The following is a 57671-nucleotide window of genomic DNA, read 5'->3' as shown; positions in this document are numbered from 1 at the left end:
ACAAGCTAATGGACAACGCCATTTTTGCCTATTTTGCGATTTGTCATATCCGTTTGGTTTCATTTTAAGTTTTGCTGGACAAATAGGAACCCCTTCGGGGGATATCTGAATATCACTTTCCGTGCTGAAGTTTTTCTTGGTCCGGACGTTTAGATCAATGAAAGGCTCAATACGATAGTGATCTAGTAATTCATAAATGGGTTCAGCATCATGAGCGGCATCTAAAAGAATCTTACCAACCGTGCCCAAGGTATCACGTTGCGAAAATTCAATAGCACTGACAACAAGGCTGACAGAATCATGCCGGGAAGCAGGTTGAAGTCTTGGATACAACGATAAGTCGTATCGACTGACGCTAGTAGATAACATGTAGAGATGGTATCCGTTGAAGTACTTTTCCCGTGAACTGTCCCATCCTGAGTCGATGTCGGGTTGGGAGTAATAACGCGGATGGTCACATTTCGTAAGTCCTTGGGCACCGCAATCACAAATCCTTTTACTTCTGGGGTAGCTGGTTGTTTCTATAGGTGTGCCGTCTCCGACAACACCGAGATCGGTTAGATCTCCGAGTAATCCTAGGTTAGCTGATGTTTTAAGAAATTGAGATTGGAAATATTTAAACAGTCGATCTCCTGTTAGCTCCTTTTTCTTTGAGCCGTAGCGAAAAAAACGATCGACAAGCTTTCTTACGATTCCCGGACTAGATGGGGATGCTTTTTCTCCTTTTTTAGGCTTCTTCTTCCTTTTAGTTTTTTGGCGTTTTGGTTTGATAAAGGGTTTAACATTGGCGCTTTCCCTTCCCCATAAACGGTTGAAAAAGTCATAGAAAAGGTCCCTATACCGNTTGAAGAAGCATCAAAATAATGAGAATAATTCTGAGTTAGCTAAGATGGCTACGCAAACTCTTCGTCGTTTGGCACTGCTTCAGCAAAAAGGACACCTTGATATTTACGGTGATCAATCATTGGATAATTTTGCAGATAACGTATTCAATACCCAAATAACCCGTTTAAGAGTAACCCATGCCATTCTTTTAATCACGAATGATATCAAGCTTGGTCAGGATATTCTGTTGCTGAATCAATCACAGTCTGTCCGAGGAAAAAAAGTTCACGTTCAAAAAGTAGACCGTTTCGGCTTTTTGCAGAGAGTAAGAGCAGATGGTGAAACCGTTCAGAAGCCTCACGTTCAGTCTGAAAAGGCGGGAGTTACAGAAAAGGAAAAATTTAAATTAGCAACTAAGATTACTCCAGTCTCAGACCAAACAATGCATATAAACAAGTTGCCGGAGGCAGGAGATTATGTCCAAACCGATAAGAAGCGTCGTGTACACCTTCGCAAACAACTTGGGAGTGGCGGAGAAGGAACAGTTTATGCAACAGATGATAAAAATGTTGTTGCGAAAATTTATAAAAGAGAAAAGGTAACGGTAGAAAAGCATGAAAAATTGAAATTGATGGTTAGCAAACCTATTCAAAAAGAAGGAATTTGCTATCCCATTGATATTTTGTATAACGAATATAATGAATTTATCGGTTATACAATGCCTAAAGCGGAAGGAAAGGAATTAAAGCATTTCTTATTTATTCCGAAAAAGGTATTTGAAAACCGTCATCCAAATTGGACAAGAAAAGATTTAGTGAAACTGAGCTTAACCATTTTGGAGAAAATCGATTACTTGCAAAAAAGAAATATTATTCTAGGAGACATTAATCCTTTTAATATATTAGTTGTCTCACCAGAAGAAGTGTATTTAGTAGATGTGGATAGTAATCAGGTGGAAGGATTTCCATGTCCGGTAGGAACAGATAATTATACAGCTCCAGAAATTCAAGGGAAAAACTTTAAAGATTTTCTACGGACCTTTGGAAACGAATATTTTGCTGTTGCCACCCTTGTCTTCAGCATTCTTTTTCTTGGAAAATCCCCATACAGCCAAACAGGCGGAGATACAAATGCGGAAAATATAAAATCCATGGATTTCCCATATACTTACGGTCAAGAAGAACGAGCAGAAAACACTCCAAAAGGCCAATGGCGTTATATTTGGAGTAATCTTCCTTATCGGGTAAAAAAGGCTTTTTATCAAACATTTCAAAAGGGTCAGCCACATGCCAATGAATCTGATCGATTGAAAACGGAAGATTGGATTCAGATTATGAAAAAGTACTTCAGCGATCTTGATTCTGGGAGACTAGTACAACAAGATGAGATTGCGAACGATGTTTTTCCTAGTCGTTTCAAAATGATTGGTGATTCGAAACAGAATTTACAAAACTGTATTCTTTGTGACCAAAGCTATCAAAAATGGCAACTAACTAAAAATATTTGCCGCGGCTGTCTCAATAAAGGCGAAGAATACGGGTGTGCCCGCTGTGGCAAAGAGATGATTTTTACTAACTTTGAAAAGCATGTGAAGCACATGAAAAAGGGATTTGAACATTGTAAAGATTGTAACGCTCATTATAATAGTGAGTTCAAAAGTATTCAATGTTCCGATTGCCGAACCTATTTTTCTCTAACATATAGAGATAAAGAGTTTTATGATCAACGCGGATATAATTATCCTAAGCGTTGTCTAGATTGCAGACGTTCAAATAAAACGACATCTCATATACATAAAGATTATTCTCAGCCGGAGACAGAATCACGATCAAGTCAATCAACAAGGAGCAGTCGTCGCTGGTGCTTCTTAACAACGGTTGCCTGTGAATATTACGATTTAGCGGATAACTGCTATGAGTTAGAAACATTGCGAAGTTATCGTGACAATTGGCTGAATGCACAGACAGATGGACCGAGCATAATAAAGCAATATTATGAAGATGCACCTACAATTGTGAAATACATTAAACAAAGCGAGCAATATGAAGAACTTTGCATAATGATCATGCGACAATATATTCAGCCGTGTATACAACTCATTGAAAATAGTCAATATCAAGAATGCAAAAACCTATATATAGAAATGTTTAACCATTTAAAACAACGTACAACACAGGGGGAATAACATAATGGAAAAAAATCAGCTTATGCGCATGGAGGATTTATTAGATAACCCAACACCAAGAATTCCAATTTGTTTATGCCTTGATACAAGCTCATCTATGCTACGAATCGTTGGTGGAGAAACTAGAAACACTGGACGTACCGTCTTTCAGGATGGTCAGGAGTGGAACATCGTTGAAGGCGGAATTACGGCATTGCAAGAGCTCCAGGACGGCATAAACCATTTTTATAATGCTATTTCAGAAGATGAAGTAGCTCGATATGGCGCGGAAATTTGTGTCGTGACCTTTGATAGTAAAGCTCAAACGTTGGTTGATTATTCTACCATTGATATTCAGCCGGATCCGCCAGAACTGAAGGCAGACGGTACAACTTCTATGGGTGAAGGCGTTAATTTAGCATTAGATCTTTTAGAAGAACGAAAAAATGAGTACAGAGAAGCTGGTGTTGACTATTACCAGCCTTGGCTCGTATTAATGACAGACGGTGAGCCAAACGGAACAGAAAGTGAATTACGCCGTGCAATCGAGCGTACAAACAAACTTATTAATAATAGAAAACTTACTATTTTCCCAATCGGAATTGGTCCAGAAGCAGATATGAGTGTACTGGCAAAGTTTTCACCGAAACGGACACCATTACGCCTAAAAGGAATGAACTTTAAAGAGTTCTTCGAATGGTTAAGCCAGTCAGTAAGTACGGTATCGGACTCGATGCCAGGTGACTCTATCAAACTTAATGTAGATGGAATTAAAAGTTGGGGCGAAATTTAAGAGCAGGAGCATAACAGATATGTGGAGCATAATTGGTACAGCAGTCCAAGGAAGAGGACATGCAAAGAAAAATATTCCTGTACAAGACAAGATTTATTATAAACGAGGAGAGGTAACGGTCATGGCACTTGCTGACGGTGCTGGCAGTGCCTCTCTCTCTCATTACGGTGCAGAGCGTGTGACCGAAACAATTTGTGCATTGCTATACGATTGCTTTGATGACATTTTCGAAATGAATGAAGTGGAAGAAGCACAGCATATGGTCATGGATACCGTCTTAAATGAACTTCATCAGCTGGCGGAATCTCATCAGGAGCCTGTAAAAGCATTCGCATCGACTTTGCTAGCTGTTGCCGTAAAGGGAAACAATGTGCTAATCCTCCATTTAGGTGATGGAGAAATCGGTACAATTAAGCATGGAAAAAGGATGAATTTATCCTCTGCAGAAAATGGTGAATATGCAAATGCGACAATCTTCACGACATCACAGCATGCGTGGCGCCATTTGAGGTTATTTAAAAGTAGGGATGTCTCGTCCTTTTCTTCCTTCTTTCTAATGTCTGATGGAACGGCAGCAAGCTTGTATTCGAAAGAACGTAATTATTTTTCTCCTTTTATTAGCAAACTAGCTGAACAATCATCGATTCATAAGGAACAAGTATTGAATGGATTATTGGAAGAAAGCTTTGAAAATCTTGTGAAACAGAAAACTCAGGACGATTGTGCTTTGGTGATGATGACAATGGTGAATGAATCACCCTCCTACGCAAAATTGACAAGAAGTGATAAGGAGTTGCTCGTTCACTATTTGAACAATCCAAAACATTGCTCAATTAAAAAGTGGGATAAAATGACTGAACTCCTACAACAGCCTTTAACATTAAAACAACTTGCGAAAGCAATGCTTGTGAAAAGGTCTTATGTAAAAGCGAATGTCAATGCATTAATGAAGGCTGGAATGATCACCTATCAAAAAGGTAAATATTATTTAAACTAGGTGATTATTCTATGAAGATGATTAGAAAAAAATTAGTGAATCCGATCTTTGGTAGATTACAGATAAAAGGCAAGCTAATAAAGCTAAATGTGCATGGAAGCACCGAATCTACCTTTATTGTCCAAAGCTCCCATTTAGTAATGGAATCGGGAAATAACAGGATTCAGTTGGAGAAAACCGAAGAGGGTTCGATCGATCGAGTCATATTCCAACTAGATGGAGAGGAAGTGACTTTTGGCAGGCAAACTTCTTTTTCGGAACTGTTTGCCTGCATGGAATATCTATCTTTAAAAGATTACTGGAAAAATGACCAAACCATTTTCCTTTTCTACACTTTCATTCGAATCAGTGTATCTATTTTAGCTACTTCTCTATTGAAAGATACGAATACGGTTGATGAAGTCGTTAAGCATTTTGAAAAGGAACGAGAAATGACAACATTACTAGTTCAGTTATTGGAATCTGCGCAAATCGAGTATTCTAGCTATGTTGTGAATCAACGTGCAAAGTATTTATTACGATTGGGTCTTAATCCGAAAGAGAAATATGAGGGTAAGGAAATTCGTGAAGCAGGCAAAAAATGGATGCGTTTAACCCACCCTGATACGGAATTTGGAGATCCGGAATTATTTAAACAAATTAATGAAGCAACAACTTATTTATCTAAATGAAGCTATTTTCTTCGCCACAGAAGTGTCACTCTGTGGTTTTTTTCATTTTAATATAGAATATATTGATTTGAAGATACTAGAGTCTCATTGAAAAAATTTTTAACACCACAATATGTATTTTTTAGAGGAAGAAATATAGGTTAAGCTATCAAAATAAGAAGGGGTTTTCTTTAAACTTTATTTTTATATGATTGACGAGACACTCTTTGGTGTCGTATAATTTAGACACCAAAAAGTGTCTTATATAGACTCTCGGAATATAGAGGCGTAAATTTGCTGAGTTTCCAAAAGATTACTGGGAAATGAGCATTATTGAAGATTTGGTATTTGTTTTCAAAACCTTTTCAAAAAAAGACATGCCAAAGAAGCGTCACATATTTATTTATTTTTTTAATAGGTTGTTTTTGTAAACATTGTTGCTTACCAGGACAGTGCTTGGTTGATTTCCGCTACAGTTGCTCGCTTTCCGCGGGGCGGGCGGTGAGCCTCCTCGGCGTAAACGCCTGTGGGGTCTCACCTGTCCCGCTGATCCCGCAGGAGTCTCGCACTTTCGCTACAATCAACCTTCAACGGATTTTGTTTTAAAATCAACAAACCCTTGGATAAGGTCCTTTAAAAAGATTTGGCTATTGAAGATAAAATATGACCGTTAAGGAAGGATAGCGCATCTTTTTGATGGGCATACCAGGCATCAATGTGTTGACACATCATAATGGCGTAAGTCCGTATATACCACATCTTTGTAGGCCGATGCCGACCAGATTCTAAGTGATAATCGACTTTTTCTCGTTTGTTTGAACGTTCTACCGATGTTCTTCTTTTATAAACGATCTTCCATTTTTCGGATGTTCTAGGAGTCTTAGTAAAAAGTCGAAGATTGTCTTTCCCAAAAGTATGGAATGTTCTTCCGTATTTGGCTGTAGAACAAGGGCTTTTACACGTATTTTTTGTACCACAAGCTAATGGACAACGCCATTTTTGCCTATTTTGCGATTTGTCATATCCGTTTGGTTTCATTTTAAGTTTTGCTGGTGAATGACAAACTTAAGTATATGTGCAAAAGAATAACTTAGTTGATTGAAGTGGAAGGCGGCGACTCCTGGGGGATTAGCGTGACAGGTGAGATCCCGCAGGAGCGTAGCGACGAGGAAGCTCACCGCACGCCCCCCGGAAAGCGTCCGCCTGGAACGGAAATCAACGGTGGCGAGCTCTCGCGTAGTATGTAGATTATTCATCTCGTTCAATAGAGAATGAGCAATTTTACTAACAAAAAAATGAAATATCCCCCTATTAATAGTAGGAGGAGAAATAAAAAATTGGTATAAGAAAACCTTGTACCATCTTACTCGGTGAATGCCGAGAGTCTATTTATTAAAAAGGAGGGGAGCATTTTGAATAATACATATCAAAAACGTGATGTTTTTGTAGCTATTGCAGATCCTACAAGACGTAAATTAATAAGTTTGTTGGCAGTTGCAGACGAGTTGCCTCTTCACGAATTAACTGCCGAATTTCAAATGGGTCGTACTGCTGTTTCTAAACATTTAGCAATCCTAAAAGAAGCTGATTTAGTCACTAACCGTAAAATGGGTAGGGAAACAAGATATCGACTTAATGTAGCCCCCTTACAGGAAGTTAAAGATTGGTTATCCTTCTATGAGAAGTTTTGGGAAGAAAGAGCGAGATTACTAAAAAATATATTGGAGGAATAGACGATGGCTGATTTATCACTAGATTTTCAATTTAAAAGCTCCATCCATAAGGTGTGGGACGCTTTAACTAATTCGGATACTCTTTCAAAATGGATAATGGAAAATAATTTTAAACCAATTGTTGGACACAAATGTCAGTTTTGGAATGAGCACATTAATTTAATCGTGAACAGTGAAGTATTGGCCGTAGATAAGCCAAATAAGTTATCCTACACATGGGTAGGTGGGCCGATTAATACAGTAGTCACATGGACATTAAGACAAGAGGATGAAACAACTTATTTACACCTTGAACAATCTGAATTTAAGAAAGTAGATTATGCCTTCACTGGTGCAAAAAATGGCTGGGCGTACATGATTGAAGGCCTTAAAGAAGTGTTAGGCGAGGTATAAGATACGTTTAGTTTGAGCGACAATCGAATTGGATTTGAGAGACTGTTTAAAATAACCTTATGTTTATTACAGGAGGGAACGACATGGACGTTTTTGCTGACTTTTTAGCTGGAATTGATAACCCTTCACATCGAGAAAAAACAGAAGAAGTGTTCAATTGGATAAGAAGTAAATATCCTCAATTAAAGCCAGAACTTAAATGGAATCAACCGATGTTTACTGATCATGGTACATTTATTATTGGTTTTAGCTTATCTAAAAAGCATTTAGCTGTTGCACCTGAAAGAGTAACGATCGCTCACATAGAGGATGATCTTGAGAAGGCTGGTTATGACTACACAAAGGAATTAATTCGTATCCCTTGGAAAAGTCCAATTGAATACACATTACTTGAGAAAATGATCGAGTTTAATATTTTTGATAAAGCAAACTGCACCACTTTTTGGAGGAAATAAAACAAGAAAGCCTGTTTCTTAGAGGTTCGAAAGGAGTAATGTGCAATGAGTTTTTTTCAAGATGTTTTTTCAGTTTTTAAAAAGAGGGATTTACCTTTCATCGAAAGCTATAAAGAATCAGATGGGATATATAGCTTTTTATTTGAAAAAGAGAAAGATATGACTTGGAAAGCTGGGCAACATGGTTTGTTTACTATTACACATAAGAAACTAAAGAATCCTATACGACCATTCAGTGTGGCATCTGCTCCTACAGAGAATATTGTTAAAATTACAGTGGGTATTCGTGATGATGCAAGTGATTTTAAGAAGGCCATGTTAGAATTAAAACAGGGAATGACCGTAACTATGGCTGGTCCTGTAGGGTCCTTTTATATAAAAGGAGACAGTCCTGCAATCCTAATAGCAGGTGGAATTGGAATAACGCCATTTCGATCAATTGTTAAACAATTAGAGTCCGAAGGAAATCGGGGCGAGAAACCGGTACACTTACTCTATATAGATAGCGGAAAATTATATGTATATAAAGATGAACTCGATGAGATTGCTAATAATACATCAATAAGTGTAAATTACCTTGATTCGAGGGATGTTTTACACCAGGAGATAGATAAGTATATCAGCTTATATAAGAACGAAGGTAAGTACTATATTGCAGGACCGAAATCAATGGTGGATTCTATTTCAACCTATATACAAAATCATAATATTTCAAAACGAAACATTAAAAAGGATGCTTTTTTTGGCTATTAATTATGAAGGAAGAACCGTGCTATTTTGAGAAATTCCAAGGAGCCAGCAAACATTCAAGTGGAAAAAGAAAATGATTCCGTTATGATGAATCATTTTCTTTTTTCTTGAGTAAATTTATTAATTTATATAAATAGTGTGCCCCACGAAGTTGTTGTTCAATTTGGTAATCCATATATGCCAAAGAATCCATTGTAATTTTTCTTGCTTCGGAGATACTACGCTCGTTTATTTTTTCCATTACATCTCTTACGATATCAAGTAAGAAAACGGATGATTGGACGGTTCGTATGATTAATAGCCGCCGAATATCTTCGTGATTATACCTTCGATAGCCATTTTCAAGGTCTCTGTTCGGTGTAATCAATCCTTCCTTTTCCCAATGTCTAAGAGTCGACCCAGGCACTTCAATTTCTTGCTCGACTTCACCGATTGTATACCATTTTTTATTTCTTTTCTTTAAAAAACTTTCCATATTATCAGGTTTCAATATTTCTAATGCCTTGATGGCCTGTTGCTTTTTTTGGAATAATTCTGCTTGAACTTTATTTACTTCCCACAGAGCTTGCGTAAAGTTATTTTGTTGAATCATGGGCATGACTTTTCGAACAGTTGCCATCCCAAAACCGTGATACATTGCCCTTATGCATTGGAAATAAGCCTCATGTTCCTCCGTATAAATACGATATCCATTAGGCTTTCTCTGGGCTGGTGGAACAATACCCCATTCTTCATAATGACGTAGAGCACTTGTCCCAACATCTAATTTTCGAGCAATATCTACTGGTTTTAGTTCCATATGAACCTCCGAAAACTTAAAGATGATTTAAGATTAAATTAAAACATTAAAGCACCTTGACGAGTTTATTTACTTGAAACTCCATCATAATAGTAACATAGTAAGGAAAACCTTGCACTTGCATAAATGTTGTATGCTTAATTTAGAAGATGAAAAGGAGGGGTTAATTTGAACGATACCATTATCGTAAAAGGTGCCAAAGAAAATAATTTAAAGGATTTGTCCGTATCTATACCAAAAAATAAACTTATTGTTTTGACTGGTCCATCTGGCTCGGGGAAATCCACGCTTGCGAGCGATACATTATTTAAGGAATGCCAGAGACAGTATTTAGAATCTATGGGTTTGCAAGGAATAAGTAAGCCAAAGGTTGAGTCAATAAAAGGACTTTCCCCAGCTATTAGTATTAACCAACAAATTACAAATAGAAATCCCCGATCGACTGTTGGTACTATAACAGATATGTACACTAGTTTACGGATGATTTTTGAAAAGCTTGGAAAGAGAGAGTGTCCTGTTTGTCAGGGCGAAATCGATTCAACATTCAATTTAGGCGACATTGAGAAAGAAGATGGCAGTTTTAAAGAATATATTTTCTGCCCCGCTTGTCACCACAGGATGGAAAGGTTAACGCGCACCCACTTTTCTTACAATACGACTGAAGGAGCTTGTTCAACTTGTAAAGGTCTCGGCGAAACCGTTAATATTCATCAAGATTCTGTTTTTCACCAAGAACTGCCTATTGAAGAAGGAGCAGTAGATTTATGGAAAGGACGTTATGCAGATTATCAAATAATGATTGTAAAAGCTGCTTTTGAATATTTCGGTGTCCCAATAGAGGATAAGCTTCCCTTGCAAAATTACAGTTCTGCACAAAAAGCCATTCTCTATTATGGTGTTGAAAGTGACGAAGTAAAAGAGTACTTTCCTGAAGTCAAGCCTCCCAAGACGGTAGAAAAGGGAAAATTTGAGGGTGTCTTAACAGGGATGTGGAGACGGTTTGCAGAAAAGTCAGGTTCATCGGTTGAGGCAGAGCAATATTTTTATTCACAAGTATGTCCTGATTGTCTGGGGGATCGTTTAAATGAAACTAGCAGAAGTGTAACTGTTGAAAATAAAACGATTCCAATGTTAGTGAATCAATCATTGGAAGAGATGCTCAAATGGACTAATCATTTGGAGGGGAAATTAGGAAAGGAAAGCTACTTACTAGTTGAAACTTTCATTCAAGATTTAAAAACGAAACTTACTAGAATTCAAAAAATTGGACTAGGATATTTAACTTTAGACCGTCAAGTGATCACACTATCAGGTGGCGAAGCACAAAGATTAAGATTATCTGCCCTCCTTGATTCTGCACTAACAGGTGTGCTTTATATTATGGATGAGCCGACGGTTGGATTACATCCAAAGGATACGTTAGGTTTAGTTAGTGTATTAAAGAGGCTGAGGGAATTAGGTAATACAGTTTTACTAATAGAGCATGATGTGGATGTAATGAAAGAAGCTGATTACATTATTGATATTGGTCCAGGAGCAGGTAGTCTTGGTGGAACAGTAGTTGGACAAGGTACATTACAAGAATTGATGAATCAAGAAAACTCTGTAACTGGAAAATATTTACGTGAAGAAGATGCGATTAAGAAGACATACCGAGAAGGAACTGGACAAGGAATAACCGTTCATCATGCAAAAGTTCATAATTTAAAGGACATAACAGTTACTTTTCCGATTGGTTGTCTTACTGCTGTGACAGGAGTGTCTGGCTCAGGAAAATCATCCCTCGTTTTCGAGGTTGTAGCAAAAGGAAATGACAAAGTACATGTAGGATTTGAGCGTGTAATAGGACTAGAGCATTTCAATCAGATGATCATTGTTGGTCAATCTCCGTTAAGTAGGATGAAACGATCAAATATAGCTACGTATATTGATGTGTTTACACAAATACGAACAATATTGGCGAATGTTAATATAGCGAAAGAAAAAGGGTTAACCGCGAAGCACTTTTCTTTTAATACAGTAGGTGGACGCTGTGAAAATTGTCAAGGATTGGGCTTTGTAACAACAAACATGCTGTTCTTCCCTGATTTAGAGGTCGTTTGCCCAGCATGCCACGGTCATCGATTTCAGAAAGATGTTTTGACTGTAAAATATAATGGATACTCTGTTAATGACATTCTAGAAAGCTCTATTCTTGACTGTCTAACTATTTTTAAAGAGGAGAGAAAAGTAAAAAATGTTCTTGATTTGCTTGTTGAAATCGGCTTAGGCTACTTAAAGATGGGACAATCATTAACTACATTATCAGGCGGAGAAGGACAACGGCTTAAATTAGCAAAGGAACTACTAAAACAAGGGAATAAGAGTTCACTCTATTTGTTGGATGAACCAACAACTGGTTTACATCCAAATGATGTGACCCAATTATTAAAACTAATGAATCGACTTGTTGATGCCGGGAATACCGTTATTATGGTGGAACATAATAGCCAAATGATCAAAGGAGCAGATTGGATTATTGATTTAGGTCCCGAAGGTGGAGAAAAAGGTGGTCATATCATTGCCGAGGGAACCCCAGATACAATTAAGAAAAATCTGCAGTCTTATACAGGGAAGTATTTGTAACTGGAAAAGTACCGATAGTTGAATAGGGATGATAATAATAAAGTGACATTGTATAGTAGGGATGTCACTTTATTATTTAATTGGAGAGCAAGTTAGTTGTATGTTTTATCAAACAGAGAGACCTCGTTAGGTTTTGTAATTAGCTATCAATTTATATGATCAGTGAATATTGTCATCTCTCTCATAATAAAATACACTATTAGAAATAGCACAGTGTGTGGGGATAATATATGAGACTATTAATTTTTATTGTAAATAGACAAGCAGGAAATGGCAGAGCATTGAAGATATGGAATCAGATTAAAAATGAACTTGAGAATAAGAATGTAAATTATCGATCTTTCAATACGGAGTACCCTTTGCACGCAGAAGGATTAGCAAGGCAAATCTGTTCATTGTATAAAGATAAAATCGAAACTATTGTTGCAGTAGGTGGAGACGGAACGATCCATGAGGTTGTAAATGGGATGGTTGATTATCCAAATATAAAAGTTGGATATATCCCTGCAGGTTCAGGAAATGATTTTTCACGTGGTTTTCATGTGCCAAAGTCTCCGCTAGAAGCTTTATCCTTCGTTTTAAAACAAAACAGAGGGAAGTTTTATGATATCGGCAAGTATGCGGTGAACGGTTCGAAAAATAAATATTTTGTCAACAGCTTAGGCGCAGGGTTTGATGCAGCGGTTTCTAAGTTAACGAACAAGTCAAAAATGAAAAAATGGTTGAATAAGATTGGATTGGGCTCACTTATCTATATTGGTGCAGTCATTCGTCTTCTTTTTACGTATCGTTTAACAAACATTACGATGATAGTTGATGGGATAACATACAGGTACGATAAAGTGTGGTTTGCTACAGTCTCCAATCAGCCCTTTTATGGAGGAGGTATGAAAATAGCGCCTAAAGCGAGCATGACAGACGGTCTTCTTGATATTACCGTTGTCCATAACCTCTCTAGAATAAAGCTATTATTCGTATTTGGTACTGTGTTTTTTGGAAAGCATACCGGATTTAAAGAGGTTGTTCAACACAAGGGGAGGACAATTTCCATAGAATCCGAGGATAAGATGTTTGTCCATGCAGACGGAGAACAAATTGGTCAAATTCCTTTAAAGGCTGAGGTGCAACATCGGAAAATTTCTTTTGTGTAAGGCGATCATGTCGGGAAAAGATAGAAAAAAATGCACTAAAGCCCGACGGTTGCAGTGCATTTCTGTTTATAGGTCGTTATGATCATCCGTTTGCCTTTTATCTTAATTGTTTGTAGACCCGCTACTAGCCCTGAGTTTAAACTCAGTATTTGACCCTTAAACTTAGCATTTCTCATTGCCGTAATGGCTCATTTAATGCAACCAGTGAGCTGGTTTTTCTAAGTGATTTGGTATTTTCGTATGGATATTACCTTTAGCTGAATTTATTTGCGATTGTGTTAGAAAAATGGCCCCTGTTAAGTTAGCATTACTTAGGTCAGCATCTCTGAGATCAGCTCCAATAAAGTCAGCTTTTCTTAAATCAGCATGACTTAGATTAGCTGCTATCATTAGTGTTCCCCGAAAACTACTCCCTTGTAAATTTGCCCCTTTAAGATTTGCTCCTATGTAATCAAAACCATTCTTTTTCCTCTTGCTTTTCTTATTTTTATTTACGTCTTCACGAAACACTTCACTAGATTTAAGTAATAAAACATTAACTTTACTTCTATGTGCCCCAATGTCCAATTTTAAAATTTCCGCAGGGATTTTATCCGTTAATTGTAATGTTTCTTCATAAATACTTTGCAGACTTGAATGGAATGACTGTGTTTCCTTTAGGCTTAAAGCTTGATTGAGATACCAAAGCATTTCATGGAGTTGTTGAACGAGCGGAAATATCGCAAACATTTCTACGGCACTTTCTGAGTTATTTCGCCAATCTTCACCATTATAAATAGTTTGCGAAACATGTTGTCCTGCGCCAAAACATTCATAAGAAACACAACCCCGAAACCCTTGTTCTCTCAATTGGTCATGTATATTACAGCGATTATCTTGGCATAAATTTCGGCAAGGTGTTCCACCGTCCTTATTGAATGGAAAATCTGCTGATTTAGCATATGGCAAGGCCACACAACACAATCCAAAACAAATATGACAATCAGATTTTAAATAATTATTCATTAATAAGACACTTCCGTATTTTCTTAGAGTTATTTCAATTATAGAGGATAGCCTTTTTATTGAATAGAGCACAATTTCGATATATTAGCATGGAGTTTAGAAATTCCTAAGCTCTCTTGATAATTTCGTTTAAGGTAATGAGAATTTTAGACACATAAATGAACGTGGTCATTTAAAAGAAGGTTGAAATTCAATGCCTATTTTTCTAACTTCAAAAAAAATAGAGCAATTGATGCCCTATTTTTAGATGATGCAAAATAAGTCAATATTATTTATTTTTATTGGGCTTTTTTAATTCCTTTATTTCCTTTTCCATGCGATCTAATTGTTCCATAATTGGCTGTAAAGCCTCCTGGAGCATTACTTTCAATCGATCTGCTTTCTCATTTTCCATTGTCTTATACCTCCTAAATAGTAAGTTCAAATAGTAACTTATCATGAAAATGTAAAGCTATGTTGTAGAGTGAATGGGGGGCATTATTTTACTGATGTTAATCTCTTAGAACACAATCATCCCTCCGCATTATTATGTCACTTTGAGTCTTTTTCATTAAATGATTTAATGGCTAATATCGGGCACGGATTAATCAAATTTTAATGGGACATTTCCACCATTAAATAGACTAATTTATTTTTTTATGATAAAGTTTGATTGATCAAACAAATAATAAATTGATTGATCAATCAGTTATTCTGATTGGAGTGTTTTGTATGAGTAAAGCTGTAGGAAATATCGAGAATGACGGAAAAGGGAAACAATCATTCATCGCTGAAGCCAGGCGAGAGCAAATTATTGAAGCAGCAATCCAGACACTTGATGAACTAGGGTATGTGAAAACGAGCCTTTCTCAAATAGCGAAAAGGGCAGGTATTAGTACAGCATTAATTTCTTATCATTTCTCGGATAAAAATGATTTGATGAATCATTTATTAATGAGTCTGCTTAATAGCTCGACTACTTATATTTTAGAGCGAGTAAGTAAAGAAGATACACCACAGAAAAAGTTAAGAACATTTATTATGGCAAGTCTAGCCTATCAAGGTACTCATCATTCACGAAACATAGCATTAATTGAAATTATATTTAATGCAAGAACACCTGAAAATATACCTTATTACAAATTAGCGGATGAAGAAGAGGAAGATCCGATTATGGATGAACTTTGCCAAATCTTAAAAGATGGTCAAGCTAAAGGGGAATTTAGAGAGTTTCATATTGATGTAATGGCTAACATGATTCAAGGCGCAATCGGTGAATATATGCTGAACGCTTCCATTACTAAAAAGGTTGATCTAGAAACATATAGTGAAGAACTCATAGAAATTGTTGGTAGGGCAATCAGATAGTAAACAAATTTTATCCAAAAAGACGATTTATTAAAGGATGGTAATTATGACACCTTTTCAGCATGACCAAAAAACAGTTGTAGGATATTCCAATTCAACAGGGATCCTGCTATATGGCGGATTTGGAATAGTAGGGCTTATCCTTGGATATTTTCTGCCCCGAATCGCTACTTGGGCAATATCATTGCCTTGGTTTCCTTTCGAAGGATTAATAAAGCTTATCAATACATTCAACGGATTCTGGCTTCAAGTTACTTTACCAGTGCTTGGATTGATAGCTGGCCTCATTTTAGCGGCTATGACAATTAGCGAATTGCTAATCGTAACTATTACCAATGAGGAGGTTTCCCTTAAAAGAGGGGAGGATATACAGACAATCGCATTGAAAGACATAGCTATGGTGTTTCTTGATGGTAAAGAGCTTGTAATCCTAGGAAAATCAGGTTATGAACTTGCTAGGGAATTAACAGATGAATCGGCAAAGAAAATAGTTAATGTTTTTAAGGACTATGATTACCCATGGTCCTCGGATGGAGACCCATTTAAAGATGATTATCGCCGTTGGGTTCTGGATACACCAGATATATCTCCGGCTGCCAATGCTTTACTAAAGGCACGAGAAATTGCATTGCAAAAAAAGGAAAAAAACGATATAAAAGATCTTCGCAAAGAACTCGCTAAAGTTGGCTACATCGTACGTGATGAGGAAACTCGTCAATACTTTAGGAAGATAGAAGTATAAAGAAATCATAGGCTAAAGAAGGCAAAAACAATAAAACTAAGGCGAAAGTATCAGTGGGAATAAAAGAACCTTCTACTAATAGAAACATGTGATGGGTAATAGGGGGAAACTACGTATTAAATAGATCATATTTCATAACTTAAATATACTCTCGGAATTCCGAGGGACAAATTTGCTGAATTTTCAAAGGCCTATTGGGAATTGTGATTAATTGAAGATTTGGTATTCATTATTAAATTTTTTTCAAAAATAGACATGCAAAAGAATCCTCACATATGTATTTTTTTAAAAGGTTGTTTGTAAACATTACTGCTTACCAAGATAGTGCTTGGTTGATTTCCGCTACAGTTGCTCGCTTTCCGCGGGGCGGGTGGTGAGCCTCCTCGGCGTAAACGCCTGTGGGGTCTCACCTGTCCCGCAGATCCCGCAGGAGTCTCGCACTTTCGCTTCAATCAACCTTTAATGGTTTTTGTTTTAAATGCAACAAACCCTTGGATAAGGTCTTTTAAAAAGATTGGGCCATTGAAGATAAAATTTGACCGTTAAGGAAGGATAGTTCATCTTTTTGATTGGTATACCAGGCATCAATGTGTTGGCACATCATAATGGTGTAAGTCCGTATGTACCACATCTTTGTAGAGCGATGCCGTCCAAATTCTAAGTGATAATCGACTTTTTCTCGTTTGTTAGAACGTTCTACCGATGTTCTTCCTTTATAAATGAGGAGCTTCCACTTTTTAGAAGTTCTAGGAGTCTTAGTAAAAAGTCGAAGAATATCTTTCCTAAAAGTATGGAATGTTCTTCCGTATTCGGCAGTAGAGCATGGGCTTTTACACGTATTTTTTGTACTACAAGCTAATGAAATTAAGAACAAAATTTCATTGAATGAATAACAAACTTAAGTACATGTGCAAAAGACTATCTTAGTTGATTGGAGTGGAAGGCGGCGACTCCTGGGGGATCAGCGTGACAGGTGAGACCCCGGAGGGCGCGAAGCGACCGAGGAGGCTCACCGCACGCCCCCCGGAAAGCGTCCGCCTGGAACGGAAATCAACGGTAGCTAGTTCTTACGTTGTATGTAAATTATTATCGGTTCAATATAGAACGGGTAATTTTACTAATAAAAAGTCAAATATCCCCCTATTAAATAGGAGGGGAAATAAAAAAACGGTACTAGAAAACCTTGTACCATCTGACTCGGTGAATGCCGAGAGTCTATTTAACAGTGTGGAGGGCCAGCAACTGGTCCTTCTTTTATTACATATAGGTACGGAAAAATGGGTATTTATTCTGTTGACAGATACGGGTGTATTTTTGAGATACTTATAGTCTGTTAAACAAGATGTTTAATTGGAGTTCAAGTGAATGGCATTTTAAGAAATGGAGTTGAAGACATGGTCGCAAAAGGGAAATGGATGATTGGATTCATTATTCTGATTGCATTAATGAGTGGATGTACTAACACAAATAAAAGTGATGGATCTAAAGCATCTAAGCAAGAGGATAATATAAAACAATTAACATTTGACGATTATACAGAAGAAGCAGTAAGGTTACGTTCGGAATTTACTACAGCTATTCAAGCATTTGGGGAAGTTCGGCAAAGTGCGAATAATAACGATAAAGAATGGACTAAGCAATCCATTGAAAAAATCAATGCAATTCGCGAAGTTTTGAATGAATTTGGCACAATTGCTCCTCCAGATGAGAATAAAGAAATGGGTGAAGCAATTTCGATAGCTTTGAATGAGTATCATAAAGGAATGGATCTATTTGAAGAAGCCACTTATAAAAGGGATGGAGAAATCGATAAGAAAGCTTTAGAACATCTTCAAAAAGGGCAGGATTACTGGAATTATTCGTTCCGTTTACTCTCAATTGATAATCCAATCCCAGTTGAGGGCAGCGACGGAACAATCGATTCACAGGATTTAAAAGATTTGGACTTGAATGCAGGTATTGATCGTGACAGTGTTCTTCTCAATGTATCTAAAGAGGGCAAAGAATTAGTTGGTCATTGGGGATTTATAAATGATGATGGAACACATAACGTCAGTATTGTTTTACATGAAGATGGAAGCTATGAAGGCTATGGAAACGGAGAATTCCCAAATAAGGATAATGCGTATGAAGGAACTTGGGAATGGAACTATATTAGGGGGACCCTTACTTTCCACCATGATGTCCTATATAAAAACGGTGAAAAGCTTAACGAAGGTGAGTTTCGTAAGCAAATGCCAATGGAGCTGCAACGATATGATGAGAGCGGTATACAACTCTTTGACTTAGAATCTATGGCAACTTTTGCATATCAAAAATTTGATGATAAAGTGGTAGAAGAGTAAAAAGCTAACTAACCCGAATTAGGAGTTGTTTAAACAGCTCCTTTTAACTTGTAAAAGTGAACTATTTAAGAAATAACAGGGGATTATTCGTTTAAATCTGATGTGACTACCCTTTGACATTTCTGAACAGACAGTCTACAATAAAATTGAATTTATAGTATTAAGGAGGATTATTAAAAAATGACACATGCAATGAGACTACGTTTCCCAACTTTGAACCAGTAATTGAATACGGTCAAAGGCTCTGTTTTTGGTAGACAGAGTAAACGGGATTAGTCTGTCCTTTTTTAATAATCTTCATTTCATATTTGATACATCCAATATACTTATATATTGCGATGTTCTTCTGTAAAAATATGTCATGCTTAGAAAGGCGGCTCGTTCTGCCTTTCTTTATTTTTGTTTATTTTCCCTTTTTTGTTCTCTGAACGAGGACTATTTGTTGACGGCTCTGAGCGGCCTCCAAAATAAGGATCAGGCTCTTTCCCTTTACTCTAAGTCACAGGCAGACGCTTGTGACTTTTTTGTTATGGAAAGGAGAAGAAAAACAATGGAAAAAGTATGTATTGAATTGGAAAATATTGAACTTTCTTTTTTAGATAAAATGGTTCTAAACATCCCGCGGCTCGCCGTACATCAGTTTGATCGGATCGGTATTGTTGGAAAGAATGGAGCGGGAAAGAGCACGCTGTTAAAACTAATGGCTGGCTTAATTCAGCCAGATCAAGGATATGTCAGAAGTTTTATAGAAACAGGCTATTTTGATCAATTAAATGCACCAACGCAAAAGGATGTGGATTACGACCTAAGGGGAAAATTGTCAATCCCAGAAACGGAAATAAAAAACTTTAGCGGCGGTGAGCAAACAAGATTAAAGTTAGCACAAATTTTCTCGACCTACTATGAAGGCTTATTCATTGATGAGCCTACTACTCATCTAGACGCAGAGGGTATCCAGTTTTTTATTGAGGAATTAACATACTACTACGGTGCGCTCATTCTCGTCAGTCATGATCGATATGTATTAGATCAATTGGTGACGAAAATTTGGGAAGTAGAAGAGGGACATATTACGGAATATACAGGGAATTATTCAGATTATGTCGCGCAAAAAGAACTTCAGAAGAAGCAACAACAGGAACAGCATGATAAGTATGTTAAAGAGAAAACACGACTTATGAAAGCCGCTGATGACAAAATGAAGAAGGCTGCAAAAGTAACAGAGGCAAATGGTCGTATTTCCAAGAAGGAAACAAGAGCAAAGGCAAATAAGATGTTTATGACGAAGTCAAAGGATACTAGTCAAAAGAACATTCAACGAGCAGCCAAAGCGATTGAACAGAGAGTGGAACAACTAGACGTGGTGGAGGCACCGAAAGAGGAGAAAATCATTCGTTTTCACCAGTCTCATGCTCTCCAGTTACACAATAAGTTTCCAATTATGGCTGATCGATTAACGCTAAAAGCAGGAGAAAAGCTTCTCCTAAAAGAAACGAGCTTTCAATTTCCCTTAGGGAAGATTATTGCGATTACAGGAAAGAATGGATCTGGTAAAACGACGTTATTGCGCCACATACTGCAATATGGTGAGGGGATCACAATTTCTCCAAAAGCGGTCATAGGTGCTTATGAACAGATGGATTATCAATTCGTTGCAGATAAAACGGTAATAGGATTGATGAAGGAAAATAGTGATTATGCCGATAGTAAAATCCGTTCAGTTCTCCACTCCATGGGCTTTATAGGAAATGATCTCAAAAAGAATGTTCGGAATTTAAGTGGTGGAGAAGCTATACGACTAGTACTATGTCAGTTGTTTCTAGGAAGATATAATGTGTTAATTTTAGATGAACCTACAAATTTTTTAGATGTCTTTTGTATTGAAGCATTGGAAACTTTCTTAAAAGGATACGAAGGCACTGTTCTGCTTGTATCACATGATCGTACTTTCGTTGATCGTGTAGCAGATTATATTTATGTTATAGATGATCAAAATTTACGATTAGGGAATTAGCGGGAAGGGAATCATCCCTTCCTTAAAGAATATCAATAGGGAAGTAAGCTGTTATATACAAACGGAATAACCAATTTTCAAGTTTCATAATATGATTAAGATAATGACCTTAATTATAATGATAAGCGCGTAGAACAATGAGGCATTCAAAAATTAAGGTTGTATGTAGAAAAAGTAATTAAGGTTTTTAACATGTTTGATAAAAATAAGATGATAAAGGAAAGGGGTCTGAAATTTGACTGTTCGGGGTTTCCTAGTAGTTGTTTGTCTCGTTGCATCACTAATAATCACGGGATGTTTGCCACAAAGTAAAACAAATAGTCCGAAGGATCAATCGAATTTACCAGTAGGCTTGGATAATTTAGAAGGGATGTTCTCAGGTTTTCGAGATGATTTTGGCGGTGACGAATGTGGTGGCATGTGTTGGGATTTTTATACGTTCTTGCCTAAAAATAAAGTATTGATTGGTTTACCAGAAAATGGAGGTCCAGAAACGATTGATTGCAAGCGTGATGAATGTCTAGATTACTCGATTAGCGATGGTCAATTAACCCTGAGTAATGGAGAGTCTTATCCAATCATACTGGAGAATGACACTCTCATTATTAATAAAGTGAAGTTAAATGCAGTCCAGCCAGTGCCAAAAGGAACGACATTGGATAATCATTATACGTATATAGGTTATAGAGGCTTGATTGGAGTTACTGGATCTTCCAGTTCATGGACATACTCCTTATCCCTATATCCAGACGAAACATTTGAACTCTCGGGCGTAACACTTGGAAGCCTTGGAGCAAATACAGGCGTTTCAACCCATACAAGTAGTTCTGGTGACGCAGAAAAGGGCAATTATAAGATTGAAAACAATACGATAACCCTGACATCTAATGATGGTACAGTAACCCCGTTATTATTCTTTATTCATGATTCAGACGTAAATGATATCCAAGTCGGCAACAAAAATTATTATGTAAAAGAGGATTAAGGCAATTGAAAAGAAGGGGGACGTGTAAAATTAGAAACATATCGACAATATTAGCGCTAATCGCAGGGGGAATCTCCATTTGTTTATGGATCGTGTTTAGTTTCTTTAATCCCTATTCAAATACAACGGATGTTGCTCCTGTATTGAATACTTTTTTCATGCTATGTCTCCCTGCCTGTTTAGCGATCATTTCGTCTTTAAATCGTAAAAAAACATTAATGTTGATAGCTTTTATCTGGTCGTTGCCAGTTAGTGTGTATGTAACAATGACCCCGAGCATATTTGCTTTGTTCGGCATAACAAGCCTAGCCTATTTAATTAGTTATATTTTGATGCTTTTGAAGAAGTAATTAACCGTAATATTATGGAGGAATGGTAGTGAGGGAACTCAATAAATCTATTAATAAATTGAGTAGTAACGAGGCTAAGAGCCAATTATTTTATAATGGGTATTTCCATAATTGGATTAATAAAAAAGGCCAAGAGAAGTAAAGGAAGGATCTGAAGCGACTGTTGCAACAGAACTTGTACGTGGTTAATTCTGTTAGAAACTATTCGTAAGAATGTTGTTACGAATAGTTTCTTTATAGTTGAGGGGCTTTCAATAGATGAAAATAATGTTTTTTTACGACGAAATAATCTTTTTTGAAATAGCATTGATCAAGTCACCTCTGCTGAGAACACCAATCACTCGTCCAGCGCCATTTACAACAGGAAGTTTTTTATAATGGTGTCGGGATAATGAACGGATTGCCCATTCAAAATCATCATCAGGTGAAACGAAGAGGAGATTTCTTTTTGTCATTACATCTTTAACTTGTGTATCTAACTTTTCTTTTATTACATCCTCTATTTCTCCAACCTCAATGATATAAACAAGACCAGCAATACCTATAGGCTTTGGAGCTAAATAGCGTAATATATCACCGTCTGAGACCATACCTATTAATTGGCCTTTATCATCAACAACAGGCACACCGCCAATTCGATTAGAAGTGAGTACAAGTAATAAATCTCTAATAGTAGTCGAAGGTTTTACAGTAATAACTTTTGTAATCATAAAGTCTCTAACTTTCAATCTGAATCCCTCACTTAGGTGTAATCGTACACATATTTTAACACGATGACACCTATTCCACTAATTACAATAAGGGAATTTATGAACGTTATTAAACCACTTGAATCAATTCAACTCTGTTACCGAATGGGTCTCTAAACTCAAATCGTTCAAAGCCTTGTATTGGTACGGATTCAATAATGTGGATGTCATTTCTTTCTAAAATACCTCTCCAAAATGATAGATCGTCAACTTGGTAAGCTAAATGAGCTTTTGTTTTTAATCGATCGATACCGTTCTCCGTTCCAATATGCACTTCACTTTCACCGACTTGTAACCAAAAACCTCCACGCCCCTGCAGTGATTTAGGCTTTTCTTTCTCTTGTAAACCAAGAAGCTGGCAATAAAATTTCTTCCCTTCGTCTTCAGCTCCTTTTGGAATTGTAATTTGTGCGTGATGTAACCCGATAATCATAAAATTCCTCCTAACAATTAAGGAAATAGCCACCATCTATATTGTATAGAGGGTTCTTCGATAAGTAAACTCTCCAATTATTATGCCGATTAATAAGTAAAACTTATTGTTTTGTATCTTTTGGGATTTAGTATAATAAGTTTGAAGTAAAATTCTCTATCTATAGTTGAAGCTAAATTAGTATTTTGTAATGAAATTTGGAGGGAAGAAACTATGAGTAATGTCCAGACACTGATCGCAAGACAAAGAAGCTTTTTTAATTCTGGAGAGACAAAGCCAGTTTCCTATCGAATAGAAGCCCTTCAAAAGCTAAGAAATGGAATTAAAGAAAACGAAGAAAAGTTGATGGTTGCGTTAAAAGCGGATTTAAATAAGTCAGAATTTGAATCCTACACGACAGAAATTGGGATTGTATTGGAAGAAATTCGCTTTATTCAAAAGCATTTACGATCTTGGTGTAAGCCGAAAAAAGTAAAGACACCCATCACTCATATTGGTTCTAAAGGGTTCATTTATCCAGAACCTTACGGAGTGACACTTATTATAGCTCCATGGAATTATCCATTCCAATTGGCAATCGCACCATTGATTGGAGCAATTGCGGCGGGAAATTGCGCGATTATTAAACCTTCGGAGTATACTCCTAACACATCCGAGGTTCTTACAAGATTAATGACTGATATTTTCCCAAAAGAATTAGTTTCAGTGGTTCAAGGAGGAATAGAAACGAGTGAGGCTCTGCTTGAGGAGAAATTCGATTATATATTTTTTACTGGTAGTGTTTCGGTTGGAAAAGTGATTATGAAAGGGGCGGCTAAACATTTAACTCCGATTACTTTAGAACTAGGAGGCAAAAGCCCTTGCATTGTTCATAAAGATGCAAATCTAAAACTAGCTGCGAAAAGAATTGCCTGGGGGAAATTTATGAATGCAGGTCAAACTTGTGTAGCTCCAGACTATTTGTTTATTCATAGCAGTGTACGTGATGAATTTTTGCATGAGTTATCCCTCATGGTAAAAGCATTGTATGGGGAAGAACCATTAAAGAATCCTCACTATACTCATATTGTTAGTATGAAGCATTATGAACGTTTAGTATCTTTCCTTAAGGATGGTGAAATTGCATTTGGGGGATCAGCAAATGATGAGAATTTAGCAATCGAGCCAACCGTTTTAACTGGCATTAATTGGAATGACTCCGTTATGACGGATGAAATATTTGGACCAATCCTTCCTGTACTTGAATACGATGAATTGTCCGTGGTGATCGACGGTATCAAACGCCACCCTAATCCGCTTGCTCTTTATCTTTTTTCAAAGGATCAACGTATTCAAGATAAGGTTATGACGGATATATCATTCGGTGGGGGTTGTATCAATGACACGGTTTACCACCTTTCATCTCCTTATTTACCTTTTGGCGGCGTTGGCAGCAGCGGCATGGGGAACTACCATGGTAAAGGAAGTTTTGACACATTTTCACACCAAAAAAGTATTTTAAAACAAACGACTCGATTTGACTTGCCTTTTAGATACCCGAATTTGAAAAATGGCTTGAAGAAAATAAAGTTGTTCCTAAAATAGAAAAGGCTAAGGAATTAAATAGATTAGTTTTGACCGGGTCTAGGCACCGGTCTTTTAAAATTTCGAAATATGATCCTAGCTTTCTGGATACTTTGGTATAATTGGTTTATTCAGATCCATTTGGATACAGAAAATAAATTTTGAAAAGGAAGTAGGTAGGTTTTACAATGATAGAGAAAAATCCAATTACTAAGTAACATCGGTTTTAACCTTGAAATAAAAGCTTTTGTTGTTTTGTTAATCCCGCATTCACCCTGTACCAAGTACCCCTTAACACACCGTTTATCTTTCCAGCGCAAATATATTCCATTATCAATCGCCTAAGTGCACATTTTAAAAATTAAATCAAAAACATAAGGCGCTCGCCGATAAGTTACTATCTTTAAACATAGAGGATTCTCCCTTGGAAGAAACCCCCGCGTATATTTTCAATTCTTTGCAAAAGGGATTGAACTGTAAAAGTTGTCAATCACTTTCCATGGTAATAACAGGTAGGGGATGTATTTGTCTGGATTGTGGCAAGAAGGATAGTGTGGATGAAGCTGTGTTACATAGTGTTCGTTCATATAAGCTATTATTTCCTGAGGAGAAGGTAACGACAAGACGGATTCAGGAGTGGTGTGGGTTTATCGTTGGAAGAAAGACGATAATAAGAATATTAGATAGGCATTTTAAAAAGATTAGATTACAAGGTGGACTTATTTTGTGTAGTGTTCCAAAGATAGGGAGACATTAGAATAGGACTTGAAAATAACCTTCAAGTCCTATTCTAATGAAAAAACTGGATACTGGGGACCTGATCCTGCACCCTCCCTCACGTCCCGAACTCGCGGAAAAGTCGCGACGATGGGTCATGATGGCGACTCTCATGTCCCGAACTCGCGGAAAAGTCGCGTTGATGGGTCATGATGGCGACTCTCACGTCCCGAACTCGCGGAAAAGCCGCGTTGATGGGTCATGATGGCGACTCTCACGTCCCGAACTCGCGGAAAAGTCGCGTTGATGGGTCATGATGGCGACCCTCACGTCCCGAACTCGCAGAAAAGTCTTGTCAATGGTCCATGATAGAGTCTCTCACGTCCCATTCCGAAGGTAAAACTATATCATCGGGACTTGACTTTTCAGGTGCGTTTTTACGTGAAAAAGTCACCCAAAAGTGCCACGATCCCGGTTATCATGGCGGATTTGCGAGGAAAACCCATGCCGAAGTGCCATGATCCCGGTTCTAATGGCAGATTTACGTGAAAAAGTCACCTCAAAGTGCACAAGTAACGTTCCTAACGTTTCCACGCTCATAAAAAAATAAATTACTACTTTACATTTTATTCAATTGAGTATAGAATTCCTATATACCTAAAAATGCTAGGTAGGTGATAATGTGTTTAATCGAGAATTGGTAAAAGGAAGTACATCGCTTTTACTGCTCCAATTATTAGATGAGCGAGATATGTACGGATATGAGCTTGTCAAAGTGTTGGAAATGCGCAGTAGTAATGGGATTTCTTTTAAGGAAGGTACTCTCTATCCAGCGTTACATAAACTTGAAAAACAGGGATATATTGAGTGCTATTGGCAAGAACAAGAAAAGGGTCCAGCTAGGAAGTATTATCAAATTACGGATGAAGGAAGAGAAATGCTTCTAGAAAAAACAGATGAATGGCATAGCTTTGTTTCGGTCATGAACAAGGTAATAGGGAGAAAAAAGCATGGAACGGCTGAAGAATGAGTTTTTGGAAGAACTTGCAAAAAATCTCGTGAATCATCGTGAAAAAGAATCAATATTAAAGGAATATGAGACTCATCTTGATGAATTCCTCTTCAGCCAAATCGAGTTGGTTAAGGACAATCAAATTAGGGAAGAACTTTATTCAAGGTTAGGCACACCAGCGGAAATTGCTGCTATCTGGAACGAAGAACTTTCTGTTACACCTAGCAATATGAAGTGGCTGTTTGTTGCTGTCAATATTTTGTTTTTCGGTGGAGGTTCCATTCTAACTCTAGCCCATAATTTGTTTGATTGGACTTGGCTTACAAATATATGGGATATACTGACATCCTTCCCGATTATTATTGCATGTGTTTATTTGTTTTTTTGGGTTCTGCTTGGTTATGAAATTGGTAGGAGCTTTGGGCATAGTGGTAAAAAGTTGCTAAAAGCAACTTTTCTTTTGGCAATAATTCCTGATGTCATACTTATGGTTTTAACTGTTTTTCATATTATTCCGCATAAATGGTTTCATCCTTTATTAACCGAAAATTTTATCGCACTTTGCATTCTCTTTATGCTACTTTTATATCCGGTTTGCTTAATTAGTTATAAATGGGGGAAAAGAGCTTCTGTTTAAGCTTTTTTTTAAACATATACATAGAATATCTATGTAGGTAGAAATCCTATAGTGGAGGTTTATTATGGATTTGAAAATCGAGAAAATTGACTGGTTGTTTATATTTATGAGTTTGATTGTTGGGATTATGGCAGAGGAATCATTTTTTCGAGGGCAAATTGGCATTTCCTATATTGCCTTTGTTGTCGTGCTTTATTCCATTGTCTTCTATAGGTTTCGGTCCAATACGTTTTCACATCAAAGGTTCGGATATTTAGTGTTAATTTGTATATGGCTCTTGGCAATTAGTTACTATTTGTTCGATACAGAACTATTTCACGTTTTAAATATAATTGCCATTCCTGCATTGGTTATCTTTCACCTTACATTAATCACCTCACCGCAAAAAACAGCCTGGAATAATTTGAGTTTTATTTTTCATGCTGTGCGGCGTCTTTTTGGAGGTATCGGCTATAGTGGAAGATTTATAAAATATCTTACATCTCGTATGAAACAACGAACGAATAAAAAACATTATGATGTTTGGATGAAAGTCCTGATCGGTGTCATTATCTCAGTGCCAATTTTGTTCATCATCCTTACATTATTAATCTCGGCAGATTCACAATTTGAAAGACTAATTGGTAATATCCCGACCTTACTTACTGTAAGAGCAGACTATATTATTCGCTTTTTCATTATTTTATTTTCAGCATTTATTTTCTTTGGATTTATGGAAGTTCTTTCAAGGAAGAAAGCATATCATATTCAAGAAAATGCTAAGCCAATCGTAATGGATGGAATCATTACACTTACTATATTAGTTCTACTTGATTTGGTCTATCTTTTGTTTGTCGTTGTTCAATTTAAGTATTTTTTCAGTGGTACATTAGAGGGTGATTTTACCTATGCGGAATACGCAAGACGTGGTTTTTTTGAATTGTTATTTGCCACTTTAATCAATCTTTCTGTAACAACAGCTGTTATACAGTTTACGAAAAATGTTCAAGGAGCTTTGAAAAAAGTTATCAGTACTGCATTAACGATTCTCGTGTTATCGAGTGGAGTTTTACTTATATCAGCTTTCATGCGTCTAACAATGTATGAGAACGCATATGGCTTCACTATCACACGTGTTTTGGCACACTCATTTATGATTTTTTTGATGATTATTTTTGCTTATACTCTTCTTAAAATATGGTTAGAGAAGCTTTCATTATTCCATTTCTATTTCATCGCATCACTTATTTATTACGTAGGAATGAATGTTGTAAATCTCAATAAAATTGTCGTTGATCAAAATATCAATCGATTCGAACAAACGGGAAAAATTGACGTCCATTATTTAAATAGCTTATCTGCGACAGGCGTTATCGGTTTAATTGACCTTTATGAAATCGACCCTCATGTTCCAGAATTAGAAGAAGTGTTAAAACAAAGGAAAGAGGACAGAAGCTTTATAAAAGGCGATACGTGGCAATCAGAAAATTTCATCAGAAACAAAGCTTATGAAAGGTTGTCTGATTTGAAATTTAAATAATCGTAGCGAATGTTTTATGAAATACACATTGTACTTGCGGTCGTATAGCGATCAGAAGTGGATTGAATAATAGGGCCTTATTGATAGCATAAAAACCTAAAAAGAGGTGAAATACCATTAAAGTTGCAAATTGTATTAATCATATCGCCATTATTCCTGATGGGAATAGAAGATGGGCGCGGAAAAAAGGTATTTTTTCTGAATTATCTATATATGAAAAGGGAGCAGCTAATTTTAATACTATAACTACTCATTTGTTTGAATTGGGTATACAAAATGTAACCTTCTGGATAAGTTCTATAACTAATTTATGCGATAGATCTGCTAATTTAGTCAAGGCTACTAATAAACTTTATGCCAAGAAGTTTAATGAACTTTTAAATGATCCTTCATTAATGGAGAATGAGATTAAAGTAAAGGTTTATGGACGTTGGAGAGAAATGCTAGATGACAATACGGCAAGGATCGTCGAGAAAATTATCCAAAAAACCTCTGATAATAAAAAAGCAACTCTTACGTTGCTTGTAGCATATGATGGTAAGGTTGAAAGAGGTGAAGCGGTATTATCATTATTAAATGATCAAAAGTTAAATAGAAGTATGGCAATTAAAGATGCTATGGAGGCTGAAGGATTATTGCGTAGTTATGCTTGGACAGGGAATTTACCTGAGGTTGACTTAATCATACGTACAGGATCTTTTAAAGATCCTCATAATTCCGCTGACTTTTTATCATTTTTGACTGGAAACACACAGTTTGTCTTTCCAGAAATATATTGGCCAGATTTTAATTTAGCGTTTTTACAAGAATCTTTAAATGACTTTTTAAATAGAGAAAGGCGCAAGGGTAAATAAGGGTTTTATGATATTCGTGACAGCTTCGGGTTCTGTCCCCCCAGTACGATAAAACTTAGGGGATAGATCCCGTTTTTTCTAAAATAAATTATTAAATTTCCTAACTAAGTTTATCCATTGATGAAAAATTGTTTCTATCAGGGATAAATCTCCCAAAAGAATTCCTTTCCCCAATGACTCGAATGAAACACTGAGACCAACAGTAAACCACTCCAGTAAATGTGCTGTTTAATTGATTATTTTTCTGTATAATTACATAGAGGTTAAGTTGTAATGAATGGTTTACTTTTCAAACGGTGGTGATAAAAATAAAAACGTTTGCTTTATATGTTTTTGGATTTATTCGATTTGTTATTTTGATTATATCGATTTTTATAAGTATATGGTTCTTCGTAGTATCTGTCTTTTCAGCGATTGTCGCAATAGGAGGGAACCAACAAGATTGGATTTACGCATTTACGCAATATCTGTACTTTCTTGCGTGTTCTTTATCGGTAGGTTTGATGAATGAAATAGAAAATAAAATAAATAAAGAGGATTATGATTTAACCTCAAATATTTGGGTTTTTGATTGGTATTTACTTTTCCTAATAGCTCATTACGAATTGCCAAAAAAGATGATAAGGAAAATGATAATGAAATAAGAGGCTTAGTATTAAAAAGTTAGGAATAAGAGCGGGGAATGCATATTTAGTATGTCAACACTGGTATTGCTACGGATTCAAAGATTTGCATCCTATTTTTTCTTATAGGCTTTAGAGGGAAGGGGAAAACTATACTGTTAAAGGCTGATGCCTGCATTCGAAAATAAGCTTTTAAATAACAATGAAAACATAATTATCGTAAAATCGACTCTTTTTTTATCAAAATAATACATATTTTAATTACGAAATAATAGTGATACACTATAGTAATAAGATTATTATTCATCCAGAAAAGGTGTGTGTCAAGCAGCGCTCGTTTGGAAGTGAGAGCGCCTACATCCTTTCTGCAAAACTTAGGGTAGTAAGGAAGGTAGAAAATGAGTAACAGACAAACGAAATCAGATGTTATCTTAATTGGTGCCGGAATTATGAGTGCAACTTTAGGGACACTTTTGAAGGAGCTCGTACCAGACTGGGAGATTAAAGTATTTGAGAAGCTCGAGCAACCAGGTGAAGAAAGCTCGAACGAATGGAATAATGCGGGAACGGGCCATTCAGCACTTTGTGAGTTAAACTATACACCTGAAAAAAATGACGGCTCTATCGATATTAGTAAAGCAGTAAAAGTAAATGAACAATTCCAGCTTTCTAGGCAGTTTTGGTCTTATCTTGTAAATAGTAATCTAATTCAGAATCCGAATGAGTTCATTATGCCAATTCCTCACATGAGTTTAGTAGAAGGGGAGGAAAATGTATCATTTTTGAAAAAGCGTTTTGAAGCATTAGCTAATAACCCTCTGTTCCAAGGGATGGAATTTTCAGATGATCCTGAAAAGCTGAAGAAATGGATTCCGTTAATTATGGAAGGGCGTACAACGACTGAACCGATCGCAGCAACAAAAATTGATTCCGGAACGGATGTTAACTTTGGTGCTTTAACACGTATGTTATTTGAACATTTAAAGAGTAATAACGTAGAGGTTCATTACAAGCATAGTGTTAAAAATATGAAACGAACTGAAGATGGCTCATGGGAGTTAAAAGTACGAAATCTCGATAACGGAGAAGTAGAACACCACACAGCTAAATTCGTCTTTATTGGTGCTGGCGGTGGAAGTTTGCCTTTATTACAAAAGACCGGGATTCCAGAGTCCAAACATATTGGGGGCTTCCCCGTAAGCGGATTATTTTTAGTATGTAATAATCCAGAAATTGCTCAGGAACATCATGGAAAAGTATACGGTAAAGCAAAGGTTGGAGCCCCTCCAATGTCTGTTCCACATTTAGATACAAGGTATATCGACAATAAAAAGGCATTGTTGTTTGGGCCATTTGCAGGCTTTTCACCTAAATTTTTAAAAACAGGTTCGATTTTTGATTTGATACTTTCTGTGAAACCGAATAACATTCTTACAATGTTGGCTGCAGGTGCGAAAGAGTTATCTCTAACGAAATACCTTATCCAGCAAGTGTTGTTATCGAATGAAAAGCGCATGGATGAATTGCGAGAGTTTATTCCAAACGCAAAAAGTGAAGATTGGAGTATCGTCGTAGCGGGTCAACGTGTGCAAGTTATTAAAGATACAGAGACAGGCGGAAAAGGAACGCTACAATTTGGTACAGAAGTTGTAAGCAGTGCAGATGGATCGATCGCTGCTTTGCTTGGTGCATCTCCGGGTGCATCTACTGCGGTTCATGTAATGCTTGAAGTCATAGAAAAATGTTTCCCGCAATATGTGAAAGAATGGGAACCAAAAATAAAGCAAATGATTCCATCATATGGAATGTCGCTAGCAGAAAATCCAGAATTATTCCAAGATATCTTTACATCAACAGAACAGGCTCTAAGTCTAAAAGAAAAACAACCGGTTCAAGTTGGACAAGGTGTATCATAAAAAGAAGCAAGTGAAGAAAAATGAATTGTTTTTCTTCACTTGCTTTTTTGGTGTGGCTTGAGAAGCTGGCGGACGATAACCATTTATCATATAGATTTTTTGATAAAGCACCTTTGCCCGATAGCTGCCTTAGAAATAATTCGTAAAAAGGCTAGATATAATTATCGGTAAGCGATGTTTTGAATTGGAGCGTAACGGTTGGTCTTGAATCGTTACTGGTAATTGATCCCCGGACTTAAAACGGTAATGAATATCGGTAAAAGGTGCTTTCAATTAGACGCGGAGTCTATGACATTCAATTATTTTTAAAAAATACCGGTGCTGAATCGACATTCTTTAGCCAGATGCGTTCTTCACCACTTATATTGTCCTTTATCCAAACATCCCCTTTTAATACTCTTCCCTTGCTTCGATACCAAGTAAGATAGGGTCCGACAACTTGAGGATCTTCATCAAGTTCATTGCTTTTTGGAAATGAGATTTGTTTTTGAGTTTTTGATTTTATATTAATTGCATATAGGGATGTGAACATAGTTGGGACAGGTCCTTCTTTCCACTCTTTGTTTTCTTTGGCGCGAGCGACGATTACTTCGTCAGGAGAATACCATTCTAAGTCAAGGTCTACATAACCTTCAGGTGTATATTCTATTTGCTGTTTAGTAATAGGAATATCTGCAATAGTAGTTCTTTTGTTTTCAACGAAAAATCTACCTTCTCCTGCGATATACGCAAGCTGGTTAGTCAAAGGAGCCCATTTTATCCAATCTTTATACCAAAGCATTTGTCCGATTTCTTGAAAGTGTTTACCCTTGGACGATAAGACGCCTAAGGTATTACTATCATTTGACAAAGAGGCTGTAGGAATTGCTAAAAAGCTAACCCATTTTCCATCAGAACTCCACTTGAAAAAGTCGATATCAATCGCAAACAAATCATTTTCATTAGTTTTGAGGGTGTAGAAATGCTTCATTTTATCTACGTTCAGATTTGCATCAACTGGAATCCGATAAATTAGCACAGGTCCCCAACCTGTAGGACGTAAGACAGATTGAGAGGAAACGATAAATTCCTTCCCATTCGGAAACCATTCAAAACTACTAACACCTAATGATACATTTTCAAAACCTTCTGGACGGCCGTCTTTTGTCTTTGTAACATTTAATATCCCTTGAACAGTGTAAGCCAATTGATTTTTTATAGGTGACCATTTAAAGTCCGCTGTTTCAACCTTGACATAGGGTTGGTAACTTTCCTTTTCCTTCGTATCATATATAAATAAACTCCTTTTTTCTGCAAGCTCATCCCCATCAAGGTAACCGATAAACCGACCGTCATAGGACCACTTTTGAGAATAAATATTTCGATTTTTTGTGATTTGTATTTCTTTATCTCCATCTTTTATCCACAATTGATGGTCACGGATAAATGCAGCTTTAAGTGATCCGTCAGCAGAAGCATTCACGGAAAAAATGAAGCTAAATAATAATATGAATAAAATAATTCTTATAGTAGTCATGGATCATCCTCCTTATGATAGCGTCTCCCTTATTTTTATTTCAAATTCATAGATCGGACATAACACCTTCACATTGGAATTTTATCTCCTTCGCAATACGATATTTCAAGTAAGATATCGAACTATATACAATATATAGTGACGTAGGTCACAGATTACTACGATATATTGTGTTAATATCTTTTAGGAAGTTATGAAAGGAGTGTGAGTATGAATGAAACTAGTTCAGTTCGTAACGGAGACATGTTCGAAATGTGCAGTTGTCTCGCATTTTTTAAAGCAGCAAGGAGCAAAGTTTGATGTTATTGATGCTGTAAAACAAAAAGAATTGGCAAAGAAATTTCAAATTTTGTCAGTTCCGACAACGATTTTACTGGCCGATGATCAAACGGAATTAGTCCGTAGCAGTGGGGTCAACCCTACGGAACTACTAAAAATAATACATAAGTTTCAGATTGGAGAAATGAGAAATGTTTAAAAATACGGAACAGATTATCCAAAAATTTATCTCTAATGGAGAAGATAAACAATCTGATTATCTAAAACATGAGAATAGCAACTATGTTTATTCACTTCCTTTGTTGCGTCATAATTTAAATAATTATGGAGAAGAGGACTACTTATTTACTCATGTGCTTCCTCCTGAAATAAAGGAACTATATGACGAAGGGATCGTGTATGTTCATGATAAACAGCTTGCCCCATATTGCGTTTCGATTAGCTGTTTAGATATTGCTTCAAAGGGGATTCCTTCATTGGCTAAAAATATGATTTCATCTAAGCCGACGAGGCGCTTATCGATTTTAGTCAGACATTTTAGTAATGTCGTCACACTGATTTCGCAACAAGTCTCGGGTGCCGTAATGTTGGCCCAGCTTTCGACAATTGCTGCATCTTATTTATATGACGAAGAACAACGAGGTCATCTATATTCGGATGATGAACTAAAGCAATTATTTCAAAGTTTAATTTGGGAATTAAACATGCCACTTCGATCCGGAGCGCAAAGTAGTTTTTCTAATATAACATTGGAATTTGGTAAGCCATCTGAGGAAATTAAAGAGGAATATGTCATAATCGGCGGAGAATTACGTTTCATACAATACAAGGATATTCCAAGCGGTTATTTCGACCGTATCAATCGTGCGATTATTGAGGTGATGAGCGAGGGTACTGGAAGTGAAGGGATCCCTTTCACATTCCCACTATTAACGGTGCAAATTGATGATCAATTTAATTATGGAAATCCGCTATTTCTAGAGCTTTTGGATAAAATGTACAATTGGGGTGGTGTTTACTTTGAAAATTTCAAGACGAAACCATTTGCGGACCCTTATTATAAACAATTAAATCCATTGCTTCAGGCGAAAGACCCAGAAGTCAGCCGCAGTTTATGCTGTCGCTTACAAATTAATCTCGAAACATTATCAAAAGCAGGGGGAGGTGTGTTTGGCTCCTCAACAGGATCGACTGGTGCAGTGCAAGTATTAAATTTAAATATGAACCGTATGCTGCTGGAGTATGGCCATGATAGAAGTATATTGAAAAAGAAAATTCGGAGCTATATGGAGATTATGCAAAACGCCCATATGGCGAAAAGAAATTGGATCGAACAACATAAAGAATTGTACCCAACTTTCTTTGCCTTCAATGATAATTTGAAAAATTATTTTAACGTGTTTGCGGTTACGGGGATGAATGAGGGATTGGTCAATTTAGGTTATTCTGAAGGAATAAAAGAGGAAATGGGAAAAATGCTTGCGCATGAATTGATGCAATATATGACAGAAATCATCAATGAATTTATTGTTCGAGATAAAGTTGCTTGCGGTATCGAATATGCACCTGCTGAAAATGCTGCGATCAAACTTGCACGTCATGATGTAAAATGGGCAGAGGAGCAAGGGCGAAAAATATTTGTGCAAGGGGAAGGAGAAAACCCATATTTGACGAGCGGTTGCATGATCCCTTTCTCGGAAGAAGATTTCTTGGAACAATTGGAAAATAGCGCCGAATTTCAAGGCTATGCTACTTCAGGAAGTGTGCTTCATCATTTTCTTGAATCGAAGGTGACACCAGAAAGACTTGCTCGTTATTTGGACAAGATTTTTGAAAAACCGATTAATTACATTACGTTAACCCCAACTATTACTTCTTGCATGAGTTGTGGTCAAAAGATTATTGCTGATGATGCAAAAAATATTGAGCAATGCCCAACTTGCGCATCAACGGATATCGCCACTTTCAGCAGGGTAATTGGTTACTTAAAGATGATTGCACGAAATAATATCCATGTCGACGAAAAAGGGTATTACGGTGGAAAATATAATTTCTGGTCCAAAGCGAGAAGGCACGACTGGAATGGGCGCCATCGTCTTAAGGAGGACACGTTGAAGGATGTGATCCATCAGTAAGGGCAAAGCTTTTACTGATCATACGAGATGAAATTTTATCAAAACTTTATTCGAACATTTACCGATTTACCTGGTGCTACAACATTATTAGTGCATTCTTTATCAGGTTGTCCATTGCATTGCTATGGTTGCCATAACTATGATGAGATTATTGCGAATACACCTAAGAAATATAAGACGACAGATGATTTATTTTCGTATTTGAAAAAAAGCGGTTTTTTATTTGATGCAGTTATGTTTAGCGGTGGGGAATTTTTAATTGACAATATTAATGATATACGTGATATTCTTCACAAGTGTAGAAAGAGTTTTTCAGGGAAGATTATTGTGACAACGAGCGGAATTTACAACGAGAAGGTAAAACGACTTTATGAGGAAGAGCTTGTAGATGGCATCCATATTGATATGAAATTGCCTTACCACGCACTGGATGTAAAAGCGGATCAGCATATTTTTCAGGATGTAATGGGTATTAAACCATCACAGAAGTTGGTACAAAATTTACTTTCAAGCATCGATCTCGTCATTGCACATAATTCACAGCTCGATCAAATACGGACAGTTAAATATCCTATTCTTGATGACGAGTATTTTAAAGAAATTAGAAGGTATGTTGAAGAGCGTAAAGAGTATTATAAAAGCCAGGTTCCTTACTTTCTAAACGAATTTTCTTATATATAAAAACAAGGTTTTTCCTTCATCATGGAAGGGAGAACCTTGTTTTCTATCATATCAATCTGCTTTAACCCGAACAAATAAAAGCATTAAAAATGAAATTAGCATGATGGATATAACCCAAAGCCACGCCATTTTCATATCCCCCGAATCAATCGCTAAATAAATTGCAGTGGGAATGGTTTGGGTCTTCCCTGGGATATTACCAGCAAACATTAAAGTAGCACCGAATTCACCTAAGGCGCGAGCAAAACTTAAGATACTCCCTGAAACGAGTGCTCTAGCAGCAAGTGGAATGGTAATGGACAGAAAGATTCGCCATTCTCCTGCACCATCAACTCTAGCAGCCTCTTCAATATCTGTATCAATGCTTTGAAATCCAGCTTTTGCCGATTGATACATGAGGGGAAAGGCGACAACAACAGCGGCAATAACAGCGGCCCACCAAGTAAAAATAATCGGCTGATGGAAAACCCATTCAACTAACTTTCCCATAAAACCATTTACACCAAAGATAATAATAAGCAGGAAACCTACCACAGAAGGTGGGAGGACTAATGGAAGCATAAGGATCGTTTCCAAAAGCGCCTTGCCTTTTATTTCTTTTCGAGCAAATAGTTGTGCGAAAAGTGTTCCCAGGAAAATGACGATGATCCCCGATGTAAGTCCGATTTTCAAAGATAACCAAATGGGACTCATAAACTCATGGATGGATGAATTATTGAGTAGTAAAGCCATATTCCTCGAATACCTTTAGCGCCTTATCGCTTTGTAAATATTGATAGAAGTCATTTGCTGCTTCGTAGTTTTTTGAATCCTTTATGAGACCAACAGGATAAATTATCGGAGTATGGGAGTTGGGATTAGCTGTAGCTACAATTTCTACCTTATCACTAACAAGGGCATCTGTTTTATAGACCATTCCGGCACTTACATTCCCAGTTTCTACATATGATAAAACTTGGCGAACATCTTTTGCAAACACGACTTTTGAGTCGACTTTGCTCCATATATCCATTTTCTCAAGTGCTTCTTGTGAGTATTTACCTGCTGGAACGGATTCAGGAGTTCCAATTGAAAACTGGGTAATTTCATCTTTCGTCAAGTCTGTAATGTCTGAGATACTTGAATCATTATTCTTTTGTATAATTAATACTAGTGAATTTCCGAGAAGATCGATACTATCCTGTTCATCAATCTTACCTTCTTCTATTAATTTATTAAACTTATCTTCCGCAGCTGAAAAGAAAATATCAACAGGTGCACCGTGTGAAATCTGTTGTTGCAGGGAACCAGAGCTTCCGAAGTTGAAATTTATTTTGATATTAGGATGTTCATTATTGTATGTACTTTGGAGCGTTTCCATAGCATCCTTTAAACTTGCCGCAGCCGAAATTGTCAATTCAATCTGTTGCTCGTTTTTTTCTTTACTTGTTAATTGTTTATTTTCTGCTTGATTTTCACAAGCAACTGTGAAAATTAGAAGAAATACAAATGATATTGCAAGCACAAATTTGTTTTTCATGTATACACTCCCAAATATAATTAATTATAACGAGTTATTATTAATTATATTCTATTATGATTGATTATAAAGATTCAAACTTGGAGTGATTTGGCATATATGAGAAGTTTATTGAGAATCGTGAAAAGTGGACAGTAAAACCTCTTTCTTTGAAGGATAGGGTAGAAGGGCTCATAAGAGATTGAGAGATCTGAACGTTCTCTACGATTAGGGTATTTAAAAGATTTAGATACTCTTTACGAAGTTTTATAGTGTAAAATAGGATGGAGACTTCTAAGAGGGAGATAGTTCAGTGATTAAAGATATGACAGAGGGTCGTCCGCTTAAACTAATTTTCGCATTTACTTTACCGATGTTGTTAGGTGGAATATTTCAACAGTTTTATAATGTAACGGATACGATTATTGTAGGGAATTTTGTCGGCTCTCAGGCGCTTGCTGCTGTCGGCGCAACAGGTTCAACTATCTTTTTTCTAATCTCTCTTACATTAGGATTAACCAATGCCTTTTCAATTGTGATGTCACAATATTTCGGTGCGAAAAATGAAGAAATGGTAAGAAAAACTTTAGTTAGTTCTATTTATATAACGATCGTGTTTACGATTCTATTATCGATTGCGGGTATAGTAGGGGCGAGGCCACTCATGGAGCTTCTTCAAACCCCGGCAGATATAATTGATGAAGCAACTATTTATATTCAAATTTGCATCGGTGGCGGTGTTGGGTTATTTGTCTACAACGGAGCGGCGGCTGTCCTTCGTGCCGTGGGAGATAGTCGAACCCCTTTATATTTTTTAATATTGTCATCGATATTAAACGTTCTACTCGATTTGCTATTTGTGATTGTATTTGGAATGGGCGTTATGGGTGTTGCAGTTGCAACAGTCCTAGCACAAGTTGTCTCTGCTGTACTTTGTGTCGTCTATACGTATAAAATGTTTCCGATTTTTCGAGTAAAGAGTTCCGAATGGAATCCACATTGGCAAAATGTAGGGACGATATCTAAAATCGGCATACCAATGGGACTGCAAAGTTTATTAATATCGATTGGGGAAATGGCCGTTTCAGCGGTCGTAAATACTTACGGAACAAATGCCGTAGCCGCTTATACGACAGGTAACCGAATTCAACAGTTTGCAACATTGGCCTATTTCAATATGGCACAAGCTTTCGCCACTTTTGCAGCTCAAAACTTAGGTGCGAAGAAAACAGATCGAATTCAAGATGCATTTAAGAAAATAGCACTCATTACGATTGTTATTAGTATTCTATCCTCAATATTTATCTTTTTATCTGGAGAATCATTGGTGAGGTGGTTTATCTCTGATCAGGACGCCCATCTTGAAACAATTGTAGATATGTCGGTACAATACTTATTTATTAGTGCTTACTTTTTTCCGTTTTTGGGTCTTATATGGCTTTACAATAATACATTGCGCGGGATGGGAGAAGTGCCGATTCCACTTATTTCAGGTATTGTGGAACTTATTGCCAAAGTGGGGCTGTCTATATTATTAGGGATGATGTTTGGGTATATTGGAGTTTGGTATGCAGGACCAGTTGGTTGGGCACTCGGCTTAATCCCATCCTTTATTGAATATCATCGTGGAAGATGGAAGAGGCTTGCTGACCGGATTGTAGGATAGTTGTTTACTTTGAAGTAGAGGGGAAAGAGAAATTGAATAAAGAAACAAAACGAAAAAACGTTGTGATCGCTTTACTTATTTCAACATTTTTGATGGCTATAGAAGGGACCATTGTCAGTACGGCTATGCCAAAAATTGTTGAAGACCTAGGGGGCAGTCATTTATATACATGGGTGATCTCAGTTTATTTATTAGCAGTTGTGATAAGTACTCCAGTTTTTGGTAAAATGGCTGATTTATATGGCAGGAAGCTAATGTTCACAATTGGTACAATCATCTTTTTAGTTGGATCTATGCTATCTGGATTATCCCAAACAATGGAACAGCTTGTTTTGTTCCGTGTCATTCAAGGGATTGGAGCAGGAGCCTTAGCTACCATCCCATTTACAATTATTGGTGATATTTTTGAGTTTGAAATGCGTGCGAAAATGCAAGGATGGGTTAGCAGTGTTTGGGGAATTGCTGGGGTCATCGGTCCACTTGTGGGAGGATTTATCGTTGATACGATTTCGTGGCATTGGATATTCTTTATGAATCTTCCATTTGGAATTGTTTCCCTCACACTATTATGGTTTTCTTTACATGAACAAATTGAGAAGAAAAAGCAAATCATTGATTATGCAGGGATTTTTACTTTTACTATTTGTATGACAGCTTTTTTGTATGCATTATCGCTATTAAAAGAGGAAAAACAGATTACAAGCCATATATTCATCTTCTTAATTATAGCGTTTATAGGGCTCTGCTTATTTCTGTGGATTGAGAAAAAGGGAAAAGAACCGATGTTGCCACTTTCTTTATTCAAAAATAAGTTTATTACAATTTCTAATATTGCTGGTTTTCTTTTAAGTTTTATCTTAGTTGCTGTAACTTTTTATATCCCATTATGGGTACAGGGAGTAACAAATTTGAATGCGACTTTTTCAGGGATCGCTATGCTGCCAATGTCTTTAACATGGCCAGTTGGAGCAGTGTTATCAGGTAAATGGATGAGTAAAAAGCCTATTGCTCACATTACATTGGCAGGGATTATCGTTATTCTTCTTGGATGTATCGGCTTTATTTTCTTTCAGACGAATACTCCAGTACCAGTCATGATGGTTTTCACGGCTACGATCGGTTTCGGGTTTGGGTTAACTTTTACGGCCTTTACAGTTGCTGTTCAATCAGCCGTAGATTGGAATATGCGCGGAGCGGCGATGGGATCGAATAATTTAATGAGAAATTTAGGACAAGCTATCGGAATTTCGATCTCGGGCCTATGGTTAAGTGATGAATTAAAAGGTCGTGCTCTAGAGTCAAGCCTACACTCTGTCTTTATCCTTTTAGTAGTGCTTGCAGTTTGTGCGTTTGCAGTTACAACTTTATTGCTAAGACAAAAAGAGAAGACGATAGTGTCACAATAGCAATCTTCAAAAAGCATCTTGCGCTTCAGTAGAAGGTAAGATGCTTTTTGGCTAAAGATATCATAGATGGGCTGATTTTTGCGATGAAGAATAGGATGCCAAGCTTTTTAGATCATAATTTTAAGTTTTTCAAAATATTATAGCCAAAGCAGAAGATTCCAAGGACTGTAACAGCTCCGCCGATTGTAGCAATGATGAAATAAATGGGGCTCCCGATTAGTATCGCTAATGCAATACTAATCATCATGACAGGTAATCCGATATTATGCAGCCAAAAGTGAGCTTTTGCGGCGAAAGTATTTTGAAGTTTAGGAAATAAAATATAAAAAATACCAGCGATGGAAAGAGACATCCAACCGAGCAGATTAACATGAACGTGGACGGTTGCCAAATTAAAAAGATGGGTGATGGACATATACAAGCCAAATGAAATGCCGATCAAAAAATAAATAACAGCAATCTTAATTAGTCTAATTCCCATAATCAACCTCCTCACTTCATTTATTCCATACCATTATATGAACAGGAACAATGGAGCATTCTTTATGAAACATAATTATTTAAACTACGGGTGTTAAGCACTGGGGACCACTATATTACTAAAGGAGCGTTCGTCTATGAAAGTTGGAAAAGCGAAAAAGATAGCTGTTGAATGGGTAGTGTTGCACGTTAGTCAAAAGCCGTGGTTTCGAGGAGCTTATTTTAGTGGTTCGACAACAGGCATGCAAGTAGATGAAGAATTACCCATTTCATCTGACATTGACATTGTTATCGTTACTGATGAGGAGGAGGTGCCACTTAAACTTGGAAAATTAATTTATAAAGGTGTTTTGATTGAGATTACATATATAGCTTGGAAGGAACTTCAATCAGCAGAACATGTTTTAACTGCTTATCATTTGGCTGGCAGTTTTCGATTAGACACGATTATAGTGGATCCAACAGGTCATTTACATAAGTTACAAAAAGAAGTTAGCAGCCAATTTTCTAAAAGAAGTTGGGTGCGTCGCCGCTGTGAAAATGCTCGGAAAAAAGTTGAGAATGGATTACAATCTATTGATCCTGCTGTACCTTGGCACGATCAAGTTACTTCATGGTTATTCCCATCAGGCGTAACGACACACGTTATCCTTGTTGCTGCACTGCGAAATCCTACCGTAAGATTAAGGTATCTCGCTGCTCGAGAGGTTTTAATGGAATACGGGTATACTGACATTTATGAAGAATTACTGACACTGCTTGGCTGTGTTCAATTTACACCTCAACAAGTGGAGAACCACTTAGAACAGCTCGCGCTTACTTTTGATGCAGCTGCCTCTGTAGCCAAAACGCCATTCTTTTTCAGCACTGATATTGCGCAAATATCTCGCCCTATTGCTATAGATGGGAGTCTAAATTTGATCCGATCAGGCTATCATCGTGAAGCCATGTTTTGGATTATAGCAACTTTTGCGCGTTGCCATAAAATATTGGCTTGCGATGCCCCTAATCTCCAACTTGATCACACTCCAACTTTTGAAGCAGTTATGAGTGATATTGGGGTCTATTCTACCAATGACCTTATATTACGTGGTGAACATGTTATTGATTTTTTACCAAAACTATGGAACACAACTGAGGCGATTTTAAATGAGAATCCATACATCCTAAATGGGTAATATAGGTAAACAGTTATTTTTACAAAAATTGCTTTCTTTAATACAATTGACTTTTGTATTGAGTGTCATCTATTATATTAAATATTAATTAATAGTAATTATAATTTAACTACAACATAAATATATTCTTCATATAAATAGAAAAGAGGTAAGGTTATGCCTTCTGAAAAAAAACAATTTATAATTCAAAAATTATATGACCGTTTTGAGGGACAAGAAGATATTGATTACAAGGTTCAACAAACGGAAAATTTTATGGCAGCTGTTAGTGATTTAATCCAAGTATGTGGAGACAATCCTGAACGGGAAGGATTGCAAGAAACGCCATATCGAGTATTAAAATCATTTCTTGAATATACAGAGGGTTATAAGGAGGATCCAAGGATTCATTTGCAAAAGGTATTTGATGTACAGCACAAAGGGTTAATTATGGTGAAAAATATTGAATTTCATTCTATGTGCGAACATCATTTTGCACCGTTTTTTGGTGAAGCACACGTTGCTTATATTCCAGGTGAAAAAATCACAGGTCTATCTAAAATTGCACGTACAGTAGAAGGGTATGCCAAACGTTTTCAAGTACAAGAAAGATTGACGAATCAAATTGTTGGGGCAATAGATGAAATGCTCAACCCTGAGGGTGTGATGGTCGTAATCGAAGCAAAACATATGTGCATGTGCGGTAGAGGAGTTAGAAAATCAGATGCAATGACTACGACTACTGCAACGAGTGGAGTTTTTGCCGATCATTCGGACAAGCGAATGGAATTTTTGTCTCTACTTGGCAAATAAAGCAATATACATGAATTACGGTAATAAAGCGCAACATCAATCAGCGAGGAATACTCAGCCAGTTTATGCTATTAAAAAGACACTATAAAAAATGGGTGATTTAATGAGGCATGCAATTATAACAGCTGGTTCAAAGGGGATTGGTAGGAAGGTAACAGAACATTTTTTGCAAAATGGGTGTTCTGTTACTATAAATTATCGCAGCGATTTTGCACGAGTACAGGAATTAATGGATGAATGGAAATTATATGAAGATCGAATTTTGTTTATAAGAGGAGATATTACCAAAAAGGCTGATATTCAAAAGATTGTTGAACAGACTATGGTTAGTTTTGGTCGGATTGATTATTTTATCAATAATGCTGGTCCTTATATTTTCGTCAGAAAAAAGCTTGTTGATTATGAAGATTACGAATGGTATGAAATGATTGAAGGAAATTTAAGTGCGGTTTTTCATTTTTCAAAATTGATTATTCCGATTATGAGACAGCAGCAATTTGGCAGAATCGTTACGTATGGATTCCAGGATGCTGATCAAAGCCCTGCATGGATTTATCGGTCAGCTTATAGTGCGGCAAAAGTTGGGCTTGTATCATTAACAAAGACGATAGCAATAGAGGAAGCAAATTTTGGGATAACAGCCAATATGATTTGCCCTGGAGATATAGAAGGTGAAATGAAGGAATCCGATATAGAATTTGCGAGGAAAATAAAGAATTCCGATACTCCAATTGGGCGTTCAGGTACGGGAGAAGACATTGCTAGATTGATCGGGTTTATTTGTGAAGAAGATTCTGATATGATCACAGGCAGTGTTATATCAGCCACAGGTGGAGTTGAAGTTATTCATCGACATAGACAATAGATATTTTAGGCATCACGGCCGTCCGACAAGACATTAAGTACTTGGGACGGCTCTATTCTATTTTATCAACTTTTTTTCATATGATAGAAGTATATTCGAAAGGTAATTTTTGCAAGTGCATTTTAGGCATCAAAAAAATAAACATGTCGATAAAACCGTGTTATAATATCGTGTTGGAAAATAGGAGGGATTAAAGTTGCAGCTAGATCACACATCACGAGAGGGAAACTTTTTTCATAAAAAGGCAATTTTGCTTGTCGTTCTATTCATATTAATCACTGTTACTGGATTATTGTATATAAAATGGTGGCCCTATTTTAATAAGGCAATTTTAGCTAAAGATACACATTCAGTAGGCTCTTCTATTTTAGGCGATCTATCGAATGTGAAACCATCCTGGCAATCTGCTTTAGATTATGCGTTCGTTTACTTTCAATCTGTCTGGAAAGCCGCACTGCTTGGAATTCTGCTAGGGTCTTTAATCCAAGTATTGTTACCAACACAATGGCTCCTTAAACTATTAGGGAAAGCATCATTTGGAAGTACAGCTCTTGCTGGAATTGCTTCCGTACCAGGGATGATGTGCACCTGTTGTGCGGCTCCAATGGCTGTTGGACTTCGGAAGAAAAATGTTTCAGTTGGTGCAGCTTTAGCCTTTTGGATTGGAAATCCAATGATAAACCCAGCAACTCTCATATTTATGACATTTGTATTATCGTGGAAGTTTACAGTACTGCGCCTCATATTTGGCATTGCTTTAACGTTTGGAGTTAGTTTTTTAGCAAATCGATTTGTAAAGAAAAGTCAAACTTTGGATGTTGACCAAATTATTCCGGAAGAAACACCTGAAGGTCCCTTTATAGTAAGATGGTTGAAAAATTTGCTAGGAATGCTACTTTATGTTGTGCCAGCTTATGTATTGTCGGTATTGCTTCTTGGTGCGGGACGTATCTGGTTATTTCCGCAATTCAGTGATGCAACAGCAGATAGCATTTTAGCGATTCTTATTTTGGCTTTTGCCGGAATGTTATTTGTCATTCCAACTGCTGCTGAAATTCCGATAATCCAAACGTTTATGTCTATTGGCCTTGGGAGTGGGCCAGCAGCTGCATTGTTAATTACATTGCCTGCAATTAGTTTACCCTCATTATTGATGGTTGCTAAATCATTTCCTAAAAAAGTATTACTTTTTGTCGCCTTATCAGTAGTATTCCTTGGAGTAATTTGTGGTCTAATAGGAAAGGTATTTTTATAAAATAAGGTGAAATGTGCAATCTATAGATTAAAAAAATTAAGATATCTGTTTTCATTCTTTGCTAGTAGTCATGGTATAATTAATTCGATTAAACGCAACTGGTATAGAAAAAATACATTAAAGAAGTGTTCAAATTGAATAAAACAAACAGTAAAGTACAACAAAAAGTATTCTTTTGGTTAAATAAATATTTGACCGGAGACTTGATGGACTACAAGCAAATTACCGGTATTACAGCGCCAATCCTTGTGGACCAAGCTTTTTTAATTTTAATGAGCCTTTTAAACACAGCTATGATTAGTTCTGCCGGAGTTTCTGCTGTCAGTGCGGTCAGTATGGTAGACTCTTTGAACATCTTTCTAGTTAATGTATTTATAGCCGTTGCAACAGGTGGTACTGTTATTGTTGCCCAATTTAAAGGTAGCGGACAAACAAATATGGTAGCGAAAACAGCCACACAAGCGATATCTGCGTGCACTATTTTCTCTGTAACACTTAGTTTATTCGTTATTATATTTCATGATCCTGTCTTAAAACTATTATTCGGTCAGGCAGAAGCTGATGTGTTGTCTAATGCCAAAATCTATTTAATAGGTAGTTGTATTTCCTATCCGCTCATTGCAATCTTTCAAGCAGTAACCGGAGCCTTAAGAGGGATAGGCGAAACAAAGCCTGTATTGAATTTATCATTATTTATGAACTTGACGAATACGGGTCTTAATGTTTTATTCATTACGATTTTCAATATGGGAATTACTGGACTTGTTCTATCTGTTATAACGGCAAGAGTTTTAGGGGTAATCGCTGCTATAATTTATATCATTAAATACAATGAAACCATTCATTTCAAGATAAAAGAAGCTTTGCATTTGGATTTTGCCATTCTAAGAAAAGTTATGTATATTGGCATACCATTTGCAGCGGAACAATTGTTTTTTAATGGAGGAAAGCTGCTAACACAAACATTTATTGTTCAGTTAGGAACACTGGCAATGACTGTTTATGCTATCTCAAATTCAATAGCACTTCTGTTTCAAATTGGTCCAAATGCCATTAGTATCTCCATTATTACAGTTGTTGGCCAATGTATAGGGAAAAGAAATATAAAAGATGCTAAGAAACTTACAAAATCGCTGATTGGACTATCCTCGATATTCTTTATCGTTTCGGCTGTAATTTTATTACCACTTTTCCCATTAATTATTAAAATGTTCAATCCACCTGAGGAAATTATACCGACCATTTTTACACTTATGTTAATTTCAGCTATTACACAACCTTTATTATGGTCACTAAGTTTTGTTATGCCATCCGCATTACGTGCAGCAGGAGATTCAACCTTTACTTCAGTCGCGTCATTATTAAGTATGTGGTTGTTACGAGTTGTACTAGGGTATATTTTAGGTATTACATTAGGATTTGGAATAATAGGAGTATGGGTGGCTATGATTATTGAATGGGGCGCTAGGGGAATTATCTTCACTTGGAGATTCAAGGGAAAGAAATGGTATGCCCATAAGCTTGTATAAGGGAAAACGTTCGAAGAATACTCTAGAATAATAATTGACTTTAGTTTTAACTGCTCTGGGCAGAAGTCTCCTTCCTCAACATCTGATAGATGTAGGTGGGAGATGAGTGCTTGCTCTTATATTTTTATTTATGCGAACATTCGTTTCCTACTTGTGATATAATGAAGTATATCATCACATGGAGGGATCGACATGATTCGCTGTATGAAGACCCCGTTTCGAGCCAGCAAGGAAACTGTTGATCGTCTATTCCAGTGTAACCGGATTTCGGGCGAAGTTTGGAACCGCTGTCTGGAACTTGCGAAAGAAACCCATTTGAAAACGGGAAAATGGATCACCAAGAGTGCGCTGCAGAAAGGGACAAAGGGGATTTTCCCCCTTCATTCCCAATCCGTACAGGCTGTTTGCCATAAATATCTGTTTGCACGTGATGCGGCACGAAAGGCTCGGAAAGCTGGTCATAAAAATAAATATCCGTACAAACGGAAAAAACATTTCAATACGAAATGGGCCAACAACGGTTTCAAAGTCTTTGAAAATGGAAAAATCCAATTATCAATGGGTGACTTTGAAGGAAAAAGACAAGCACCACTCATTCTTTGGATAAAAGAATTACCGGAAGGTGAAATCAAAGAAATCGAACTGATTTTTGACCGGCAACTGCAATTGTCCATCGCCTATGAAGATGGACAAGAAGTGAAAGAAAATACCTTCTTGAACCGTTCGGCTATAGATGTTGGAGAAGTTCACACGATAGCGGCAGTCGCAGAGAATGGTGAAAACATTATTATCACAGGGCGTAAAATCCGTTCCATTCATCGTCTGCGTAATAAAAAGCTAGCAGAACTGCAACGGAAAATGAGCAAGTGCACAAAAGGCTCCAAACAGTGGAAAAAATACAACCGAGCGAAACGTTATGTTCTCTCAAAAAGCAATCGACAACTCCAAGATGCCCTTCACAAAACAACAAAGCAATTTGCCGATTGGTGCATGGAAAATGAAGTGAAAGAAGTGGCTTTTGGCTGTGTAGACGGGGTTCAGCGCAACACATCCCGCCGTAAAAAGAAAAGGGTTCGTCGCAGAACAACCAATCAGAAACTATCCAATTGGTCTTTCGGAAAAGTCTATGCCTACCTTACCTATAAACTAGAAGCAAAAGGAATTTCAATCGACAAATATGATGAACGCTTTACAACGCAACAATGTCCTTGTTGTCCGAAGAGACGAAAAGTATCTTCGAGAATCTATACATGTACTTGCGGATATTCGAATCATCGAGATATTCACGGGGCATCTAATTTCTTCGCCAAAACCTTTTACGGTGAAATCAGAGCGCTCGATTTTAGCCTGAAAAACACAAAGTATCTACGGATTGCCTAATGGCAGGAAGTAGTAGATGGTCAGTTCCGACCCTGCTTATCTGCAGATAAGTGGTTGCCTAATGTAGTTGATGAAAACGACTCCTACGAGAACTCGTAAAAAGAGAGTGCCAACCACTTCTTTGTTGGAGCGTTTCTTATTAATTTGTTAGGAAACCCCCACTTCAAAAACGGAATGTTTTAAGTGGCGGGAGGTTCATATAGGAGTAATATATGGAACGTGTTTGAAAAATAATAGGTTTTAAATTTTAAAATAGATCAGCGTTGATTTTTTTTGTTGACAATGATCAACTAAAAGTGGTATTATATTATTTGTCACTTCGACGACGGAAATTATTTCAGAAAAATAATTGACAAACACATCGTTGAATGGTATATTAATTGCCTGCTTCAAATTAGTTCTTTGAAAACTAAACAAAATAGAAACGTCAGTAATATAAAGATGATCTAATGATCATCGTCAGCTTTATATGAGCTAAACAAACTTTAAATGAGAGTTTGATCCTGGCTCAGGACGAACGCTGGCGGCGTGCCTAATACATGCAAGTCGAGCGGACTTGTGGGAGCTTGCTCCCGCAAGTTAGCGGCGGACGGGTGAGTAACACGTGGGCAACCTGCCTGTAAGACTGGGATAACTTCGGGAAACCGGAGCTAATACCGGATAACTTCTTTCTCTGCATGGGGAAAGGTTAAAAGACGGTTTCGNGTAGGGGCAGAATTGTCTACTCCTAATGATAAAGAAGTGAAATGGAAATTAAAAGAAAGTGATGTAAAGCTATTAGAAGAAGCAATTGATCGTTTAGATGAACAGCTTACACCATTGCAGAATTTTATTCTTCCTGGTGGACATCCTGCTGGAGCTGCATTTCACGTAGCGAGAACGGTTGTGCGCAGAGTGGAAAGAATCGTAGTTGGTCTTGAAACAAATAATCCACTTGTTTTATCTTATCTAAATCGACTTTCTGACCTTTTATTTGTCGTAGCACGATATGTCCATCATATATTAGGAGAAGAAGAAGTAAATCTGCATGAAGGAGACAAGATTGACAGCTAAACCCATTTTTTAGTACACTATTTATAAGAATTATAAATAGATAATCAATTTTATGTTAGAAAAGAGGTGCATGGCGGTGTCAGAACATCAATTAAAAGATGCGATTCAAACATTGAAGCAGACAGGAGTTCGAATTACACCCCAACGTCATGCGATTTTGGAGTATTTAGTTCAGAGTATGTCACATCCAACTGCAGACGATATTTATAAATCACTCGAAGATAAATTTCCGAACATGAGTGTTGCAACTGTTTATAATAATTTACGCGTTTTTCGGGAAGTGGGCTTAGTAAAGGAACTTACCTATGGTGATGCTTCTAGCAGATTTGATTTTGTGACATCAGACCATTATCACATTATTTGCGAGAACTGTGGGAAGATTGTTGACTTTCATTATCCAGGCTTAGATGAAGTTGAACAGTTGGCAGCCCATGTAACGGGATTCCAAGTTGGCCACCATCGCATGGAAATTTATGGTGTATGTCCTGATTGCGGAAATAAAGAAACACATTAAAAATAGCCTAACTTTTATAGGCTATTTTACTTTATTCAAAAATGGCAAACTGCTTATAACAGCAGTTTGCCATTTTAAATTAAGCTTGTTCCAGATTACTCGCCTTAATGACCTCTTCTTCTTTGTAGAATCGGCTATAACAGATCATAAAGACTAGATAAGCAACAAAACTAAAGATTAATAGAAATGTTACAGGTAAATAGTTTAGGAAAACAAACATTAATACTAATAAAATAATAGATAAGAGTGTTGATGGAAAATACTTAATAGCAAAAAAGAAGGAGTTTTTTACTACTCTCCATAATGTTAACTTATAGTGAACCATCATTGGGAAAATATATATAGAAGTTAGTAACCCAATGGATGCAATTAAAAACAACGAGGCTAGCAGTAGGTTTTGCATGACTTTCCCTAAAGTACCGATCAGCATAAAGTCAATATAAAGGATGTAACCAAAGATAGAGACTAGAATGCCAAGTAAAAAACTTTGTTTGAAATTTTCCTTGAAAAAGCGAAAAAAGGGAAGGAAGACAGCTGAATCCTTTTTAATAACATATTGTCTGATCACCCCGAACATAGCAGCAGTAGCTGGAAAGATAGTAATGATCGGCAGACACATGACGAACCAAAGGATATTTAATAAAAAGAAAAAAGACACCGTTTCCAAAATAGTATATAACCTGCTGTTTAAGATATTCATAGTTAACCACCATTTAATCTATTTTTGAGAATGACGATGCAGAGCAACATTGCACTTGACCGAAAAGGAATTCGGAAGCATATTTTAAACTTGCTCAGCATCGTTCCCTTTTTGATATAGTAATTATAACATATATCAATAAATTTAAAAAAGCGAAATTTTTTAAAGATTTTTCTTGCGATTGTATTTTTCATCAAATTCCTTGCCTTCAAGATTTGGATCCAAGGTAAGTGGTTCCCTACAATACATGCACATATCTACTTTACCTAACACTTTAGTAGGTTTGTTACAATTTGGACAAATTACTTGTACTGCCTTTGTTGAAAGCATTCCAATCCAAAAATAAACTAATGTACTAGAAAGAATAGCTAATACTCCTAAAATCATAAAAATCGTCATAACAATAGGATGATTTTTGAAGAATATTCCCCCATACATAATAATAAACCCAGCAAAGATTAAACCAAGAGCAAAGGACCGGATCTTATTTATTTTACTTGAATATTTTTTTGCCATAGTGAGCCCTCCTGAAAGTAAATATATCATATGGAAGAAAAACTTCCTACTATATATTCCGTTAAATAACGTATGTGGAGAAAGGAAGAAGGAGATTTCGAATTACTGTCGAAAGAAAAGGGTAATAAGGAATTGGAGGAATTGCCATGGAAGAAATCCTCAAAAGCATCTGTGTAGAAAAAGAAGATAGTGAAAACACATTAGGTATTTTAGTAATTGAAAAGAAACAGCAACTATCCCCTTCGACAAATACGTTTGATTTCATCTTGCTTGTTATAGTACGTCAACGAACTGATTCGACATCTATTATGCATTATCAATATAATGATAAAAGAATCGCTCTTCATAATGTAACAGAACAGCAAATAAAAGAATGGATTCTTTTTGGATCGAATAACAAAATTATAGAATGGATACATGAAGGTGAAGTTTTATTTGATAAGAACGAGTTTGTATTAAATTTAAGAAATGAGTTACGAGACTTTCCATTTTATGATCGTAAATTGAAAATAGGAGTCGAGTTTGCAAAGCTTATCCGTAGATATTTAAACGGGAAATCGTTTTTTGAAACGGGCCAATTTTTAGATGCATATAATCATATGATTCATTGTTTACACCATCTAGCTCGTCTAGCCATTATCGAAAAGGGCTTTTATCCTGAATTAACGGTATGGAGTCAGGTTAAGCAGATGGATCCAGAAATCTACAAGTTATATGAGGAACTCGTTAACAGCGAGGAATCTATTGAAAAAAGATTAGACTTACTTTTTATAGCTAGTGAATTTTTAATCTTTTCTAGAACGAAAATTGGTGCTGGGCATCTTTTGGAAACTTTAGAAATGCAAACCCAATGGTCGATTGGTGAGTTGAAATCTCATCCTGAACTTCATTATTATGGTGTTGATTTAGATCTACTAGTGGAATACCTAATCGATAAAGACTTTATTACAGTAGTCGAAGTTCCTATAAACACACTGGGACTAAGCGATAGATTTTATTTCAAGAAATAGTTTACCTTTTTTTGAAAAAAGGTATTGACCAATTCTAATAAACTTGTTATAGTAATAAACGTCGCTGCTGACGTTAAGTTCGGCGGTCGAAAAAAAAGATAAAAAACTTCTTGACTTTCCAGACTGAAAGTTGTATGATAATAAAGTCGCTGTTAAGAAGCAAGCAAGTTTGATCTTTGAAAACTGAACGAAACGAACGTCAATAATAAATAGATGATCATTTGATCATCGCCAGCTTTATATGAGCTAAACAAACTTTAAATGAGAGTTTGATCCTGGCTCAGGACGAACGCTGGCGGCGTGCCTAATACATGCAAGTCGAGCGAATGGATGGGAGCTTGCTCCCTGAAGTTAGCGGCGGACGGGTGAGTAACACGTGGGCAACCTGCCTGTAAGACTGGGATAACTCGCGGAAACGTGAGCTAATACCGGATAATTTCTTTCTTCACATGGAGAAAGGTTGAAAGACGGTTATGCTGTCACTTACAGATGGGCCCGCGGCGCATTAGCTAGTTGGTGAGGTAACGGCTCACCAAGGCGACGATGCGTAGCCGACCTGAGAGGGTGATCGGCCACACTGGGACTGAGACACGGCCCAGACTCCTACGGGAGGCAGCAGTAGGGAATCTTCCGCAATGGACGAAAGTCTGACGGAGCAACGCCGCGTGAGTGAAGAAGGTTTTCGGATCGTAAAACTCTGTTATCAGGGAAGAACAAGTACCGTTTAACTGACGGTACCTTGACGGTACCTGACCAGAAAGCCACGGCTAACTACGTGCCAGCAGCCGCGGTAATACGTAGGTGGCAAGCGTTGTCCGGAATTATTGGGCGTAAAGCGCGCGCAGGCGGTCTCTTAAGTCTGATGTGAAATCTCGCGGCTCAACCGTGAGCGGTCATTGGAAACTGGGGGACTTGAGTGCAGAAGAGAAGAGCGGAATTCCACGTGTAGCGGTGAAATGCGTAGAGATGTGGAGGAACACCAGTGGCGAAGGCGGCTCTTTGGTCTGTAACTGACGCTGAGGCGCGAAAGCGTGGGGAGCGAACAGGATTAGATACCCTGGTAGTCCACGCCGTAAACGATGAGTGCTAAGTGTTAGAGGGTTTCCGCCCTTTAGTGCTGCAGCAAACGCATTAAGCACTCCGCCTGGGGAGTACGGCCGCAAGGCTGAAACTCAAAGGAATTGACGGGGGCCCGCACAAGCGGTGGAGCATGTGGTTTAATTCGAAGCAACGCGAAGAACCTTACCAGGTCTTGACATCCCGCTGACCGGTCTGGAGACAGGCCTTTCCCTTCGGGGACAGCGGTGACAGGTGGTGCATGGTTGTCGTCAGCTCGTGTCGTGAGATGTTGGGTTAAGTCCCGCAACGAGCGCAACCCTTGAAATTAGTTGCCAGCATTTAGTTGGGCACTCTAATTTGACTGCCGGTGACAAACCGGAGGAAGGTGGGGATGACGTCAAATCATCATGCCCCTTATGACCTGGGCTACACACGTGCTACAATGGATGGTACAGAGGGTTGCGAGACCGCGAGGTTTAGCCAATCCCTTAAAACCATTCTCAGTTCGGATTGTAGGCTGCAACTCGCCTACATGAAGCCGGAATCGCTAGTAATCGCGGATCAGCATGCCGCGGTGAATACGTTCCCGGGCCTTGTACACACCGCCCGTCACACCACGAGAGTTTGTAACACCCGAAGTCGGTGGGGTAACCTGGTACTTAACTTAGCCTCTTATTAATATCGTAGGAAGCTAAGTTAAGTACTAGGAGCCAGCCGCCGAAGGTGGGACAGATGATTGGGGTGAAGTCGTAACAAGGTAGCCGTATCGGAAGGTGCGGCTGGATCACCTCCTTTCTAAGGATATAAGGAAGGCCGACTAAGAAGCGCCACGTCCTGTGGCAACGTCGGCATGACTCACATCGTGTGAGCCTAAAAGCGGAAGACGGCGTTTAGCGACGTACAAACTTCCTAGATTCTGACGAGATAAAGGAAACACGGCGAAGAATGAGCCGATGTTGACTTATCGTAGGAAGAAGCGTAGAAGTTTGCTAGTCGCTGCCGTCTGGAGCTAGACACGATAATATATTGACTGCAAGTCAATATTAAAAAAGACGTTTCTATTTTTGTTTAGTTTTGAGAGAATTAATCTGCTCTCAAATGATGTTTTAGTAGCATTATTCAATTAAGGTGATTTAAGCTCACCTTTTCACAGACTTTAAAACACTAATCTATCGTATTTTTGATCGGGTTAGTGATTTTGTTCCTTGAAAACTAGATAACAAATTTCATTATAATTTTGTTCTTATAAACTTTAATTTTGGNGCCTACATGAAGCCGGAATCGCTAGTAATCGCGGATCAGCATGCCGCGGTGAATACGTTCCCGGGCCTTGTACACACCGCCCGTCACACCACGAGAGTTTGTAACACCCGAAGTCGGTGGGGTAACCTGGTACTTAACTTAGCCTCTTATTAATATCGTAGGAAGCTAAGTTAAGTACTAGGAGCCAGCCGCCGAAGGTGGGACAGATGATTGGGGTGAAGTCGTAACAAGGTAGCCGTATCGGAAGGTGCGGCTGGATCACCTCCTTTCTAAGGATATAAGGAAGGCCGACTAAGAAGCGCCACGTCCTGTGGCAACGTCGGCATGACTCACATCGTGTGAGCCTNCAAAGCATGGATGCGTATTTCCCTATGGGAAAACGCTGTGTGATGGCGTGCCTTTTGTAGAATGAACCGGCGAGTTACGATTTCATGCAAGGTTAAGTTGAAGAGACGGAGCCGCAGCGAAAGCGAGTCTGAATAGGGCGTATAGCAATATTTTCCTTCGGGAAAAATTGTCAGTATGAGGTCGTAGACCCGAAACCAGGTGATCTACCCATGTCCAGGGTGAAGGTAAGGTAACACTTACTGGAGGCCCGAACCCACGTACGTTGAAAAGTGCGGGGATGAGGTGTGGGTAGCGGTGAAATTCCAATCGAACCTGGAGATAGCTGGTTCTCTCCGAAATAGCTTTAGGGCTAGCCTTGAGAAAGAGTCTTGGAGGTAGAGCACTGTTTGGACGAGGGGCCCTCATCGGGTTACCGAATTCAGACAAACTCCGAATGCCAAAGACTTGATTCTCAGGAGTCAGACTGCGAGTGATAAGATCCGTAGTCGAGAGGGAAACAGCCCAGACCGCCAGCTAAGGTCCCCAAGTATCCGTTAAGTGGAAAAGGATGTGGAGTTGCTTAGACAACCAGGATGTTGGCTTAGAAGCAGCCACCATTTAAAGAGTGCGTAATAGCTCACTGGTCGAGTGACTCTGCGCCGAAAATGTATCGGGGCTAAACGGATCACCGAAGCTGCGGACTGACACCGTAGGTGTCAGTGGTAGGAGAGCGTTCCAAGGGCTGTGAAGCCAGACCGGAAGGACTGGTGGAGCGCTTGGAAGTGAGAATGCCGGTATGAGTAGCGAAAGAAGGGTGAGAATCCCTTCCACCGAATGCCTAAGGTTTCCTGAGGAAGGCTCGTCCGCTCAGGGTTAGTCGGGACCTAAGCCGAGGCTGAAAAGCGTAGGCGATGGATAACAGGTCGATATTCCTGTACCACCTCCCCGCCGTTTGAGTAATGGGGGGACGCAGGAGGATAGGGTAAGCGCGCTGCTGGATATGCGCGTCCAAGCCGTTAGGCTGAAGAGGAGGCAAATCCTTCTCTTTAAAGCGGAGCGGTGATGGCGAGGGAAATATAGTACCGAAGTTCCTGATTCCACACTGCCAAGAAAAGCCTCTAGCGAGGCGGGAGGTGCCCGTACCGCAAACCGACACAGGTAGGCGAGGAGAGAATCCTAAGGTGATCGAGAGAACTCTCGTTAAGGAACTCGGCAAAATGACCCCGTAACTTCGGGAGAAGGGGTGCTCTTTTGGGTGAAAGCCCGAGAGAGCCGCAGTGAATAGGCCCAGGCGACTGTTTAGCAAAAACACAGGTCTCTGCGAAGCCGCAAGGCGAAGTATAGGGGCTGACGCCTGCCCGGTGCTGGAAGGTTAAGAGGAGTGCTTAGGCGCAAGCCGAAGGTACGAATTGAAGCCCCAGTAAACGGCGGCCGTAACTATAACGGTCCTAAGGTAGCGAAATTCCTTGTCGGGTAAGTTCCGACCCGCACGAAAGGCGCAACGATCTGGGCACTGTCTCAACGAGAGACTCGGTGAAATTATAGTACCTGTGAAGATGCAGGTTACCCGCGACAGGACGGAAAGACCCCGTGGAGCTTTACTGCAGCCTGATATGGAATGTTGGTGCAGCTTGTACAGGATAGGTAGGAGCCGTCGAAGCAGGAGCGCCAGCTTCTGTGGAGGCATCGGTGGGATACTACCCTTGCTGTACTGACATTCTAACCCGCACCCGTGATCCGGGTGGGAGACAGTGTCAGGCAGGCAGTTTGACTGGGGCGGTCGCCTCCTAAAGAGTAACGGAGGCGCCCAAAGGTTCCCTCAGAATGGTTGGAAATCATTCGCAGAGTGTAAAGGCACAAGGGAGCTTGACTGCGAGACCTACAAGTCGAGCAGGGACGAAAGTCGGGCTTAGTGATCCGGTGGTTCCGCATGGAAGGGCCATCGCTCAACGGATAAAAGCTACCCCGGGGATAACAGGCTTATCTCCCCCAAGAGTTCACATCGACGGGGAGGTTTGGCACCTCGATGTCGGCTCATCGCATCCTGGGGCTGTAGTCGGTCCCAAGGGTTGGGCTGTTCGCCCATTAAAGCGGTACGCGAGCTGGGTTCAGAACGTCGTGAGACAGTTCGGTCCCTATCCGTCGCGGGCGCAGGAAATTTGAGAGGAGCTGTCCTTAGTACGAGAGGACCGGGATGGACGCACCGCTGGTGTACCAGTTGTCTCGCCAGAGGCATAGCTGGGTAGCTATGTGCGGAAGGGATAAGTGCTGAAAGCATCTAAGCATGAAGCCCCCCTCAAGATGAGATTTCCCTTGGTTTATACCATAAGACCCCTGAAAGATGATCAGGTTGATAGGTCCGAGGTGGAAGTGTGGCGACACATGGAGCTGACGGATACTAATCGGTCAAGGGCTTAATCAAA

At 38.0% G+C, this 57671-nt stretch carries 51 protein-coding genes, 2 rRNA genes and 1 other annotated feature (1 of these 54 cut by a window edge); of the genes, 39 read left to right on the top strand and 14 right to left on the bottom strand.

Annotation, left to right across the window (positions count from 1 at the left end; translation table 11 throughout):
• A protein-coding gene (locus BN1243_RS22065; RefSeq protein ID WP_407638885.1) for a transposase crosses the window boundary here: on the bottom strand, positions 1 to 624 show its 5' portion. It extends 342 nt beyond the left edge of the window; 624 of the gene's 966 nt are visible here — the first part of the coding sequence; it begins with the start codon at positions 622 to 624; its stop codon lies off the left edge, out of view.
• A 220-nt stretch (positions 625 to 844) separates the two neighbouring features.
• On the opposite strand from BN1243_RS22065, the gene BN1243_RS08875 reads away from it, so the two are divergent.
• From BN1243_RS08875 to BN1243_RS08860, 4 genes are read left to right on the top strand one after another with little or no spacing between them, the layout of a single operon-like run.
• The gene (locus BN1243_RS08875; protein WP_062106072.1) at positions 845 to 3010 is read left to right on the top strand and encodes a CFI-box-CTERM domain-containing protein; all 2166 of its coding nucleotides are present in this window, start codon (positions 845 to 847) and stop codon (positions 3008 to 3010) included.
• A gap of 4 nt (positions 3011 to 3014) precedes the next feature.
• Complete coding sequence (locus tag BN1243_RS08870) at positions 3015 to 3782, top strand: vWA domain-containing protein (protein WP_062106070.1); 768 nt, start codon at positions 3015 to 3017, stop codon at positions 3780 to 3782.
• A gap of 19 nt (positions 3783 to 3801) precedes the next feature.
• Entirely contained in the window at positions 3802 to 4779 is a 978-nt protein-coding gene (locus tag BN1243_RS08865) for a PP2C family serine/threonine-protein phosphatase (protein WP_195892095.1), read from the top strand.
• Positions 4780 to 4790: 11 nt separating this feature from the next.
• Complete coding sequence (locus BN1243_RS08860; RefSeq protein ID WP_062106066.1) at positions 4791 to 5450, top strand: J domain-containing protein; 660 nt, start codon at positions 4791 to 4793, stop codon at positions 5448 to 5450.
• Positions 5451 to 6062: 612 nt separating this feature from the next.
• Here the strand turns inward: BN1243_RS08860 and BN1243_RS21665 are convergent.
• The gene (locus BN1243_RS21665) at positions 6063 to 6467 is read right to left on the bottom strand and encodes a hypothetical protein (RefSeq protein ID WP_084781784.1); all 405 of its coding nucleotides are present in this window, start codon (positions 6465 to 6467) and stop codon (positions 6063 to 6065) included.
• A gap of 374 nt (positions 6468 to 6841) precedes the next feature.
• On the opposite strand from BN1243_RS21665, the gene BN1243_RS08855 reads away from it, so the two are divergent.
• The 4 genes from BN1243_RS08855 to BN1243_RS08840 all read left to right on the top strand — a co-directional run bounded on the left by BN1243_RS08855 (position 6842) and on the right by BN1243_RS08840 (position 8763).
• Positions 6842 to 7162, top strand: a complete 321-nt coding sequence (locus tag BN1243_RS08855; RefSeq protein WP_062106064.1) for an ArsR/SmtB family transcription factor — start codon at positions 6842 to 6844, stop codon at positions 7160 to 7162.
• 3 nt (positions 7163 to 7165) lie between these two features.
• On the top strand, positions 7166 to 7555 hold the full coding sequence (locus BN1243_RS08850) for an SRPBCC family protein (RefSeq protein WP_062106061.1): 390 nt from the start codon (positions 7166 to 7168) through the stop codon (positions 7553 to 7555).
• An 83-nt stretch (positions 7556 to 7638) separates the two neighbouring features.
• On the top strand, positions 7639 to 8010 hold the full coding sequence (locus tag BN1243_RS08845) for an iron chaperone (protein WP_062106059.1): 372 nt from the start codon (positions 7639 to 7641) through the stop codon (positions 8008 to 8010).
• A 45-nt stretch (positions 8011 to 8055) separates the two neighbouring features.
• Positions 8056 to 8763: an FAD-dependent oxidoreductase gene (locus BN1243_RS08840; protein WP_062106057.1), complete on the top strand. Its 708-nt coding sequence runs from the start codon at positions 8056 to 8058 to the stop codon at positions 8761 to 8763.
• Between the two features lie 79 nt (positions 8764 to 8842).
• Here BN1243_RS08840 and BN1243_RS08835 read toward each other — a convergent pair whose 3' ends face one another.
• Positions 8843 to 9559 (bottom strand): MerR family transcriptional regulator, encoded by a 717-nt coding sequence (locus BN1243_RS08835; RefSeq protein ID WP_062106055.1) that lies wholly within the window; start codon positions 9557 to 9559, stop codon positions 8843 to 8845.
• Positions 9560 to 9727: 168 nt separating this feature from the next.
• Between BN1243_RS08835 and BN1243_RS08830 the strand changes: the two genes are divergently transcribed.
• Positions 9728 to 12184: an ATP-binding cassette domain-containing protein gene (locus tag BN1243_RS08830; protein WP_062106053.1), complete on the top strand. Its 2457-nt coding sequence runs from the start codon at positions 9728 to 9730 to the stop codon at positions 12182 to 12184.
• A 230-nt stretch (positions 12185 to 12414) separates the two neighbouring features.
• Entirely contained in the window at positions 12415 to 13335 is a 921-nt protein-coding gene (locus BN1243_RS08825; RefSeq protein WP_062106051.1) for a diacylglycerol/lipid kinase family protein, read from the top strand.
• 192 nt (positions 13336 to 13527) lie between these two features.
• Here BN1243_RS08825 and BN1243_RS08820 read toward each other — a convergent pair whose 3' ends face one another.
• Positions 13528 to 14340 (bottom strand): pentapeptide repeat-containing protein, encoded by an 813-nt coding sequence (locus tag BN1243_RS08820; RefSeq protein WP_062106049.1) that lies wholly within the window; start codon positions 14338 to 14340, stop codon positions 13528 to 13530.
• Positions 14341 to 14608: 268 nt separating this feature from the next.
• The gene (locus tag BN1243_RS22845) at positions 14609 to 14734 is read right to left on the bottom strand and encodes a hypothetical protein (RefSeq protein WP_268258066.1); all 126 of its coding nucleotides are present in this window, start codon (positions 14732 to 14734) and stop codon (positions 14609 to 14611) included.
• A 317-nt stretch (positions 14735 to 15051) separates the two neighbouring features.
• Between BN1243_RS22845 and BN1243_RS08815 the strand changes: the two genes are divergently transcribed.
• From BN1243_RS08815 to BN1243_RS08790, 6 genes are all read left to right on the top strand, one after another.
• A complete protein-coding gene (locus BN1243_RS08815) occupies positions 15052 to 15687 on the top strand; it encodes a TetR/AcrR family transcriptional regulator (RefSeq protein WP_062106047.1) in 636 nt (211 codons plus the stop codon).
• A gap of 46 nt (positions 15688 to 15733) precedes the next feature.
• On the top strand, positions 15734 to 16429 hold the full coding sequence (locus tag BN1243_RS08810) for a YqeB family protein (protein WP_062106045.1): 696 nt from the start codon (positions 15734 to 15736) through the stop codon (positions 16427 to 16429).
• A gap of 1361 nt (positions 16430 to 17790) precedes the next feature.
• Positions 17791 to 18774, top strand: a complete 984-nt coding sequence (locus BN1243_RS08800) for a DUF3994 domain-containing protein (RefSeq protein ID WP_062106041.1) — start codon at positions 17791 to 17793, stop codon at positions 18772 to 18774.
• A gap of 180 nt (positions 18775 to 18954) precedes the next feature.
• Positions 18955 to 18999 (top strand): erythromycin resistance leader peptide, encoded by a 45-nt coding sequence (locus BN1243_RS23035; protein WP_142301762.1) that lies wholly within the window; start codon positions 18955 to 18957, stop codon positions 18997 to 18999.
• 325 nt (positions 19000 to 19324) lie between these two features.
• Positions 19325 to 20788, top strand: coding sequence for an Msr family ABC-F type ribosomal protection protein (locus tag BN1243_RS08795; protein WP_062106040.1), 1464 nt, complete (start codon positions 19325 to 19327; stop codon positions 20786 to 20788).
• Positions 20789 to 21023: 235 nt separating this feature from the next.
• The gene (locus BN1243_RS08790; RefSeq protein WP_062106038.1) at positions 21024 to 21773 is read left to right on the top strand and encodes a hypothetical protein; all 750 of its coding nucleotides are present in this window, start codon (positions 21024 to 21026) and stop codon (positions 21771 to 21773) included.
• 112 nt (positions 21774 to 21885) lie between these two features.
• Here BN1243_RS08790 and BN1243_RS08785 read toward each other — a convergent pair whose 3' ends face one another.
• From BN1243_RS08785 to BN1243_RS08775, 3 genes are all read right to left on the bottom strand, one after another.
• Positions 21886 to 22071 carry a hypothetical protein gene (locus BN1243_RS08785; RefSeq protein ID WP_062106036.1) on the bottom strand — a complete coding sequence of 62 codons (186 nt, stop codon included), beginning with the start codon at positions 22069 to 22071 and terminating at the stop codon, positions 21886 to 21888.
• A gap of 327 nt (positions 22072 to 22398) precedes the next feature.
• Complete coding sequence (locus BN1243_RS08780; RefSeq protein ID WP_062106034.1) at positions 22399 to 22851, bottom strand: CBS domain-containing protein; 453 nt, start codon at positions 22849 to 22851, stop codon at positions 22399 to 22401.
• A gap of 91 nt (positions 22852 to 22942) precedes the next feature.
• The gene (locus BN1243_RS08775) at positions 22943 to 23305 is read right to left on the bottom strand and encodes a VOC family protein (protein WP_062106033.1); all 363 of its coding nucleotides are present in this window, start codon (positions 23303 to 23305) and stop codon (positions 22943 to 22945) included.
• A gap of 213 nt (positions 23306 to 23518) precedes the next feature.
• Between BN1243_RS08775 and BN1243_RS08770 the strand changes: the two genes are divergently transcribed.
• The 7 genes from BN1243_RS08770 (at position 23519) to BN1243_RS08735 (ending at position 32146) form a co-directional block, all read left to right on the top strand.
• Positions 23519 to 24889 carry an aldehyde dehydrogenase gene (locus tag BN1243_RS08770; protein WP_062106031.1) on the top strand — a complete coding sequence of 457 codons (1371 nt, stop codon included), beginning with the start codon at positions 23519 to 23521 and terminating at the stop codon, positions 24887 to 24889.
• 1378 nt (positions 24890 to 26267) lie between these two features.
• Positions 26268 to 26615, top strand: a complete 348-nt coding sequence (locus BN1243_RS08760; RefSeq protein WP_062106027.1) for a PadR family transcriptional regulator — start codon at positions 26268 to 26270, stop codon at positions 26613 to 26615.
• A complete protein-coding gene (locus BN1243_RS08755) occupies positions 26596 to 27234 on the top strand; it encodes an HAAS signaling domain-containing protein (RefSeq protein WP_062106026.1) in 639 nt (212 codons plus the stop codon). The genes BN1243_RS08760 and BN1243_RS08755 overlap by 20 nt, the downstream gene beginning before the upstream one ends.
• A 64-nt stretch (positions 27235 to 27298) precedes the next feature.
• A complete protein-coding gene (locus tag BN1243_RS08750) occupies positions 27299 to 28753 on the top strand; it encodes a DUF4153 domain-containing protein (RefSeq protein WP_062106024.1) in 1455 nt (484 codons plus the stop codon).
• Between the two features lie 116 nt (positions 28754 to 28869).
• Positions 28870 to 29607, top strand: a complete 738-nt coding sequence (locus BN1243_RS08745; protein WP_084781862.1) for an undecaprenyl diphosphate synthase family protein — start codon at positions 28870 to 28872, stop codon at positions 29605 to 29607.
• 356 nt (positions 29608 to 29963) lie between these two features.
• Entirely contained in the window at positions 29964 to 30251 is a 288-nt protein-coding gene (locus BN1243_RS22590; RefSeq protein WP_230200148.1) for a hypothetical protein, read from the top strand.
• A 377-nt stretch (positions 30252 to 30628) separates the two neighbouring features.
• A complete protein-coding gene (locus BN1243_RS08735; protein ID WP_062106020.1) occupies positions 30629 to 32146 on the top strand; it encodes a malate:quinone oxidoreductase in 1518 nt (505 codons plus the stop codon).
• A 295-nt stretch (positions 32147 to 32441) separates the two neighbouring features.
• On the opposite strand, the gene BN1243_RS08730 is transcribed toward BN1243_RS08735, so the two are convergent.
• On the bottom strand, positions 32442 to 33662 hold the full coding sequence (locus BN1243_RS08730) for a hypothetical protein (RefSeq protein ID WP_062106018.1): 1221 nt from the start codon (positions 33660 to 33662) through the stop codon (positions 32442 to 32444).
• A gap of 214 nt (positions 33663 to 33876) precedes the next feature.
• On the opposite strand from BN1243_RS08730, the gene BN1243_RS08725 reads away from it, so the two are divergent.
• Genes BN1243_RS08725 through BN1243_RS08715 form a run of 3 tightly spaced genes read left to right on the top strand, consistent with a single transcriptional unit; the run spans position 33877 to position 36757 of the window.
• Positions 33877 to 34140, top strand: a complete 264-nt coding sequence (locus BN1243_RS08725; RefSeq protein WP_062106016.1) for a thioredoxin domain-containing protein — start codon at positions 33877 to 33879, stop codon at positions 34138 to 34140.
• The gene (gene nrdD / locus BN1243_RS08720) at positions 34133 to 36076 is read left to right on the top strand and encodes an anaerobic ribonucleoside-triphosphate reductase (protein ID WP_062106014.1); all 1944 of its coding nucleotides are present in this window, start codon (positions 34133 to 34135) and stop codon (positions 36074 to 36076) included. Before BN1243_RS08725 ends, nrdD begins: the two co-directional genes overlap by 8 nt.
• A 27-nt stretch (positions 36077 to 36103) precedes the next feature.
• A complete protein-coding gene (locus tag BN1243_RS08715; RefSeq protein WP_062106012.1) occupies positions 36104 to 36757 on the top strand; it encodes a 4Fe-4S cluster-binding domain-containing protein in 654 nt (217 codons plus the stop codon).
• Positions 36758 to 36808: 51 nt separating this feature from the next.
• Here the strand turns inward: BN1243_RS08715 and modB are convergent, their stop codons facing one another.
• The gene (gene modB / locus BN1243_RS08710) at positions 36809 to 37489 is read right to left on the bottom strand and encodes a molybdate ABC transporter permease subunit (protein WP_062106007.1); all 681 of its coding nucleotides are present in this window, start codon (positions 37487 to 37489) and stop codon (positions 36809 to 36811) included.
• Entirely contained in the window at positions 37470 to 38276 is an 807-nt protein-coding gene (modA, locus tag BN1243_RS08705) for a molybdate ABC transporter substrate-binding protein (RefSeq protein ID WP_062106001.1), read from the bottom strand. Before modA ends, modB begins: the two co-directional genes overlap by 20 nt.
• A gap of 292 nt (positions 38277 to 38568) precedes the next feature.
• On the opposite strand from modA, the gene BN1243_RS08700 reads away from it, so the two are divergent.
• Entirely contained in the window at positions 38569 to 39921 is a 1353-nt protein-coding gene (locus tag BN1243_RS08700) for an MATE family efflux transporter (RefSeq protein ID WP_062105997.1), read from the top strand.
• Positions 39922 to 39953: 32 nt separating this feature from the next.
• Positions 39954 to 41327, top strand: a complete 1374-nt coding sequence (locus tag BN1243_RS08695) for an MDR family MFS transporter (RefSeq protein WP_062105992.1) — start codon at positions 39954 to 39956, stop codon at positions 41325 to 41327.
• Between the two features lie 112 nt (positions 41328 to 41439).
• Here BN1243_RS08695 and BN1243_RS08690 read toward each other — a convergent pair whose 3' ends face one another.
• The gene (locus BN1243_RS08690; RefSeq protein WP_062105989.1) at positions 41440 to 41808 is read right to left on the bottom strand and encodes a cytochrome-c oxidase; all 369 of its coding nucleotides are present in this window, start codon (positions 41806 to 41808) and stop codon (positions 41440 to 41442) included.
• A gap of 136 nt (positions 41809 to 41944) precedes the next feature.
• Between BN1243_RS08690 and BN1243_RS08685 the strand changes: the two genes are divergently transcribed.
• The 8 genes from BN1243_RS08685 to perR all read left to right on the top strand — a co-directional run bounded on the left by BN1243_RS08685 (position 41945) and on the right by perR (position 50373).
• Complete coding sequence (locus BN1243_RS08685) at positions 41945 to 42985, top strand: hypothetical protein (protein WP_062105986.1); 1041 nt, start codon at positions 41945 to 41947, stop codon at positions 42983 to 42985.
• Between the two features lie 156 nt (positions 42986 to 43141).
• Positions 43142 to 43777 carry a GTP cyclohydrolase I FolE gene (gene folE / locus BN1243_RS08680; RefSeq protein ID WP_062105984.1) on the top strand — a complete coding sequence of 212 codons (636 nt, stop codon included), beginning with the start codon at positions 43142 to 43144 and terminating at the stop codon, positions 43775 to 43777.
• A 103-nt stretch (positions 43778 to 43880) separates the two neighbouring features.
• Positions 43881 to 44642 carry an SDR family oxidoreductase gene (locus tag BN1243_RS08675; RefSeq protein ID WP_062105982.1) on the top strand — a complete coding sequence of 254 codons (762 nt, stop codon included), beginning with the start codon at positions 43881 to 43883 and terminating at the stop codon, positions 44640 to 44642.
• Positions 44643 to 44838: 196 nt separating this feature from the next.
• The gene (locus tag BN1243_RS08670) at positions 44839 to 45897 is read left to right on the top strand and encodes a permease (RefSeq protein WP_062105981.1); all 1059 of its coding nucleotides are present in this window, start codon (positions 44839 to 44841) and stop codon (positions 45895 to 45897) included.
• Positions 45898 to 46103: 206 nt separating this feature from the next.
• Entirely contained in the window at positions 46104 to 47426 is a 1323-nt protein-coding gene (locus BN1243_RS08665) for an MATE family efflux transporter (RefSeq protein WP_084782334.1), read from the top strand.
• Between the two features lie 192 nt (positions 47427 to 47618).
• Positions 47619 to 48806, top strand: coding sequence for an RNA-guided endonuclease InsQ/TnpB family protein (locus tag BN1243_RS08660; protein ID WP_062105973.1), 1188 nt, complete (start codon positions 47619 to 47621; stop codon positions 48804 to 48806).
• Positions 48807 to 49338: 532 nt separating this feature from the next.
• Positions 49339 to 49634 (top strand) — a sequence feature (16S ribosomal RNA rRNA prediction is too short).
• Complete coding sequence (locus tag BN1243_RS21660) at positions 49626 to 49859, top strand: ATP:cob(I)alamin adenosyltransferase (protein WP_195892094.1); 234 nt, start codon at positions 49626 to 49628, stop codon at positions 49857 to 49859. It overlaps the preceding feature by 9 nt.
• Before the next feature lie 76 nt (positions 49860 to 49935).
• On the top strand, positions 49936 to 50373 hold the full coding sequence (gene perR / locus BN1243_RS08650) for a peroxide-responsive transcriptional repressor PerR (protein ID WP_154669812.1): 438 nt from the start codon (positions 49936 to 49938) through the stop codon (positions 50371 to 50373).
• 79 nt (positions 50374 to 50452) lie between these two features.
• Here perR and BN1243_RS08645 read toward each other — a convergent pair whose 3' ends face one another.
• The gene (locus tag BN1243_RS08645) at positions 50453 to 51073 is read right to left on the bottom strand and encodes a YesL family protein (protein ID WP_062105439.1); all 621 of its coding nucleotides are present in this window, start codon (positions 51071 to 51073) and stop codon (positions 50453 to 50455) included.
• A 162-nt stretch (positions 51074 to 51235) separates the two neighbouring features.
• Positions 51236 to 51589 (bottom strand): YgzB family protein, encoded by a 354-nt coding sequence (locus tag BN1243_RS08640; protein ID WP_062105438.1) that lies wholly within the window; start codon positions 51587 to 51589, stop codon positions 51236 to 51238.
• 146 nt (positions 51590 to 51735) lie between these two features.
• Here BN1243_RS08640 and BN1243_RS08635 point away from each other — a divergent pair, with 146 nt between their 5' ends.
• The 3 genes from BN1243_RS08635 to BN1243_RS21365 all read left to right on the top strand — a co-directional run bounded on the left by BN1243_RS08635 (position 51736) and on the right by BN1243_RS21365 (position 57670).
• Positions 51736 to 52599, top strand: a complete 864-nt coding sequence (locus tag BN1243_RS08635) for a nucleotidyltransferase-like protein (protein ID WP_062105437.1) — start codon at positions 51736 to 51738, stop codon at positions 52597 to 52599.
• A 257-nt stretch (positions 52600 to 52856) separates the two neighbouring features.
• Positions 52857 to 54453, top strand: a 16S ribosomal RNA gene (locus BN1243_RS08630).
• 757 nt (positions 54454 to 55210) lie between these two features.
• A 23S ribosomal RNA gene (locus tag BN1243_RS21365) occupies positions 55211 to 57670 on the top strand.
• The 16S and 23S rRNA genes sit together here, the layout of an rRNA operon.
• Position 57671 lies beyond the last annotated feature (1 nt).

This window comes from Bacillus niameyensis (assembly GCF_001375535.1).
GTDB classification, from domain to species: Bacteria; Bacillota; Bacilli; order Bacillales; family Bacillaceae_C; genus Lederbergia; species Lederbergia niameyensis.
Note: the sequence above shows the minus strand (reverse complement) of the source record. Positions and strands in the feature narration are given on the sequence as shown.

Bases quoted from the DNA above. Each gene is read 5' to 3' on its own strand.
- BN1243_RS08870 (WP_062106070.1), top strand. From the start codon at position 3,015: ATGGAAAAAAATCAGCTTATGCGCATGGAGGATTTATTAGATAACCCA.
- BN1243_RS08660 (WP_062105973.1), top strand. From the start codon at position 47,619: ATGATTCGCTGTATGAAGACCCCGTTTCGAGCCAGCAAGGAAACTGTT.
- nrdD (WP_062106014.1), top strand. From the start codon at position 34,133: ATGTTTAAAAATACGGAACAGATTATCCAAAAATTTATCTCTAATGGA.
- BN1243_RS08685 (WP_062105986.1), top strand. From the start codon at position 41,945: ATGAAAGTTGGAAAAGCGAAAAAGATAGCTGTTGAATGGGTAGTGTTG.
- BN1243_RS08730 (WP_062106018.1), bottom strand. From the start codon at position 33,662: ATGACTACTATAAGAATTATTTTATTCATATTATTATTTAGCTTCATT.
- BN1243_RS08845 (WP_062106059.1), top strand. From the start codon at position 7,639: ATGGACGTTTTTGCTGACTTTTTAGCTGGAATTGATAACCCTTCACAT.
- BN1243_RS21665 (WP_084781784.1), bottom strand. From the start codon at position 6,467: ATGAAACCAAACGGATATGACAAATCGCAAAATAGGCAAAAATGGCGT.
- BN1243_RS08755 (WP_062106026.1), top strand. From the start codon at position 26,596: ATGGAACGGCTGAAGAATGAGTTTTTGGAAGAACTTGCAAAAAATCTC.
- BN1243_RS08785 (WP_062106036.1), bottom strand. From the start codon at position 22,071: ATGCCGAACAAAGCAAATATGCTCGGGGTCATTGTTACATACACACTA.
- BN1243_RS08825 (WP_062106051.1), top strand. From the start codon at position 12,415: ATGAGACTATTAATTTTTATTGTAAATAGACAAGCAGGAAATGGCAGA.
- BN1243_RS08795 (WP_062106040.1), top strand. From the start codon at position 19,325: ATGGAAAAAGTATGTATTGAATTGGAAAATATTGAACTTTCTTTTTTA.
- BN1243_RS08690 (WP_062105989.1), bottom strand. From the start codon at position 41,808: ATGGGAATTAGACTAATTAAGATTGCTGTTATTTATTTTTTGATCGGC.
- BN1243_RS08675 (WP_062105982.1), top strand. From the start codon at position 43,881: ATGAGGCATGCAATTATAACAGCTGGTTCAAAGGGGATTGGTAGGAAG.
- BN1243_RS08860 (WP_062106066.1), top strand. From the start codon at position 4,791: ATGAAGATGATTAGAAAAAAATTAGTGAATCCGATCTTTGGTAGATTA.
- modB (WP_062106007.1), bottom strand. From the start codon at position 37,489: ATGGCTTTACTACTCAATAATTCATCCATCCATGAGTTTATGAGTCCC.
- BN1243_RS08640 (WP_062105438.1), bottom strand. From the start codon at position 51,589: ATGGCAAAAAAATATTCAAGTAAAATAAATAAGATCCGGTCCTTTGCT.
- BN1243_RS08815 (WP_062106047.1), top strand. From the start codon at position 15,052: ATGAGTAAAGCTGTAGGAAATATCGAGAATGACGGAAAAGGGAAACAA.
- BN1243_RS22845 (WP_268258066.1), bottom strand. From the start codon at position 14,734: ATGGAAAATGAGAAAGCAGATCGATTGAAAGTAATGCTCCAGGAGGCT.
- BN1243_RS08770 (WP_062106031.1), top strand. From the start codon at position 23,519: ATGAGTAATGTCCAGACACTGATCGCAAGACAAAGAAGCTTTTTTAAT.
- BN1243_RS08715 (WP_062106012.1), top strand. From the start codon at position 36,104: ATGAAATTTTATCAAAACTTTATTCGAACATTTACCGATTTACCTGGT.
- BN1243_RS08850 (WP_062106061.1), top strand. From the start codon at position 7,166: ATGGCTGATTTATCACTAGATTTTCAATTTAAAAGCTCCATCCATAAG.
- BN1243_RS08735 (WP_062106020.1), top strand. From the start codon at position 30,629: ATGAGTAACAGACAAACGAAATCAGATGTTATCTTAATTGGTGCCGGA.
- BN1243_RS08635 (WP_062105437.1), top strand. From the start codon at position 51,736: ATGGAAGAAATCCTCAAAAGCATCTGTGTAGAAAAAGAAGATAGTGAA.
- modA (WP_062106001.1), bottom strand. From the start codon at position 38,276: ATGAAAAACAAATTTGTGCTTGCAATATCATTTGTATTTCTTCTAATT.
- BN1243_RS08725 (WP_062106016.1), top strand. From the start codon at position 33,877: ATGAAACTAGTTCAGTTCGTAACGGAGACATGTTCGAAATGTGCAGTT.
- BN1243_RS08645 (WP_062105439.1), bottom strand. From the start codon at position 51,073: ATGAATATCTTAAACAGCAGGTTATATACTATTTTGGAAACGGTGTCT.
- BN1243_RS08835 (WP_062106055.1), bottom strand. From the start codon at position 9,559: ATGGAACTAAAACCAGTAGATATTGCTCGAAAATTAGATGTTGGGACA.
- BN1243_RS08840 (WP_062106057.1), top strand. From the start codon at position 8,056: ATGAGTTTTTTTCAAGATGTTTTTTCAGTTTTTAAAAAGAGGGATTTA.
- folE (WP_062105984.1), top strand. From the start codon at position 43,142: ATGCCTTCTGAAAAAAAACAATTTATAATTCAAAAATTATATGACCGT.
- BN1243_RS08820 (WP_062106049.1), bottom strand. From the start codon at position 14,340: ATGAATAATTATTTAAAATCTGATTGTCATATTTGTTTTGGATTGTGT.
- BN1243_RS08750 (WP_062106024.1), top strand. From the start codon at position 27,299: ATGGATTTGAAAATCGAGAAAATTGACTGGTTGTTTATATTTATGAGT.
- BN1243_RS08865 (WP_195892095.1), top strand. From the start codon at position 3,802: ATGTGGAGCATAATTGGTACAGCAGTCCAAGGAAGAGGACATGCAAAG.
- BN1243_RS08665 (WP_084782334.1), top strand. From the start codon at position 46,104: ATGGACTACAAGCAAATTACCGGTATTACAGCGCCAATCCTTGTGGAC.
- BN1243_RS08775 (WP_062106033.1), bottom strand. From the start codon at position 23,305: ATGATTATCGGGTTACATCACGCACAAATTACAATTCCAAAAGGAGCT.
- BN1243_RS08810 (WP_062106045.1), top strand. From the start codon at position 15,734: ATGACACCTTTTCAGCATGACCAAAAAACAGTTGTAGGATATTCCAAT.